The sequence below is a fragment of the Arthrobacter nitrophenolicus genome (genome assembly GCF_000332815.1).
Lineage (GTDB): Bacteria > Actinomycetota > Actinomycetes > Actinomycetales > Micrococcaceae > Arthrobacter > Arthrobacter nitrophenolicus.
Genome location: NZ_AOFD01000004.1, coordinates 57,672 through 115,342, shown reverse-complemented (window position 1 = coordinate 115,342; position 57,671 = coordinate 57,672). Strand labels below are relative to the sequence as shown.

37 protein-coding genes, 4 tRNA genes and 12 pseudogenes (2 of these 53 cut by a window edge) are annotated in these 57,671 nt (G+C 66.7%); 15 read left to right on the top strand and 38 right to left on the bottom strand.

Annotation, left to right across the window (positions count from 1 at the left end):
* From G205_RS02385 to G205_RS02370, 5 genes and pseudogenes are all read right to left on the bottom strand, one after another.
* On the bottom strand, positions 1-385 hold the start of the coding sequence (locus tag G205_RS02385) for an ATP-dependent DNA helicase RecG (RefSeq protein WP_035751826.1). Its footprint begins 1,886 nt before the window's first position; the window shows 385 of its 2,271 coding nt (coding positions 1-385); its start codon is at positions 383-385; the stop codon falls past the left edge of the window.
* Positions 375-1,360, bottom strand: a pseudogene (locus tag G205_RS20880) (DAK2 domain-containing protein). Before G205_RS20880 ends, G205_RS02385 begins: the two are co-directional and overlap by 11 nt.
* A 22-nt stretch (positions 1,361-1,382) precedes the next feature.
* A complete protein-coding gene (thiL, locus tag G205_RS02380) occupies positions 1,383-2,420 on the bottom strand; it encodes a thiamine-phosphate kinase (RefSeq protein ID WP_009356561.1) in 1,038 nt (345 codons plus the stop codon).
* 149 nt (positions 2,421-2,569) lie between these two features.
* A complete protein-coding gene (locus tag G205_RS02375; protein ID WP_009356560.1) occupies positions 2,570-3,520 on the bottom strand; it encodes a hypothetical protein in 951 nt (316 codons plus the stop codon).
* Complete coding sequence (locus G205_RS02370) at positions 3,520-3,936, bottom strand: hypothetical protein (RefSeq protein ID WP_009356559.1); 417 nt, start codon at positions 3,934-3,936, stop codon at positions 3,520-3,522. Before G205_RS02370 ends, G205_RS02375 begins: the two co-directional genes overlap by 1 nt.
* Positions 3,937-4,065: 129 nt before the next feature.
* Between G205_RS02370 and G205_RS02365 the strand changes: the two genes are divergently transcribed.
* Entirely contained in the window at positions 4,066-4,557 is a 492-nt protein-coding gene (locus G205_RS02365) for a DUF3515 domain-containing protein (RefSeq protein ID WP_009356558.1), read from the top strand.
* Between the two features lie 44 nt (positions 4,558-4,601).
* On the opposite strand, the gene G205_RS02360 is transcribed toward G205_RS02365, so the two are convergent.
* The 6 genes and pseudogenes from G205_RS02360 to leuC all read right to left on the bottom strand — a co-directional run.
* Positions 4,602-5,741: a D-alanine--D-alanine ligase family protein gene (locus G205_RS02360; protein ID WP_009356557.1), complete on the bottom strand. Its 1,140-nt coding sequence runs from the start codon at positions 5,739-5,741 to the stop codon at positions 4,602-4,604.
* Between the two features lie 2 nt (positions 5,742-5,743).
* Positions 5,744-6,778: an NAD(P)H-dependent glycerol-3-phosphate dehydrogenase gene (locus tag G205_RS02355; RefSeq protein ID WP_035751824.1), complete on the bottom strand. Its 1,035-nt coding sequence runs from the start codon at positions 6,776-6,778 to the stop codon at positions 5,744-5,746.
* 14 nt (positions 6,779-6,792) lie between these two features.
* Positions 6,793-7,566: a lysophospholipid acyltransferase family protein gene (locus tag G205_RS02350; RefSeq protein ID WP_009356555.1), complete on the bottom strand. Its 774-nt coding sequence runs from the start codon at positions 7,564-7,566 to the stop codon at positions 6,793-6,795.
* 9 nt (positions 7,567-7,575) lie between these two features.
* Positions 7,576-8,900: pseudogene (gene murA / locus G205_RS02345) on the bottom strand (UDP-N-acetylglucosamine 1-carboxyvinyltransferase).
* A 148-nt stretch (positions 8,901-9,048) separates the two neighbouring features.
* The gene (gene leuD / locus G205_RS02340; protein WP_009356554.1) at positions 9,049-9,651 is read right to left on the bottom strand and encodes a 3-isopropylmalate dehydratase small subunit; all 603 of its coding nucleotides are present in this window, start codon (positions 9,649-9,651) and stop codon (positions 9,049-9,051) included.
* 29 nt (positions 9,652-9,680) lie between these two features.
* Positions 9,681-11,131 (bottom strand): annotated as a pseudogene (gene leuC / locus G205_RS02335) (3-isopropylmalate dehydratase large subunit); the annotation flags it as partial.
* A gap of 114 nt (positions 11,132-11,245) precedes the next feature.
* On the opposite strand from leuC, the gene G205_RS02330 reads away from it, so the two are divergent.
* Together G205_RS02330 and G205_RS02325 are read left to right on the top strand one after the other, a co-directional pair.
* A complete protein-coding gene (locus tag G205_RS02330; RefSeq protein ID WP_009356552.1) occupies positions 11,246-11,965 on the top strand; it encodes an IclR family transcriptional regulator in 720 nt (239 codons plus the stop codon).
* Between the two features lie 43 nt (positions 11,966-12,008).
* Entirely contained in the window at positions 12,009-12,566 is a 558-nt protein-coding gene (locus G205_RS02325) for a DUF1697 domain-containing protein (RefSeq protein ID WP_009356551.1), read from the top strand.
* 22 nt (positions 12,567-12,588) lie between these two features.
* Here the strand turns inward: G205_RS02325 and G205_RS02320 are convergent.
* The 8 genes and pseudogenes from G205_RS02320 to G205_RS02285 form a co-directional block, all read right to left on the bottom strand.
* A pseudogene (locus G205_RS02320) lies at positions 12,589-14,204 on the bottom strand (GTPase).
* A pseudogene (locus G205_RS02315) lies at positions 14,201-15,968 on the bottom strand (dynamin family protein). The pseudogenes G205_RS02320 and G205_RS02315 overlap by 4 nt, the downstream one beginning before the upstream one ends.
* Before the next feature lie 167 nt (positions 15,969-16,135).
* Positions 16,136-16,211: transfer RNA gene (locus tag G205_RS02310), tRNA-Glu, on the bottom strand.
* A 131-nt stretch (positions 16,212-16,342) separates the two neighbouring features.
* Positions 16,343-16,414: transfer RNA gene (locus G205_RS02305), tRNA-Gln, on the bottom strand.
* 67 nt (positions 16,415-16,481) lie between these two features.
* Positions 16,482-17,261, bottom strand: a complete 780-nt coding sequence (locus G205_RS02300; RefSeq protein ID WP_009356550.1) for an HAD family hydrolase — start codon at positions 17,259-17,261, stop codon at positions 16,482-16,484.
* Positions 17,261-18,775, bottom strand: coding sequence for a glutamate--tRNA ligase (gene gltX / locus G205_RS02295; RefSeq protein ID WP_035751797.1), 1,515 nt, complete (start codon positions 18,773-18,775; stop codon positions 17,261-17,263). The genes G205_RS02300 and gltX overlap by 1 nt, the downstream gene beginning before the upstream one ends.
* Positions 18,776-18,853: 78 nt before the next feature.
* On the bottom strand, positions 18,854-19,630 hold the full coding sequence (locus G205_RS02290; RefSeq protein WP_009356548.1) for a fumarylacetoacetate hydrolase family protein: 777 nt from the start codon (positions 19,628-19,630) through the stop codon (positions 18,854-18,856).
* A gap of 62 nt (positions 19,631-19,692) precedes the next feature.
* Positions 19,693-20,492: pseudogene (locus tag G205_RS02285) on the bottom strand (MBL fold metallo-hydrolase).
* A 123-nt stretch (positions 20,493-20,615) separates the two neighbouring features.
* On the opposite strand from G205_RS02285, the gene G205_RS02280 reads away from it, so the two are divergent.
* Positions 20,616-21,209 carry a hypothetical protein gene (locus tag G205_RS02280; protein WP_052014003.1) on the top strand — a complete coding sequence of 198 codons (594 nt, stop codon included), beginning with the start codon at positions 20,616-20,618 and terminating at the stop codon, positions 21,207-21,209.
* A gap of 76 nt (positions 21,210-21,285) precedes the next feature.
* On the opposite strand, the gene G205_RS02275 is transcribed toward G205_RS02280, so the two are convergent.
* The 12 genes and pseudogenes from G205_RS02275 to ilvD all read right to left on the bottom strand — a co-directional run bounded on the left by G205_RS02275 (position 21,286) and on the right by ilvD (position 38,185).
* On the bottom strand, positions 21,286-22,398 hold the full coding sequence (locus tag G205_RS02275; protein WP_009356545.1) for a branched-chain amino acid aminotransferase: 1,113 nt from the start codon (positions 22,396-22,398) through the stop codon (positions 21,286-21,288).
* Positions 22,399-22,501: 103 nt separating this feature from the next.
* Positions 22,502-23,554 (bottom strand): 3-isopropylmalate dehydrogenase, encoded by a 1,053-nt coding sequence (locus G205_RS02270; protein ID WP_009356544.1) that lies wholly within the window; start codon positions 23,552-23,554, stop codon positions 22,502-22,504.
* 46 nt (positions 23,555-23,600) lie between these two features.
* On the bottom strand, positions 23,601-24,317 hold the full coding sequence (locus G205_RS02265; protein ID WP_009356543.1) for a class F sortase: 717 nt from the start codon (positions 24,315-24,317) through the stop codon (positions 23,601-23,603).
* A gap of 92 nt (positions 24,318-24,409) precedes the next feature.
* Positions 24,410-25,282 (bottom strand): hypothetical protein, encoded by an 873-nt coding sequence (locus tag G205_RS02260; protein WP_009356542.1) that lies wholly within the window; start codon positions 25,280-25,282, stop codon positions 24,410-24,412.
* 258 nt (positions 25,283-25,540) lie between these two features.
* Entirely contained in the window at positions 25,541-27,100 is a 1,560-nt protein-coding gene (metG, locus tag G205_RS02255) for a methionine--tRNA ligase (RefSeq protein WP_009356541.1), read from the bottom strand.
* Between the two features lie 34 nt (positions 27,101-27,134).
* Positions 27,135-27,889, bottom strand: a pseudogene (locus tag G205_RS23640) (ABC transporter ATP-binding protein).
* Positions 27,886-30,678 (bottom strand): annotated as a pseudogene (locus tag G205_RS02245) (ABC transporter permease). The pseudogenes G205_RS23640 and G205_RS02245 overlap by 4 nt, the downstream one beginning before the upstream one ends.
* Before the next feature lie 217 nt (positions 30,679-30,895).
* Positions 30,896-32,485 carry a phosphoglycerate dehydrogenase gene (gene serA / locus G205_RS02240; RefSeq protein WP_009356540.1) on the bottom strand — a complete coding sequence of 530 codons (1,590 nt, stop codon included), beginning with the start codon at positions 32,483-32,485 and terminating at the stop codon, positions 30,896-30,898.
* Between the two features lie 126 nt (positions 32,486-32,611).
* Positions 32,612-33,637 carry a ketol-acid reductoisomerase gene (ilvC, locus tag G205_RS02235; protein WP_009356539.1) on the bottom strand — a complete coding sequence of 342 codons (1,026 nt, stop codon included), beginning with the start codon at positions 33,635-33,637 and terminating at the stop codon, positions 32,612-32,614.
* A gap of 80 nt (positions 33,638-33,717) precedes the next feature.
* On the bottom strand, positions 33,718-34,230 hold the full coding sequence (gene ilvN / locus G205_RS02230; protein ID WP_009356538.1) for an acetolactate synthase small subunit: 513 nt from the start codon (positions 34,228-34,230) through the stop codon (positions 33,718-33,720).
* Between the two features lie 2 nt (positions 34,231-34,232).
* Positions 34,233-36,140, bottom strand: coding sequence for an acetolactate synthase large subunit (locus tag G205_RS02225; protein WP_009356537.1), 1,908 nt, complete (start codon positions 36,138-36,140; stop codon positions 34,233-34,235).
* A 326-nt stretch (positions 36,141-36,466) separates the two neighbouring features.
* Positions 36,467-38,185, bottom strand: a complete 1,719-nt coding sequence (ilvD, locus tag G205_RS02220) for a dihydroxy-acid dehydratase (protein ID WP_009356536.1) — start codon at positions 38,183-38,185, stop codon at positions 36,467-36,469.
* A 263-nt stretch (positions 38,186-38,448) separates the two neighbouring features.
* Here ilvD and G205_RS02215 point away from each other — a divergent pair, with 263 nt between their 5' ends.
* Together G205_RS02215 and G205_RS02210 are read left to right on the top strand one after the other, a co-directional pair.
* On the top strand, positions 38,449-39,546 hold the full coding sequence (locus tag G205_RS02215) for a sunset domain-containing protein (RefSeq protein WP_009356535.1): 1,098 nt from the start codon (positions 38,449-38,451) through the stop codon (positions 39,544-39,546).
* Positions 39,547-39,805: 259 nt separating this feature from the next.
* A tRNA-Lys gene (locus tag G205_RS02210) sits at positions 39,806-39,881 on the top strand.
* A gap of 199 nt (positions 39,882-40,080) precedes the next feature.
* Here the strand turns inward: G205_RS02210 and G205_RS02205 are convergent.
* Positions 40,081-40,535, bottom strand: a pseudogene (locus tag G205_RS02205) (MarR family winged helix-turn-helix transcriptional regulator).
* Between the two features lie 96 nt (positions 40,536-40,631).
* Here G205_RS02205 and bcp point away from each other — a divergent pair.
* The 8 genes and pseudogenes from bcp (at position 40,632) to G205_RS02165 (ending at position 50,693) form a co-directional block, all read left to right on the top strand.
* The gene (gene bcp, locus G205_RS02200) at positions 40,632-41,105 is read left to right on the top strand and encodes a thioredoxin-dependent thiol peroxidase (RefSeq protein WP_009356533.1); all 474 of its coding nucleotides are present in this window, start codon (positions 40,632-40,634) and stop codon (positions 41,103-41,105) included.
* A gap of 122 nt (positions 41,106-41,227) precedes the next feature.
* Positions 41,228-41,309: transfer RNA gene (locus G205_RS02195), tRNA-Leu, on the top strand.
* Between the two features lie 277 nt (positions 41,310-41,586).
* Positions 41,587-42,266 (top strand): annotated as a pseudogene (locus G205_RS02190) (fasciclin domain-containing protein).
* Positions 42,267-42,456: 190 nt separating this feature from the next.
* Positions 42,457-44,127, top strand: coding sequence for an ABC transporter substrate-binding protein (locus G205_RS02185; protein WP_009356531.1), 1,671 nt, complete (start codon positions 42,457-42,459; stop codon positions 44,125-44,127).
* Positions 44,128-44,206: 79 nt separating this feature from the next.
* Positions 44,207-45,709 (top strand): malate:quinone oxidoreductase, encoded by a 1,503-nt coding sequence (locus tag G205_RS02180; protein ID WP_009356530.1) that lies wholly within the window; start codon positions 44,207-44,209, stop codon positions 45,707-45,709.
* A gap of 69 nt (positions 45,710-45,778) precedes the next feature.
* Complete coding sequence (locus tag G205_RS02175; protein WP_009356529.1) at positions 45,779-49,012, top strand: efflux RND transporter permease subunit; 3,234 nt, start codon at positions 45,779-45,781, stop codon at positions 49,010-49,012.
* Positions 49,013-49,122: 110 nt separating this feature from the next.
* A complete protein-coding gene (locus tag G205_RS02170) occupies positions 49,123-50,232 on the top strand; it encodes an LLM class flavin-dependent oxidoreductase (RefSeq protein ID WP_009356528.1) in 1,110 nt (369 codons plus the stop codon).
* Entirely contained in the window at positions 50,232-50,693 is a 462-nt protein-coding gene (locus G205_RS02165) for a MarR family winged helix-turn-helix transcriptional regulator (protein ID WP_009356527.1), read from the top strand. Before G205_RS02170 ends, G205_RS02165 begins: the two co-directional genes overlap by 1 nt.
* On the opposite strand, the gene G205_RS02160 is transcribed toward G205_RS02165, so the two are convergent.
* Both G205_RS02160 and G205_RS02155 read right to left on the bottom strand, forming a co-directional pair.
* Entirely contained in the window at positions 50,690-51,496 is an 807-nt protein-coding gene (locus G205_RS02160) for a transglutaminase-like domain-containing protein (RefSeq protein WP_009356526.1), read from the bottom strand. The two genes, G205_RS02165 and G205_RS02160, sit on opposite strands and share 4 nt — an antisense overlap.
* A 72-nt stretch (positions 51,497-51,568) precedes the next feature.
* Entirely contained in the window at positions 51,569-52,372 is an 804-nt protein-coding gene (locus G205_RS02155) for a hypothetical protein (protein WP_009356525.1), read from the bottom strand.
* 158 nt (positions 52,373-52,530) lie between these two features.
* Between G205_RS02155 and G205_RS02150 the strand changes: the two genes are divergently transcribed.
* Positions 52,531-53,190: a DUF1684 domain-containing protein gene (locus G205_RS02150; protein ID WP_009356524.1), complete on the top strand. Its 660-nt coding sequence runs from the start codon at positions 52,531-52,533 to the stop codon at positions 53,188-53,190.
* 113 nt (positions 53,191-53,303) lie between these two features.
* Here G205_RS02150 and G205_RS02145 read toward each other — a convergent pair whose 3' ends face one another.
* From G205_RS02145 to nadA, 4 genes and pseudogenes are all read right to left on the bottom strand, one after another.
* Positions 53,304-54,461, bottom strand: a complete 1,158-nt coding sequence (locus G205_RS02145; protein WP_009356523.1) for a cysteine desulfurase family protein — start codon at positions 54,459-54,461, stop codon at positions 53,304-53,306.
* A gap of 7 nt (positions 54,462-54,468) precedes the next feature.
* Positions 54,469-55,386, bottom strand: a complete 918-nt coding sequence (nadC, locus tag G205_RS02140) for a carboxylating nicotinate-nucleotide diphosphorylase (protein ID WP_009356522.1) — start codon at positions 55,384-55,386, stop codon at positions 54,469-54,471.
* A pseudogene (nadB, locus tag G205_RS02135) lies at positions 55,379-57,132 on the bottom strand (L-aspartate oxidase). Before nadB ends, nadC begins: the two are co-directional and overlap by 8 nt.
* 13 nt (positions 57,133-57,145) lie before the next feature.
* A pseudogene (nadA, locus tag G205_RS02130) lies at positions 57,146-57,671 on the bottom strand (quinolinate synthase NadA); it runs 778 nt beyond the window's last position.

Genomic DNA, 57,671 nt, shown 5'->3' with positions numbered 1-57,671 from the left:
GCCTGCCGGGCAGCAATTCAGCCTTGGCCCGGTAACCGTTGAAGAAGCTGATCTTGAGCGTACCCGGGGCTTTCCCGCGGTAATCGGTGCCGCCCACGAGCCGCAGCCCGGCCTGGCCGTCGTCGTCCGAGATGACGACGTCGGTGATGGTTCCCTTCCGTGCGCGCATGGTCCGGGTACTGCTGGAGAGCACCCGGGCGATCAGGGTGACGTCCTCATCGAGCGGAATGTCGCTGATGGGCGTCAGTTCGCCGCGGGTGAGGTAGCGGCGGGGAAAGTAGTTCAGCAGCTCCTCGACCGTGGTGATGCCCAGGTGTTTTTCGATGACGGCGGCGGAACGTTTGCCGATGCGCCGTTCCAGGGCCAGGTCCAGCTCAGCGTTCATGCCCGGCGGTGTTGACTGCGCTGGCATCAGGTTCCCGCGGCAGCGCGAGTTCACTGATGCTGACCTGGGAGGGTTCGCCAAGGGACCGGATGATGGCGACGGCAGGCTCCGGATCCGGAACGTGGACGTGGACCCGCCACCGGTAGTTCCCGCCCGCGTCAGCGCCGCTGCCACCTGGCTCATGATGACGGACTCGCCGATTTCGTCCAGGCGCTGCCGGAGGGTGGCGGCGTTCAGCGGGGACAGGTTGATGGTGCACATGACCTCCACGCCGTCGTCGTCCGGCATGTCGGCATGGATGTGCGGGTCCGCGACGTCGTAGCCGTGGAGCCCGTCAAGAAGTTCGCTCTGGAGCTCAACCCCCATGACCGCGGAGCGGAGGCAGTCAAGGATCAGCAGCATGCCGACGCCGCCGGCGTCCACAACGTGGGCGGTGGTCAGGGCATCGAGCTGGTCCTCCGTCTGGATGACAGCTGCCAGCGCTCCCTCAACGGCGGCATCCAGCGCCAGGCCCAGGGCATGGTTGCTGTCATCTCCGTTCTGCCCGGCATCCACTGCGGCTGCCGCGCGCGCTGCGGATTCCATAACGGAGAGCATGGTGCCCGGTACGGGGTCGCTCAATGCGGACCAGGCACGGATCTGGGCCCGGTTCAGGGCCGCGGCAAGCAGGGTGGAGGTCAGCCGGGTATGGCCTTCAAGCGGCTCTGCGGCGGCGCAAAGGAAAACGGAGAACAACGTCCCGGAATTGCCCCTTGCCTCTTCGAGGGCAGCCTGCCCTGCGGTGGACAGGACTGCGCCAACGTCCACCTGTGCCGGCTGGCCCGTGCCCGCGGCGAGGGAGCGCGCTGCGGCCCGGACGGTCAGGTACAGGTTGGTGCCGGTGTCCCCGTCTGCAACGGGGAAGATATTGATGGCGTTCAGGCGGTCGCTGTGGTTGCCCAGGGCAGTTTCGGCCTTGCCCAGCCATCTCTTCATCGCTTGCGCGTTGGCGGCAACCTTAGTGTGCAAAGTGATCCCATCCCCCGGTGTCCGCGGACCGGCCCGCAATCCTGACGCCCGGAACCTCGTTGATTCCCAGTGCTTGTACCGAGCCTATCGCAGTGAATCCGGGAGGCAGCTGAATGCCGGGCGGGAATGTGGCGAGCAGTCCGTGGTCCTCCCCGCCGCTGAGGACCCATTCCCGCGCATCGGCCCGGAGCAGCTCTGCGGCCGGCTGGAGGACGGACGCCAGGCGCGCCAGCTGTTCCGGGTCGAGGTCCACGGCCACCTGGCTGGCAGCCGCCAGCCGGCGGCCATCGCGGACCAGGCCGTCCGAGATATCCAGCATGGCGCTGGCCCCGGCAGCCCTGGCGGCTGGACCAGCTGACAGTGGCGGCCGGGGCCGGCACTGCAGTTCCAGGAACACACGCTGCTCCGGGTTGAGACGGTCCACAGGCACATCTGATTCGAGCAGCGCGAGGCCCGCAGCGGCGTGCCCCGCCGTGCCCGCCAGCGCCAGCACGTCGCCTGGCTGCGCACCGGAACGCAGGACGGCAGCGCCGCCGTCGAGCGTTCCAAGGACGGCGACGGTAACGGAGATTTCCCGCCCCCGGCCAAGGTCGCCGCCGGCAACCGAGCAGCGGCCGGCGCCCAGTTCCCGGATTCCTGCGATGAGTCCGTCTGCCAGGTCCTCAACCCAGCTGACCGGGGTATCCGGCGGCAGCGTGAGGCTTACCACCATGGATGTTGCGCTGGCCCCCATGGCGTTGATGTCGCTGAGGTTCTGTGCAGCTGCCTTCCAGCCGACGTCGTACCCGGTGGTGCGGTAGCCGTTGGCCCAGGCAAGGCGGAAGTCCTGGTCCTCGACCTGGGTGTCGATGCTGATGACGGTTCGCCCGTCGGGTACGGCAAGCACCGCGGCGTCATCCCCGGGGCCGAGCAGCGTGGCCTCGGTATGCGCGCTGCCCATGGCAAGCCGGGGAAAGATCCTGGCCAGCAGTTCGGCTTCCGACAGTCCGGCCACGGCCGGCTGTCGCTCCCGGCTGCCGGACTCCATGGTCAAGGAGTCCTGGGGCGCAGGGCCGGCGCTGCCCGCGCCGGGTCGGATGGATTCACTGTTGCTCAAGGGCTTTTCAGGCACGGCACTACGCTACAGCGCGCCCCTGACATTGGGTGTCTGCCGGCTGCCCAACCGCTGCTGTCCAATTAACGGCCGGACAGCACCCGGCAGGGAACAGCCACCTGCCACGTGGCGGGTGTCACGGCAATGACTGCCTCGGTCAGGGACGGGTCCGCCGCGCACTGCGCGGCGGCTGCCCGGACCCCGGTCGTCCATTCGGGCCCGGTCTGCCTGGCAGGCGTGGCCTCGAAATAGCTGGTGGACAGGAAGACTGCCATCAGGACCGGAGCCAGGTACCTGGCCCGGTTGCGTCCGATGATCCCTCTGTCCTCAGCCACAGCGCAGGCCATGGGAACCAGGGCAAGCAGGAACATGGAAGGCGTGACCGCATAGCGGAAGAACGTGAAGCCGGACAGCCAGTCGTCCCTCGAGAAATTCGCGAAATCGAATTCGGGTGAGGGATTAAGCACTGTCGCAGCCGCCCAGCAGGCTGCGGCAGCGCCCGCCGCATACAAGGCTGCAACCTTCAACGGGGCGCGCCCGTAAATGGTGATGTAGGCGAGCAACCCGAGGACAATGATGGAGGGGACAACCACGGCAAAGCCGCCGAAAGTCACGATGTTCAGCGCCATGGTGCGGGCGTCCGGCTCCCAGATCGAGCCGACTGCCTGCAGGATGAATCCGTAGATGACCGACAAAGGCTGCATGGAGTCCAGACGGGGCGTTTCTGCGTAGCGGGGATCCGCGACCGTGGCCAACAGCTGGAGGCCGATGCCCGCAACCAGGGCCAGCGGCGCTGCATAGTTCCGCCTCTTCACCAGTGACCACAGTGCCAGGGGCAGGAAGATGCCCACGATGATCTCGGTGGTGGCGGCGGCCAGGGTGGCAACAAAGAGCCCGGCACGCCCAGTCCATCCCCGCGGCTCATAAACGAGCAGCCAGGGGCAGAGCCAGAGCAGGTACCAGTGGAGGTTGGCAACGTTGCCCAGGACCTCCAGGGGGCCCACCGGAACCAGGACCGGGATCAGTGCCAGCATCAGGCGGTAGCTCCGGTGGGGGAACATCTGCGCGGACAAAAGTAGGTGCCCACGGAAACCGCGGCCACCACCACGCAGCTCAGGAAGGAAACAAGCGTGGCATAGGCGTCGATCGGGGCAACCGTATACGCGATGCCGGAAACAAGCCGCGGGATTGTGTGAAGGTAGCCGGCGTAGGGGTCAGCGATGCTTTGCCATGCTCCGATGGACATGGTGTCGGCCAGGAAGACTGCCGCGTCCTCCGCCCAGAGCGTGCCACGGGTCACTTCCGGAAGCCGGAACCATGAGAGGAAGCCCAGGACCGCGACGGCGGCAAGAACACCCGCCGCCCTGATGCTGTGCGCGCGGATGGGCCGGGAGGTCTTTGCTTCTGGATCCAGCCGGTGGGATGGCGCAGCAACAGCGGTATTTTTCATGATGAAGCCAGCTTATAAGGGTGCGTCAGCAACGCTGCACTTCGGCGCCGGCGGCGCTGACAAGGGGAAACAGCCGGGCGATTGGTCTTGCCACGCGCAAGCCGGGATGATGGAAAAATGCACCACCCCATGCCTTCCTTCTTCGTCCGTGCCGCCAGGATTGCACTGGTTGGAGCCCTTGCCGCTTTCTCCCTGGCCGGGTGTTCCCCCGCAGTGGACGTCACGGCTGCCAAGGATGCTGCCAATCCGGCCTGCGCCCCCATGATGGTGTCACTGCCTGATGCGATTGGAGAGGCGCAGTTGCGGAAGACGAACAGCCAGGCAACGGCCGCCTGGGGCGACCCGTCCCTCGTCATCCTGCGCTGCGGCGTCAACGTGCCCGGGCCCACGACGGACCGGTGCGTGACCGTGAACGGCATTGACTGGGTGATCAAGGAGGGTGACCCGGTGTGGACACTGACCACCTACGGCCGTGAGCCAGCCACCGAAATTCTCATGGATCCGGACAAGATCAGTTCGGCCACGGTCCTCGCTGACCTTGCCACCTCGGCCGGCAAGATCCCGGCGACCCGGAACTGCGTGGGCCAGGAAGAGTTGCAGGACCTGCCGCAGAGCCAATAGGAAGGCCCTTCCGGGTTGCCCCGGACAGGGCCCTCCGCGGCCCGTCAGCGCAGGCCGGTCCTGCGGTTCAATGCCAGGTAGATGAGCTCGTCGATCAGGTCCGGATAGCTGAGCCCGGACGCGGCCCACATCTGCGGGTACATGCTCTTGGGCGTGAAGCCCGGCATGGTGTTGATCTCGTTGATCACCAGTTCGCCCTCAGGAGTGTAGAAGAAATCCACCCGGCTCAGCCCTTCGGCGCCAACCGCGTCAAACGCTGCCGCGGCAAGCTCACGGACCCGGGCGATGGCTTCCTCCGGCATGTCGGCGGGACAACTCAGCGCTGCGGCATTGTCCTCCACGTACTTTGCCTCGAAGTCATAGAACTCGTGGCCGCCGCCGGCCACGGAAATCTCACCGGGCATCGAGGTCCGCGGAGCGTCAGTGCCCCTGCCTTCCAGTACGGCGCACTCGATCTCGCGGCCCGCAATTCCTGCCTCAATGACCAGCTTGAGATCGTGCCGGCGTGCCTCCTCGATGGCGGAGTCCAGGTGCTCCATGGAGTCCACCTTGGAGATCCCCATGGAGGAACCGGCCCGGGCGGGCTTGACGAAAACAGGGAAACCGAGGCGGTCCACCTGCTTGCGGACGGCTTCGGGGTCCTTGCGCCACTGCCGGTCCGTGACCGCGATGTACGGGCCCACCTGCAGTCCGGCTGCCTCGAAGACCACTTTCATGAAGTGCTTGTCCATGCCCACGGCGGAAGCCAGGACCCCAGCGCCCACGTACCGGGTGTCTGAAAGCTCCAGCAGCCCCTGGATGGTGCCGTCCTCGCCGAACGGGCCGTGCAGCAGCGGGAACACCACGTCGACGGTTCCCAGCTCCTTGGGGACTTCGTTGGGTGCCGCCACGATCAACTGGTGCTCGCCGCCGATCTCCGCGAGCGTTACGGTCTCCGCCGACGGCACAACCTCGGGCAGCGATGATGAGGAAAGGGACCATTGGGCGGTGTCGGCGGAGGCCAGTACCCACTGCCCGGACTTGGCGATTCCGATCGGAATCACCTCGTACTTGTCCTTATTAATGGCACCGAGGACGCCGGCAGCGGTGACGCAACTGACGGCATGCTCGCTCGAGCGGCCGCCGAAAAGTACCGCGACCCGGGGTTTGGCCGGTTTACCTGCGGTCAGGTTGTCATGGGACATGGTCAGTAATCGCCTTCAGGTTTCAGTTCCCGGGACAGCAGGACAGTCCCCAGTTGGTTAACGGACAGCTTGCCGGCAAGCACTGCCACGACGGCGGCCGTGATGGGCATGTCCACGCCCAGCTTGCCGGCCAGTTCGTGCACGGCCTGGCCCGATTTGATGCCCTCGGCTGTTTGGGTCATCTTCTGGCCCACTTCCTCGAGGGTGAGGCCCTGGCCAAGAAGCCGTCCGGCGGTATGGTTCCGGGACAGCGGCGACGAACAGGTGGCCACCAGGTCACCCAGGCCGGCGAGGCCCGCCATGGTTTTCGCTTCACCGCCCAGGGCCAGGGCCAGCCGTGAAGTTTCCGCAAGTCCCCGGGTGATGACCGAGGCCTTGGTGTTGTCCCCCATCTGCTTGCCCTCGCAGATGCCCACTGCCAGTGCGATGACGTTCTTGACGATCCCGCCGATTTCGACGCCCACCACGTCCGAGGTGGTGTAGGGCCGGAAGTACGGCGCGGTGCAGCTTCTGGCCAGCCAGCCGGCGACTGCCGGTTCCGCGCAGGCCACCACGGAGGCGGTGGGTTCCTCGCGGGCAATTTCCATGGCCAGGTTGGGGCCGGAGACGACGGCGATCCGGTCCGCGGGAAGGTCCAGCTCCTCCTGGATGACCTGGCTCATGCGCGAGTCGGTCCCGAGCTCAAGGCCCTTCATGAGGGAGACCACGATGGCCCCCGGCGAGATCAGGCCCTTCCATTCCCGCAGTTGCGGCCGCAGCGACTGGGCCGGGACCGCAAGGACCACGAGGTCGGCCCCGTGGAGCACCTCACGGACGTCGGTGGACGCTGTGATGCTGGGGGGAAGGGCGATGTCCTTCAAATACTGTTCATTGCGATGGCTGGCGTTGATCTGTTCCACCACTTCGGGCCGCCGGCCCCAGACCCTGATGGCGCGCGGGGAGTCCGCGGCGATGGCGGCATCGGCCAGGATCTTTGCGAAGGTAGTCCCCCAGGATCCGGCGCCGAGCACGGCCACGGACCGCGCAGAACCGGTCATGTCCGCGTCAAGCGTCACTGGGCATCCGCCCCGTCGCCGGACTGCTGCTGTCCGCGTTCAACGAACCGCCCGTGCTTGGCCTGCTGCTGCCGCGCCGGGTCCCAGCGCTCGGCCGGGGGCTGTTCACCGCGCAGGTCAGCCAGGAGGCCGGTGATGGCGTCCATGATTGCGTCAGTGGCCGCCGTGAGCGTGGCCTTGTCCAGGGGCTTGCCGGCGAACGCGCTGAGGTCCACGGGGTCCCCCACCACCACGCGGGACTGCTTGCGGGGGAACAGGTGGAAGCTTTTGCCGTAGCGGGGAAAGACCTCGTGGGCTCCCCAGTGCGCGATGGGGACCACCGGGATTCCGCCCTCGAGCGCGAGCCTGGCCGCCCCGGTATGGCCCTTCATGGGCCACAGGTCCGGATCCCGGGTCAGGGTGCCTTCGGGGTAGATGATGATGGCCCCGCCCTCGGCGACGATCTCCTGGGCGACCTGCAGCGAGCGGTTGGCTCCCGCCGTCGAACGCTCCACGGGGACCTGTTTGGTGGCGCGCAGCAGCCAGCCGAGGCCGGGCACCTTGAAGAGGGCCGCCTTTGCCAGGAAGTGCGGCGCCCTGTTGTTGTTGTACAGCATGTGGCCCACCACCAGCGGGTCAATTTCGGTGCAGTGGTTCGGGGCGGCAATGAACCCGCCGGCGGGAAGCTTGTCGGTTCCCTCCCACTTCTTCCCCATCATGAGGTTCAGCAGCGGGCGCGCAACGCCGGCAATGAAAATGAACGTGGCCCTGCTCTTGGCCGATTCCTTCACGGTCCCCCGCTACTTCTTGGTGGTGATGTCGAAATCGGCACCGAGTCCGGCGAGCTTTTCAGTGAAGCGCTCGTAGCCGCGGTTGATGATGTCGATGCCGGTGACCCGTGAGGTGCCCGTGGCCGCCAGGGCGGCAATCAGGTGGCTGAAGCCGCCACGGAGGTCCGGCACGTCGATGTCTGTTCCCTTGAGCTGGGTGGGTCCCGAAATCACTGCCGAGTGCAGGAAGTTCCGCTGCCCGAATCGGCAGGGAACGCTGCCCAGGCATTCGCGGTGCACCTGGATGCTGGCGCCCATCCTGATCAGGCGTCGGTGAAGCCGAACCGGTTCTCGTAGACCGTCTCGTGGACGATGGATACGCCCTCAGCCTGGGTGAGGGCCACCACCAGCGGCTGCTGCCAGTCGGTCATGAACCCCGGGTGGACGTCCGTTTCCAGGACCAGCGGGTTGAGCTTTCCGCCCGGGTGGTAGAAGCGGATGCCGTCCTCGCCGATGTCCATTCCCCCGCCCACCTTGCGGTAGGTGTTCAGGAAAGTCATCATGTCCCGCTGGGATGCCCCCTCAACGAAGATGTCGCCGCGGGTGACCAGGGCGGCGGAGGCCCAGGATGCCGACTCGTTCCGGTCTGACAGGGCCCGGTGGTTGTAGCCGCCCAGGTCGCGGACACCCTCGATGCGGATGGTCCGGTCCGTCTGGACGCTGATGATGGCGCCCATTTTCTGCAGCACGGCGATGAGGTCGATGATCTCCGGCTCGGTTGCTGCACCGGACAACTCGGTGATGCCTTCGGCGCGGGTGGCGCTCAGGAGCACCTGCTCCGTGGCACCCACGGAGGGATACGGCAGGGAAATCTTGGCGCCGTGGAGTCCCTTGGGCGCGGAGATGTGGATGCCGCCGGGACGCTTCTCTACCACGGCACCGAACTGGCGCAGGACATCCAGGTGGTAGTCGATGGGGCGGTCACCAATCTTGCAGCCGCCCAGGTCCGGGATGAAGGCTTCGCCGATCGCGTGGATCAGGGGACCGCAGAGCAGGATGGGAATCCTGGAATCGCCGGCGTGGGCGTCGATGGCCGTGCTCGGCGCAGTCTTCGCATCCTTGGGATCAAGGGTGAGATCGCCGTTGACAGGGTCCTTGACCACCGTGACGCCGTGCAGCTGCAGCAGGGAGGTGACTACCTCCACGTCCTTGATTTCCGGGACGTTCCGCAACACCGACGGTTCATTGCCCAGCAATGCGGCCACCATGGCCTTGGGAACCAGATTCTTTGCCCCCCGGACGCTGACGCGGCCTGTAAGCGGGACTCCGCCGCGGATTGTCAGAACACTACTCATATACCGGTTTCCTCACGATTACTCGCCCCCAAATCCTTGCAAAGGCTCCACCCAAGCATAGGAGGTCGTGTTACCGAACCGAAATACGCGGGCCCCGCCGACGTGGTGTGGCGGGGCCCGGGTACTGCGGACGGAAGCTGTGGAGCGGTCAGGAAAGCTTGGCCGGCAGGGTTTTCGGCTTGAAGGCCGGACGCGTGGCCTCGTACGCCGTGATGTCCGCCTCGTGCTGCAGGGTCAGCCCGATATCGTCCAGGCCCTCCAGCAGGCGCCAGCGGGTGTAGTCGTCGATGTCGAACGGTGCCACGATGTTGCCGCACACCACTGTCTTGGACTCGAGGTCCACGGTGACCTCGGTGCCCGGAGCGTTTTCCAGCTCTTTCCAGATCAGTTCGATATCGTCCTGGGCCACCTGCGCGGCGAGCAGTCCCTGCTTGCCGGAATTGCCGCGGAAGATGTCGGCGAACCGGGAGGAAAGGACCGCCTTGAAGCCGTAGTCCTTCAGGGCCCAGACCGCATGTTCACGCGAGGACCCGGTACCGAAGTCCGGGCCGGCCACCAGGACCGAGCCGGCGTTGAACGGCTCCTGGTTCAGGATGAAGGATGGATCCTTGCGCCAGGCGGAGAACAGGGCATCCTCGAAGCCGGTGCGGGTGATCCGCTTGAGGTAGACCGCGGGGATGATCTGGTCGGTATCGACGTTGCTCTGGCGCAGCGGAACGCCGACGCCGGTGTGCTTGGTGAACTTTTCCATGGCTGGCTCCTAGCTGCGTCGGTGCGGATGGCGGTTCCGGCGGGCTTGGCCGCCGGTTCAGGGGCCGGGCCAAGGTCCGACGGCGAGCTGAGCGTGCCGCGGACGGCTGTGGCTGCGGCCACCACCGGGGACACCAAGTGGGTGCGGCCGCCCTTGCCCTGGCGTCCTTCGAAGTTGCGGTTCGAGGTGGAGGCGCAGCGCTCCCCCGGCTCCAGCTGGTCCGGTTCATGCCCAGGCACATGGAGCAGCCGGCAAAGCGCCATTCGGCACCGAAGTCCTTGAACACGCGGTCCAGGCCCTCGGCCTCGGCTTCCAGGCGGACCCGGGCGGAACCGGGAACCACCAGCATGCGGACCTTGGGGTCCTTTTCCCGGCCGCGGATGATGTCCGCCGCCGCACGGAGGTCCTCGATGCGGGAGTTGGTGCAGGAACCCAGGAAGACGGTGTCGACGCGGATGTCCTTCATACGGGTGCCGGCTTCAAGGCCCATGTATTGCAGGGCGCGCTCCGCGGCTGCCTTGGCGTTCTCGTCGCCGAAGTCCTCCGGCGACGGCACGGAGTCGGACAGCGAAACGCCCTGGCCGGGGTTGGTGCCCCAGGTGACGAAGGGCTCCAGCGTGTTGGCATCCAGGTCCACCTGCGCGTCGAAGACGGCGTCGTCGTCGGTCTTCAACGTGTTCCAGTACTCGACTGCAGCGTCCCAGTCAGCGCCCTCCGGCGCGTGCGGGCGGCCCTTCATGTAGGCGTAGGTTGTTTCATCCGGGGCCACCATGCCGGCGCGGGCGCCCGCCTCGATGGACATGTTGCAGATGGTCATCCGGGCGTCCATGGACAGGGCGCGGATGGCTGAGCCGCGGTATTCCAGGACGTAGCCCTGGCCGCCGCCGGTGCCGATCTTCGCGATGACGGCGAGGATGATGTCCTTGGCGGTGACGCCGGGACGGAGGGTGCCCTCAACGTTGATGGCCATGGTCTTGAACGGCTTAAGGGAGAGCGTCTGGGTGGCCATGACATGCTCCACCTCCGAGGTGCCAATGCCCATGGCAAGTGCACCGAAGGCACCATGGGTGGACGTGTGGGAGTCGCCGCAGACCACCGTCATGCCGGGCTGGGTCAGGCCCAGCTGCGGGCCAACCACGTGCACAATGCCCTGTTCGGCGTCGCCCAGGCTGTGCAGCCGGACACCGAACTCGGCGCAGTTGTTGCGCAGCGTCTGGATCTGGGTTCGGCTGGTGAGGTCGGCGATAGGCTTGTCGATGTCCAGCGTCGGAGTGTTGTGGTCCTCCGTGGCAATGGTCAAGTCAGGCCGGCGCAGCTTGCGTCCGGCCAGGCGGAGGCCTTCGAAGGCCTGCGGCGAGGTGACCTCGTGGACCAGGTGAAGGTCGATGAAGAGAAGGTCGGGCTGGGCGTTGGCTCCGTCGCCGTCACCTTTGCGCACCACGTGCGCGTCCCAGACTTTCTCGGCCAATGTCTTTGCCATGGCCAGCTCCCTTCACTGCTGTTGTGATTGATTGTTCCAACTGAAGCAGGACGGCTTCACCGTGCGCCAGCCGAAAGATTTGCATCTCAGATATTGAGACGGCAATATCATTACATGGACAATTCTAGTGGAGTCGGTGTCATTGATAAAGCTGCCCAGGTGCTTGATGCACTGGAGGCCGGCCCCACCACGCTGGCACAGCTGGTAGCTGCCACCGGCCTGGCCCGGCCCACTGTCCACCGGCTGGCACTTGCACTGGTCCACCACCGGCTTGTCAGCCGGGATATCCAGGGCCGCTTCGTCCTGGGCAGCAGGCTCGTTGAACTGGCGTCCGCCGCCGGCGAGGACCGCCTGATCGCCTCCGCAGGACCAGTCCTGATGCAGTTGCGGGACGCCACCGGCGAGAGTGCACAGATCTTCCGCCGCCAGGGTGACTGGCGGGTATGCGTGGCGTCGGCGGAACGCCCCATCGGCCTTCGCGACACCATTCCGGTGGGCACCCAGCTGTCCATGAAGGCCGGATCCGCTGCGCAGGTGCTCCTGGCATGGGAGGACCACGACCGACTGCTGGAAGGCCTGCAGTCCGCCCGGTTCACGCCCACCGTGCTGGCGGGCGTACGACGCCGGGGCTGGGGCCAGAGCCTCGGCGAACGTGAGCCGGGGGTTGCCTCCGTTTCTGCACCCGTGCGCGGGCCGTCCGGCCGGGTGATCGCGGCCGTGTCCATCTCCGGCCCCATCGAGCGGCTCACCCGCCAGCCCGGCCGGCTGCACGCGGAAGTGGTGTGCAACGCCGGGCGCATCCTCACCGAAGCCCTGCGCAAGAACAACGACTGACAAGTCCCGACCGTCCGCGGGCACCGGGCGCTAGGCTGTGGCCATGGGCAGCTATGCGGTGTTCCTCCGCGGCATCAACGTGGGCGGGATCAATATCAAAATGGCGGACCTGCGGGAGGCCCTGAAGGGCTGCGGCTTTGCCGACGCAAAGACCCTCCTGGCCAGCGGAAACGTGGTGCTCACCAGCAGCCGTGATGCCCGTGCCGTCAAGCGGGAATGCGAAGACTGCCTCCGCGCGGCCTTTGGCTACGAGGCCTGGGTTGTGGTCCTGGATGCATCCCGGGTGGCCGCACTGGTGGATGCCTGCCCCTGGCCGGCGGACGACAAATCCACCCATACCTACATCACGCTGTCGTCGGACACCAAGGTGCTCGACCATCTGGATGCCGCGGGTGCCGCCCTCGAAGGCACCCAACAGCAGCGGCTCGGTCCGGAAGCCCTCGCCTGGCTGGCACCGGCCGGCGGAACGCTGGACAGCCCCTTCAGCAAGCTCTCGGCAAAGGCAAAGTTCAAGTCGGCCACCACAACACGCAACCTGCGGACGCTCATCAAGGTCCGTGACGCCGCGGCCGCGCTGGAGGCGTCCGGCGGTCAGCGGTAGCGGACGGCCTGCGGGCCGGTTCCTAGCTCTCCCCGGCACGCCTCAAGGCGGCGTTGAAGGCGGCAAGCCTGCCCACCTCCACCTCCACCGGCTCCACGATCAGCTTGTGGGCCACAGCTGCCACGGCTTTATTCAGCCGCTTCCGTGCCCTGCTGGCCCGGGCGTTTGCGGCGCCGGCGGCAATGACCCGGCCGGTGACGGCAAGGAAGACCCCCAGCACCACGCCGGACGCGGCCATCAGGGTGGGTATGGGCCAGCCTTCCACCCGCGGCACCTCCGGCACCGGCATCTGGAAGTAGCCCAGGCCGGCGAGCACGCCGAGCCAGCCAAGCCCGCCCAGCACGGTCAGGAGCGCCAGCCACTGCACCACATTGAAGAGGCCCCACCACCATGCCTTGCGGTTGGCGCCGATGTCCGTGCCGGCAATCGCCTGGTCCAGGGCATCAGGCAGCCTTTCACGGCCTTCCCGGGCGGCGCTCCTGATGGCGGCCCGCCACGGTCCGGGCGCACCGGCGCTGGCGGCATCGGCGAATGCCCGCACGGCTGCGTCCGTCCGGGCGCGCTCGGGGGCACCCGCGGCCGGCAGTGACGTCCGGTTCAGTTCGGCCGGTGTGGTGCTGCGGAGATTGAGCCGGCGCAGGGGGTCCGGACGGAACCTTGCAAGCCACCTGGTGACGGGCCAGCCGGTCCGCCGCACTGATTCCAGCCGGTAGGACCGGGCAACGGCGCTGACCACAACCGGCACATTCGCGGCCACTGCCAGTTCTTCAGCCAGCCTGGCTTTTGCCGCCGGCGCAACCCCGGCCGCTTCCCCGTCCCCCGAGGCTGCCCGCAGGTCCCGGCCTGCCTTGGAAACATCGGCGGCCAGCCTCTGCGACTGGGCCCGGCGCTGGACGGCAACGGACCGGATGGCCGCCCGCAGGGTATCGACGCCGGCGCCTGTCACCGCGGACGTCGGAAGCACCCTCACCTGCCCGAGGCCGTCGCGGGCCAGGATGGCGCGGAGGGATTCCAGCACCGGTTCCACGTCCGGCACCGGCAGCCGGTCAACCTGGTTCAACACCACGAGGGTCACCGCGCCGTGGGAGGCGAGCCGGGCGAGGAAGCCGTGATGGACCGCCGCATCGGCATATTTTTGCGGGTCCAAGACCCACACCAGAACGTCAACCAGGCCTACCATCCGTTCCACCACTTCACGGTTGGCTTCCCGGGTGGAGTCGAAATCGGGCAGATCCAGCAGGATCAGCCCCGTCTCCTCGTCGGCGAAGCGTCCACGGCGGCCGCGTGGTGCCGGTTGCGGACTTCGAGCCAGTCAAGGAGCGGCCCGCTGCCGTCGGCGCCCCAGACCCCTGCCAAAGGTTCCGATGTTGTGGGGCGGCGGGCCGCCGCCGTCGCAATTTCCGCGCCGCTGACCGCATTGAACAAGGAGGATTTGCCGCTGCCCGTGGCACCGAAGAAGCCCACCACGGTGTGGTCCGCGGACAGCGACCGGCGGGAACTTGCCCTGTCCAGGACAGCCAGGACTTCCTCCAGCGCCTGGTCGGGCAGGACGCCTTCGCCAAGACCGCGGGCGTCGTCGAGTGCCTGGAGCCTGCTGTCCAGGCGGGAAGCCTCCCTGGCGGCACTGTGGCGGCTCACGCGCTGCCTGCCAGCCGGACCAGGGCACTTGACTGTGCCGTGAGGACGGCTTCGGTGCCCTCGACGCTGTCCGGCAGCCGGTCCAGGAATTTCTGCTGCTCCTCATCCAGCAGCCGCCGGCACCGGAGCGCGAGGTCCTCCCGTGCCTTTTCGGCCATCCGGCGGACGGCATCCTCGCCGAACACCGCCTCCAGCAGCCGCTGGCCCACCACGCAGTCCCGCCGGCAACACCGACTTCCAGGCCTGTCAGTCCGGCGGTCATCGAAAAGACCACGATCATCAGCGCGGCACCGAGGCCGTTGATTCCGAAGGAAAGCCAGCGCGCCTGGGTCCGCTTGCCCTGGCCCTCTGTCCGGATGAGCTCCATGAGGGCCTCCTGCCACGCACGTATTTCCGCGGCGGCCCGGTCGGCGAAGCCCGGAGCAGTACCTGAAAGATCGTCCGTTCCCAGCAGCTGCGCCCGGCCGGATCGGACCGCCAGCGCTGGTCGGTCTCCTCGGCCGCGGTGGCTGCCTCGTCCAGGATGACGGCCTGCAGGCCTGTCTCGATGGCGGCCTCCACCCGCACGGCGGGCGGCGGTTCACCCCGGAAGAAGGCACCCAGCCGGTCCCGGAACCGTCCAACGTTCTGCTCCAGGGCGCGGAAGAACTCACCGGTACCGACGAAGTCCTGCCACCGGGCGAGTACTTCACCACGCAGGAGCGCACCGTCGCGGGTGGCATCCATGATGCGCTCCGCCGCGTCCCGGTAAACCGACACGGCATCGGACTCCAGGCTGCCCGCTGCGCGCCGCTGCTCTGCCGCAGCCAGGGCGATGGCGGAGACCTTGCCGGCCAATGCCCGGACTGCCCCGTTGAGGGTCCGCCGGGCGACGTCCGAGCGGCCGGCAGCGTCCGCCGCGAGGTCCTGCAGCCATGTGGCCAGCGGACGGACAGCTGCAGCGGGCAGCATTCCTTTTGCATCCAGTGTGGTCTCCGGAATGATGAACAGCTGTGCAGCGCCCAGGCCCTCCTTGTCGAGGAGCGCCCGGAGGTCCCCACTGACTTCAGCCTCCGCCCCCGGCGGAACCCGGTCCAGCACCACGGCCACCATGATGTCCCGGCCGGCCGCATCCAGCAGCAGCTTCCACGGAACGGCGTCGGCGTAGCGGTTGGCGGTGGTGACGAAAACCCAGAGGTCTGCCGCCGCCAGCAGCTGTCCTGCCAGCCTCCTGTTCTCATCGGCGATGGAATCGACGTCCGGGGCGTCCAGCAGGGCGATCCCGGCGGGAACGGCGGGGTCCGCCAGCAGGACGAGCGACGACGACGGCGCCGTCCCCGGGCGTTCCGGTGCCTGCCCGGCGGCGGCTTGGCCGGTAAGGGCGCCGCGGATCCGGCTGAGGCCGGGTAGGACACGCTGGCCTTCGAACCACGCCGCCTCCGCCGGATTGTGCAGCAGGATGGGCTGGCGCGTGGTGGGCCGGATGGCGCCGGCACGGGTCACCGGATGGCCCACGAGCGCATTCACAAGGGTCGACTTCCCGGCGCCGGTGGAACCCCCAACAACGGCCAGCAGCGGCGCGTCCAGGCTCCGGTACCGGGGAAGGATGTAGTCCTCCAGCTGGCTCGCGGCGCCGGCAGCTTCACGCCGGGCCTGGTCAGCACCTGGAAGCGCCAGCGGCAGGCTGACCTCCGCAAGGGCGCTCCGCACATCTTCCAGCAGGGCCACCGCTTCGGCGGTCTGCGCCGGCTGGGCTGCATCATCGTGCTCGTTCCGGGAGGTCACAGCAACATCATGCCAGCTCACGCCGCCCAGTCAGCGGCAAACGACGGCGGGGCTCCCCTGCAGACGGGCCTTTCCGCCGGGCATGACCGGCGGAATTGTCCGGCCGGCGGGGACTTCTAACAGGACAAAGAAAAATGGTCCCGGGCTTCTGCCCGGGACCATTTCGTTGGTGACCCCAGCGGGATTCGAACCCGCGTTACCGCCGTGAGAGGGCGGCGTACTAGGCCGCTATACGATGGGGCCGCGTACTTCCTGCCAGCGTTTCCGCTGGTCAAGCTCAGTGATTGTTTCATACACTTCGCTCGTGTTCCAAATCGGCGGACCGTTTGGAACTTTTCTGTCCCGAGACCGGAAAACCGGTGCTCAAACCAGAGCTGGGATACCAGGACTCGAACCTAGAATGACGGTACCAGAAACCGTAGTGTTGCCAATTACACCATATCCCAATGGCACTTTCGGGCCGGTTGTCAGGGCTTTCACCCCGCTCCGTGCGCCTCAGCACGAGAAAATACTCTACCCGAGACTTTCAGCCCGCACAAATCGGCCGGGTGTGACGTGCCTTACCAGCCCATCGAGCGAGGCAACCATGTGGCCGTCGAACCCTGTCACCGGCTCACCCGTCCGGTTCAGCCACACGCCCAGCAGCCCGGCTGCGGTGGAACCCTCGGCGTCCAGCAGCCGGTTGTCGCCCACGTAGAGCGTTTCGGAGGTGGCGGTGCCCAGCAGCCGAACGCCCTCGAGGTACATGGCTGGATTGGGTTTGGCGACGCCGAGCGTGTCGGTGCCCACCAGGTGCGTGACGCGTTCCAGTCCGGCGCTGTCCAGCTTGGCCCGCTGGTAGTCGTGGACGTTGTTGCTGACCGCGCCGTAGGGGATGCCTGCGCCGTCCAGGACATCCAGCAGCGGCAGGACGTCCGGGAAAGGCTTGACGTAGGCAGGCTGGCGCTCCATGTAGGCGCTGAGCCACCGGTGCGATTCCTCGCCGTCGGCCAATTCAACCCCGAAGTGCCCCAAGGCAGCGCGGCCGCGGAGCAGGCGCTGTTCGTTGAACGTCACTTCGCCGGCGAGGTACTGGTCGTAGTAGTGCGTGGTCTCGTGCGTGAAGATGCGCCCGAACCGCTCCCACCCGGCCTGGTCCAGGCCGGGCAGGAGGTGTTCGCTGACCTCCCGCAAGGCAGTGGTCATCGAGTATTCGAGGTCCACCAGGGTGTCGTCGATATCGAAGAGGACACCGCGGACCGCCCCGAAGGGTGTCTCCAGGACGCCGCTGCGCGCCTTGCCGGGAGCAGTCATCAGCCGCGGAAGGTCCGGAGCCGGCGCAGGGAGGATTCCTTGCCCAGGATCACCATGGATTCGAACAGAGGGGGCGAGATCCGGCGGCCGGACACGGCCGTGCGTACCGGGCCAAAGGCCAGCCGCGGCTTGATGCCGAGGTCCTCCACGAGTGCCTGCTTGAGTGCAGCCTGGATAGTGTCCGGCGTCCATTCCTCCACGGGTTCGAGAGCGGCGATGGCTGCGTCGAGGACTTCCTCGAGGTTCTGCGGCAGTCCCTTGCGGGCGTCATCGGCGATGTCGATGGCGTCATCGGCCTTGAAGAGGAACCCGAGCATGTCCGGCGCCTCGCCCAGCAGGGCAATGCGTTCCTGGATCAGGGGCGCCGCGTCGGTAAGGATCTGCTCCTGCCGTTCCGTGAGCTGTTCCCCCAGGTATCCCGCGTTCCGCAGGTAGGGCACCAGCCGGTCCCGGAAGTCTTCCGGTGCGAGCATCCGGATGTGGGTGCCGTTGATGGCTTCGGCCTTCTTGATGTCGAAGCGTGCCGGGTTGGCCAGGACGTCATGCACGTCGAAGTGCTCGATGAGCTGGTCCACGGTGAAAATGTCCTCGTCCGCGGACAGGCTCCAGCCCAGCAGCGAGAGGTAGTTGAGGAGGCCTTCGGGGATGAAGCCGCGGTCACGCAGGAGGAACAGGTTGGACTGCGGGTCCCGCTTGGACAGCTTCTTGTTGCCTTCACCCATGACGTACGGCAGGTGGCCGAATTCGGGCATGTAGCTGGCCACGCCCAGATCCATCAGGGCCCGGATGAGGACTACCTGCCGGGGGGTGGACGAGAGCAGGTCCTCCCCGCGCAGCACGTGCGTGATGCCCATAAGTGCGTCGTCGACTGGATTCACCAGGGTGTACAGGGGTGAGCCGTCGGCGCGCACGATCACATAGTCCGGGATGCTGCCGGCCTTGAAAGTGATTTCGCCGCGTACCAGGTCGGTGAAGGTGACGTCCTCGTCGGGCATCCGGACCCGCAGCACGGGCTGGCGGCCTTCCGCCTTGAACGCCGCCACCTGCTCCTCGGTGAGCTCCCGGTCGAAGTTGTCGTAGCCGAGCTTGGGATCGCGTCCCGCAGCCCGGTGGCGTGCCTCCACTTCCTCAGGGGACGAGTAGCACTCGTAGGCGTAACCGCCCGCGATCAGCTTGGCGACGACGTCCTTGTAGAGGTCCAGGCGCTGCGACTGCCGGTAGGGTTCGTGCGGTCCGCCGACTTCCACGCCTTCTTCCCAGGTGATGCCCAGCCACTTCAGCGCCTCCAGCAGCTGCTGGTAGCTTTCCTCCGAGTCGCGTGCGGCGTCGGTGTCCTCGATGCGGAAGACAAACGTTCCCTTGGTGTGCTTGGCATGGGCCCAGTTGAAGAGCGCCGTCCGGATCAGGCCGACGTGCGGGGTGCCGGTGGGCGAGGGACAGAACCGGACGCGCACGGGTGTATCGGCTGAAACGGATGGGAGGGAGGCAGCAGGGGACGCAGAAGGAGTAGTCATAGTGGCTCCAACTTTACCGTCTGCCGCCGCCACCCGGCGCGGGCGGCACCGGATGCCGGCGGCGGCCGTCCGCTGGAGTCAGCGGCGGACGATCGGATTGGACAGGCGCCCGATTCCTTCGATCTCCACCTCGAACCGGTCGCCTGCATTCACCAGGCCCACGCCGGCGGGGGTTCCCGTCATGATGACATCGCCCGGCAGGAGGGTGAAGGCCTGTGACACCACGGAGACCAGTTCGCGCACGCCCCGGATCATCTGGCTGGTGCTGCCGTCCTGGCGCACCTCGCCGTTCAGCCGCCCCTGGATTTGCAGGTCCTCGGGATCGAGGTCTGTCTCGATCCACGGGCCGAGCGGCGCCGAGGTGTCAAAGCCCTTGGCCCGGGTCCACTGCAGGTCGGTCTTCTGGACGTCACGGGCCGTGAGGTCGTTGCCGCAGGTGTAGCCGAAGATGACATCATCCACGCGGTCCTCGGGAACGTCCTTGCAGATCCGGCCTATGACCACGCACAGTTCGGCCTCGAAGGAGACTTCCTCAGAGAACTCCGGAAGGACCACGGGATCGTTGGGACCCACGACGGCCGTGTTGGGCTTCAGGAAAAGGAGCGGCTGCGCCGGAACCTCATTGCCAAGCTCGCGCGCATGCTCCACGTAGTTGCGCCCCACACCGATGACCTTGCTGCGGGGGATGATGGGGGCCAGCAGCCGGACATCCTCCAGCTTGTGGCGGACGGACGTGCGCTCCACGCCGTTGAAGAAGGGGTCTCCATGGATGACAGTGACTTCCTCACTGCCCGGCCCGCCTTCAACAACACCGTAAAGGGGATCAGAATCGACAACAAACCTGGCAATACGCATGGGTCCTACCCTACCGTTCCGCGCCGGGCGGTCCGTGCCGGGCTGCCGGCCCTGGGCCAGGCTTAAAGCCGTCCGGCTTCTTCCCGCAGGTAATGCAGCTGGGCGGCGACGGACATTTCGGCTGCCCGCCGGACAGAGGGCACGACGTCGGCATAGACGGCGTCTGCCACCTCACCCACGGAGCGTCCCGGCCGAGTTGTTTCAGCGCCGCGCGGATCTGGCCGAGCCTCTCCTGCCGGTGCAGCCGGTAGTCGCGCGCGATCGACTCCACGGAGGGCAGCACGGGCCCGTGTGCCGGGAGGACAGTGGCCGGGCCCAGGGCCTCGAGCCTGTCCAAAGTTCCGAGGTAGTCCCCCAGCGTGCCGTCCGGGAAGTCCAGCATGGTGGTGCCCCTGCCCAGGATGGTGTCGCCGGTCAGGACCGAACCGCCGGGGCCGTCCTCCGGAAGGTGGAAACACAGCGAATCGGACGTATGGCCGGGCGTGGGCAGCACGTGGATTTCCAGCCCCGCAGTGCGGATCACCCCGCCGTGCAGGGGTTCACCGCCGCCGTGGCAGTGTGCGGGGTCCGCCGCCCGGACGGGGGCGCCCGTCAGTTCATGCAGGCGTGCAGATCCTGCCGTGTGGTCCGCATGGCGGTGGGTGACGAGAATGAGTTCCACCGGGCCGGCGGCGGCCAGCGCGCGCAGGTGGCCGTCATCGAGGGGGCCTGGGTCCACCACAACTGCACCGGGACAGCCGGTGGCCCGCAGGATATAGGAGTTGGTCCCCTCCAGGCTCATGGGGCCGGGATTCGGGGCCAGGATGTATTGGGTCAGGGCGGAGCTGCGCTGCAGGATGGAACCGGAGGCTGACGTCACCATCCCATCTTTGCACTGCATCCGGAGCGAGGTGAGTTTTGGCCGCCGGAATAGAACAGCCCGCGGCCCGGGTTGACCATTAACGAAGACCACACGTTCCCCACCAGAAAGCCGGAACCGGACACCATGAGCACAACCACCCTTGCTGACCTCCTCGCCGGGGCTGACGCTGCCGGCCATGACCATGCTGCGACCGAGAAGAACAGTGGACTCCAACACATCCACAACCACGCGACGGGCAGCATTGTCTGGTTTCCCACGTGGAAGAAGTACCGCGAAACGGCCGACTGGAGCGTAGCCGTGGACGGCCTCGCCGGGGATTTCAGCTCAGGGACGGCACCAGCGGAGGAATCCGCTTCCGAGCTCCTGGCCCAGGACCTTGACCTGCTGCTGACTAGGGCCGCTGCTTCCGGTGACGCCAACATCTTTGTGCAGGAGAACCTGGTTCAGCACCTGACGCGGACCTGGGCTGTTGGCGACGCCGTCGCGAAAGCCAAGGGGCAGGACCTGCCCACCGGCACCACTACGCCGTCCATATTTGCCGACTACCCCTACGACGTCTACGCCCAGGACGGCGGGGTCTTTGCGACAACACTGTGGAACGACATCATTGATGCCCGCCGCAACCAGGCCATCGCGGAAGAAGCGGCCCGGAAGGCCCTGAAGCCGGTTTCGCGGAAGGCGCTGAAGAACGCCGCCAGGAAAGCCGCCCGCCGCTGACCTGTCCACCCGCAAAACGGCGCCTGCCGGGCAGAAGCCCCGCAGGCGCCGTCGTTGTTTGGCGATAAGCCCCGGCTCAAGCCAGGCGGGTCAGCCAGCCGTGGGTGTCCGGGGACGTGCCGGTCTGGATGCCGAGCAGCCGTTCGCGGATGGCCATGGTGGTCTCCCCCGCCTTGGCGTCCTCGGATCCAATGAATTCCGTGGCGTCCTTGAGGACACCGATCGGGGTGATGACGGCGGCAGTACCGCAGGCGAAAACCTCGGTGATCTCGCCGGAGGCAACGCCGTCGCGCCACTCATCCAGGGTGATCTTGCGCTCGGCGACTTCCCGGCCCATGTCCTTGGCCACCTGGATGACGGACATGCGGGTGACGCCTTCCAGGATGGTGCCGGTGAGCGCGGGGGTGGCCAGTGAGCCGTCCTTCATGACGAAGAACACATTCATGCCGCCCAGCTCTTCCACCGCGTTGTCATTGAACTGGTCGAGGAACAGGACCTGCTTGCAGCCGTTCGCTTCGGCTTCCTGCTGCGCAATGAGCGAAGCAGCGTAGTTGCCGCCGCACTTGGCCGCACCGGTGCCGCCGCGGCCGGCCCGCGCGTACTCCCTGGAAATCCAGATGGACACCGGCTTGAGCTCGCCGCCGAAGTAGTTGCCTGCCGGTGAGGCAATAACCCGGAAAGAGACTTCGCGCGCAGCCCGGACGCCCAGGAATGCCTCGGTGGCGATCATGAACGGCCGCAGGTACAGGGACTCGCCGTCACCGTCCGGAACCCATTCCTTGTCGACGGTCACCAGTTCGCGGATGGCGCCGAGGAAGTATTCGGCAGGCAATTCAGGCAGCGCCAGCCTGCGGGCCGACTTGTTGAGGCGGGCGGCGTTGGCTTCCGGACGGAAGGTCCACACCGAACCGTCGGCGTGGCGGTAGGCCTTGAGCCCTTCGAAAATTTCCTGCCCGTAATGCAGCACGGCCGCGGACGGGTCGAGGGAGATGGGCCCATAGGCCTCCACCCGGGGGTTGTGCCAGCCGCCTTTACCGTTCTCGTCGACGCTGTAGTCCACGATGGCGGTGTGGTCGGTGAAGTGGTTGCCGAATCCCGGGTTCGCCAGGATGGCTGCACGCTCTTCAGCAGACTTCGGGTTGGCCGATAGCTGCCGGCTGAATTCGACGCCGTGGGCAGTCTGGGTCATGGTTCCTCCACGATCGGCCGCCCGGGTTCAGCGCTGAACGCGAGGGCGGCATTTGGTGATTCGAGACAAGCTTACGCCCGATGCCGGAGGCCCCGGCGCGGGGTCAGAGTCCGGCCGCGATCGCGTCGCCGATCGCACTGGTGCTGCGGGCACCGCCGTCGCGCTTTTCGACGTCGGCAACCACTGCCGCTTCGATCCTGCGTGACGCCGCAGTGAAGCCGAGGTGGTCCAGGAGCAGGGCGGCGGACAGGATGGCGGCGGTGGGGTCCGCTTTGCCCTGGCCGGCGATGTCCGGCGCGGAGCCGTGGACCGGCTCGAACATGGACGGGGCGGTGCGGTCCATGTTGATATTGCCGGATGCCGCCAGCCCGATGCCCCCGGTGATGGCGGCAGCCAGGTCGGTCAGGATGTCGCCGAAGAGGTTGTCCGTGACGATCACGTCAAAGCGGGACGGGTCCGTGACCATGAAAATGGTGGCTGCATCCACGTGCAGGTAGTCGTGCGTGACCTCCGGGAACTCCGCGGCCACGGCCTCGACGGTCCGCTTCCAGAGGTGGCCTGCGTAGACCAGGACATTGTGCTTGTGGACCAGGGTGACGTGCTTGCGCTCCCGGGCACTTGCGCGCCGGAAGGCGTCCCGCACCACGCGCTCCACGCCGTGGGCGGTGTTCAGTGAAACTTCGGTTGCCACCTCATGGGGGGTGCCCGCCCGGAGGCTTCCGCCGTTGCCCACGTAAGGGCCCTCGGTACCTTCACGGACAACGATGAAGTCGATGGTGCCCGGATTGGCGAGCGGGCTGCCCACCGTGCCGTACAGCCGTGACGGCCGCAGGTTGACGTAGTGGTCCAGGCTGAAGCGGAGCTTCAGCAGCATTTCGCGCTCGATGATGCCCGACGGGATCCGGGTATCGCCGGGGGCTGCACCCACGGCGCCGAAGAGGATGGCGTCCCGGGTCCGCAGGTCCGCGAGGACCTCGTCCGGAAGGGTCTCCCCCGTTTCCAGCCAGTGCTCAGCGCCCAGCTTGTAGTGCGTCTGCTTAAGCTCCACCCCTTCGGCTGCAACAGCTTTTTCCAGGACTTTGACTGCCTCGGCAATGACCTCGGGGCCAATGCCGTCGCCGGGGATAACTGCCAGATCGATGGAGGATGCGCTCATAGTTTCAGGGTAGCCAAGCGATCCATATCGTGGTCAAGCCGTCTCATTATGCGGGCGTTGCCACGACCACCACGTTCGTCCCCCACAGGTCGTCCGTATAACAGGAAATGAGCACCACCGTGTTGGGTGCGACGGCCCAGATGGGGCTGTCCTTCAGGCTGGACTTTTCGTAGGTGGTGACAGATTCCACCCGATAGGCCAGCTGGCCGGTTGAGGTGGTGACCGTCAGCAGGTCTCCGGCAGCGGCCCTGGTGCTGAGGTGGTTGAAGGGCGCGTCCTGGTCCTGCCAGCTGTGGCCCACGATGTAGGTGGTGTTTGCGGAGCCGGCACCGGGGGTGCCGTAGGGCGTGAGCCAGTAGCCGTCCTTCGTGGACGGCGGAATGATGGTCCGGCGTTCCTGGTCCTCAGCACTCGGGTCGAGGGGGTGGACCACCACATCGATCCCCGCCGCCGGGTAGGCCAGGTGTTGGGGTGCTGCAGCCGCCGGCCCCTCGGGAGTCAGGCTGGTGGCAGGTGCTGGTGCGGCCCTGGAAGGTGCCGGGGCCGTGGCCACCGCCGCGGTTGTGGCCGCAGGAGCGGAAACCTCCGGAAGGGAAGTCTTTCCATCCCGTCCGGCCAGGGAGGGCAGGAACAGCACCAGGCATGCCAGCCCGGCCAGCAGGAGCGCACCGGCGAGGAGGCGCAGGCGCCTCAGCTGCCCGTCCGTCCGGTGGCGGTGGGCGGCGCTGTCTGCTTCCGGTTCTGTCGAGGATGGTTCGTGCATACGGCTCCCCGCGCGGAGGGCGCCGTGCCCACGTGACGGCACGGCGCCCTGCGCTTGTTCAGCCGGTTGCCGCGGAAGCGGCAGCCGGGGACTTACTGGTGATGCCTGCCCTGGGTTCCGCCGCCTGCCAGCGACTTCCGGGCCGCAATGGCTGCGCCGGCCAGCAGCAGTGCTGCCGCGCCCCCGAGCCACGGGGCAATTCCGGGTTCCTGGTTCCCGGCCACGGCGGTCTGCACATTGAAGCCCTGGTTGTTGGCGGCCACTGCGCCTGCTCCGCCTGCTGGCTTACCAACTGCTGCGCCACTGGGCTTCGGTGCGGGGACAACCGCTCCGGTGGGCGGGGTTGTCGGCGTGACTGTTGGCGGCACTGTCGGCGGGGTCGTCGGCGGTGTAGTCGGCGGCACCTTTACGGGGACGCAGTCGTTGTTCCAGGTTGCCTGGCCCTCGGCGGTCCAGTTCTGGCCTGCGGGCATCACTTTTCCGTCATTCGGCGGGATGATGTCCTCAGCGTGCTGGTGGTGGGCGCCTGCGTGTCCGTTGAGGCCTTGGAGGGCAATGGTGATCACCACGTAGGGGTTGGTTTCCGATCCCGTGGCATGGCAGATGGTGATCTTCTTGCCATTGTCATCGTGCGGGTGGGTGGGTTTTGGCGTGGGCGTTACCGCCCCTCCGGGCTTGGTGCAGCCGGCGTTCCACCAGTCCACCTTGTCCAGGTTCTGGCCGCCGGGGAGGACCTTCCCGTTGTTGGCGGGAATAATGTCCTCGTCATGCTGGTGGCCCACGTGGCCGTTCAGCCCGTTGAGGTCGATGGTGATTGGCACGTACGGGTTTGTTTCCGAGCCTGTGGCGTGGCAAATGGTGATTTTTTCGTTGTCACCCGATGCTCCGCCTGTGGCGTTGGCCGTGGCTGATGCACCAAACAGTGCGAGGCTTGTGACCCCCAGCGCGGCAAGGATCCGTTTCATTTCCGTCTCCGTCCTTCGTCTGCTTCAAACTGACGAACGTGCAGGAAAAACGGCGCCCCGGGTGACGACATAAAAAAGGCAAACAGACGGCATCGAGGCGACGGTTCTCCCAGATGCGAATCATCAGTTTGCTAACAGGAAAAGGCTATGTTGAGTACTCCGGCGAATCTCCAGTAGCCGGTACTCATATAAAAACGGGCCACTACTTGTTTCGTGGCAGGGTCCCCGGGCCGGCCAGGCCGGCCCGGGAAGCAGCTGTCAGGCCCCGGCGGGTTCCTCGTACTTGGGGAATACCGGTGACGGCGCCGGGAGGGCAGTCCCGGGGGTTATCGGAGTGGAGATCGCCGAGAACTGCCGGGCCTCGCCGTTGGGCTGGCCCAGGCTTTCCAGGAGCTTCCCCGTCGCTCCAGGCATCACCGGCTGGGCCAGGATGGCCACGATCCGGAGCACCTCAAGCGTCACGTAGAGCACGGTGTTCATGCGTCCGACGTCGGTCTTCCGGAGGACCCAGGGCGCCTGCTCGGCGAAGTACGCATTGGTGTCACCCAGGACCGCCCAGATGGCTTCGAGGGCCCGGCTGAATTCCTGCTTTTCGAATGCGGCCCGGGCAGTCTCCAGGAGCCCTCCCGCCTGCGCGAGGATGGCCGTATCGGCTGCAGTGAACTCCCCCGGTACGGGAACGTCGCCGCCGCAGTTCTTGGCCACCATGGAGAGCGACCGCTGCGCAAGGTTGCCGAAGTTGTTGGCGAGGTCCGAGTTCATCCTGCCCACGATGGCCTCGTGGTTGTAGCTTCCGTCGGCGCCGAAAGGGACTTCGCGGAGGAAGAAGAACCGCACCTGGTCCAGGCCGTACTGCGCCACGAAGTCGGCCGGAGCCACGACGTTGCCCAGCGACTTGGACATCTTCACGCCGTTGTTGTGCAGGAAGCCGTGGATCATCACCCGCTTGGGCAGTTCCAGGCCGGCGCTCATGAGGAAGGCCGGCCAGTAGATGGCGTGGAAACGGGAGATGTCCTTGCCGATGATGTGGACGTCCGCAGGCCAGAACCTGCGGAACTTCTCCGACTCGACATCCGGGTAGCCCACGCCCGTCAGGTAGTTCGTCAGCGCGTCCACCCAGACGTACATGACGTGCTTGTCGTTGCCGGGAACCGGAACGCCCCAGTCGAACGTGGTGCGGCTGATGGACAGGTCCTCCAGGCCGCGCCGGACGAAGCTGATCACTTCGTTGAACCGGTACTGCGGCGCACCGAACTCCGGGTGGGATTCGTAGAGTGCCAGCAGCTTGTCCTGGTAGGCGGACAGCCGGAAGAAGTAGCTCTCCTCCGCCGTCCAGGTCACCTCGGTGTCCGTTTCCTTCGAGTAGCGCACGCCGTCGTCCTTGACCACGGTGTCGTCCTCGCCGTAGAAGGCCTCGTCCCGCACGGAGTACCAGCCCTCGTACTTGGACAGGTAGATGTCGCCCTTGGCTTCCATCTTTTTCCAGATCGCCTGCGAGGCCGCGTAGTGGTCGGCATCCGTGGTCCGGATGAAGCGGTCGTAGGTGATGCCGAGGGCGGCGTGCGCCGCCTTGTACACCTCGGCGTTGCGGTCCACCAGCTCCTTGGGGGTGATGCCTTCCTTTTCGGCCGTCTGGGCGATCTTCATGCCGTGCTCGTCCGTACCGGTCAGGAACATCACGTCATAGCCGTCCAGCCGCTTGAACCGGGCCATGGCGTCGGTGGCGATGTACTCGTAGGCGTGGCCGATGTGCGGCACGCCGTTGGGGTAGGTGATGGCCGTGGTGATGTAGAACGGCGTCTTCTCTGAAGCAGTCACGTGCGGACGGTTACCTTCGGTGCGGAGGGACAGGCTAGATCAGTTCAGTCAGGGTATCGCTGAGCCGGACCAGTTCGTGGTCGTGTGACGCAACCAGCACGGCAATGCCGTCGTTAGTGGTGTCTTTCAGGATGCTGATGATGCGGTTGGCCGAGGCGCGGTCCAGGCTTGCGGTGGGTTCGTCCACCACCAGGACCCGGGTTCCCAGGATCAGCGCGCGGGCGATGGCGACGCGCTGGCGTTCACCGCCGGACAGCTGCGCCGGCCGGTGGCGCATGCGGCGGCCGAGGCCCACCAGGTCCAGGAGGTCCTTGGCCATGTCCCGCCGCTGGTCCACTTCGCCGTCGGGAACGGCAGGCAGGAGGACGTTCTCGAGGGCGCTCATGCCGTCGATCAGGGCGCCGCCCTGGTCGACATAGCCGATGAGGGCACGACGCGGTCGGCGATTTCGTCGTCGCCCATGCTCTCCAGGGAATCGCCTTCCCAAAAGACGCGGCCCGACGTCGGCAGCGTCAGTCCTGCGCCGACGGTGAGGATGCTTGTCTTGCCGGAGCCGCTTCGGCCGGCCACGCAGTGCATCTCGCCGGCGTGCAGCGTCAGGTCGAAGCCCTCCACCACACTGACGGCCTCGGCACCGCCCTTGCCGCCGCCGTAGCGGATGGTGATGTCGCTCAATTCCAGCGGGGTGGCGTGGTCAGCCGCCTTGACGATGGTGTTCGCGCGGGTCTGCAGGGGAACCTCGCCGGAGCCGCTCCTGCGGCTCCGCTGGACATTGGTCGGGTTTGTCATTGGACCACTTTCGTTGCAATAGGTATCCAGCAAAGTACAGCCACGAGGCCGGCGACGCCTGCCCACAGTGCGGCATAGGGTGCCAGCAGGAGGCCGATGCCCAGGGCGCCCAGCACGCCCAGGGGCAGGGCCACGGTTCCCACCAGCGCGTTTTCGAACAGGCGGACCTGGCGGAGCATGTCCGGGTTCCAGCCCATGGCCTCGAGGATGCTCAGGTACTGCCGCTTGGCATTCAGCTCGAACCTTCCGGTCACAAGGGTCAGCACCAGGCCGACCACCACGCCGGCCAGCGCCAGGAGGATGCTGGGCAGGGCCACGCTGGCGGCGGCCAACCCGCTCAGGCGCTCGCCCCGGCTGCCCGGGGAATGTCGATCAGCAGGGCGATCAGGCCGCCCACGGCGGCGCCGAAAACACCGACGGCCACGGCCAGGGCCAGTGTGTTGAACTTGTTGGTGCCCAGCTGGCGGTTGGCAAACGTCAGCGGCGAATCCACCGGAATAAGCCGCTCGTCGTGCTGCGGCTCCTGGTCGATCACGTCGCGGTGGCGCAGCTGCTGCGCTGCGAAGAACGCGGCGCCGATATACAGCAGCAGGACAGCCACGCACACCAGGGCAGTGGCGAGGCTCCAGCTAACCAGGCTCAGGACGAGGCCGGCCACGGCCAGCAGCACTGCGCCCACGCCGAATTCCTCCAGCACCCAGTTGCGGATCCGCCGCTGGGTCCAGCCCATGGCCCGGAGGGTTCCGGCTTCGCTGCGCCGCTTCCGGATGTAGCTCACGGTGGACGCCCCTGTCAGCAGGGCCGCGCCGCACAGGGTCAGGAAGAGCAGGGTCACGTTGGTTCCGGAGAGCGATCCCGTCACGGCCTCGGCCGCGTTCTGCCGCACCCACGACTGCTGGACAGTGCCCAGCGCGGACTCCTTGCCGGCGTCGTCCTTGGAATAGCCGGGCACGAAGATGCTGGCGTCCTCACGGGCGGAGCCGGCCACGATGGTGGCTTCCAGGCCCATGTCCCGGATCTCGGCGGCGAGCTTCTCCACCTCCGGCTGCGCTTCCTTCCAGCTTCCCGGTGCCTTGGCGCGGACGCGCACGGCGTCGATCACGTCGGCGTTGTCCGTGTAGCCGCGGGCAGCGGCGAGCCCGTAGTAGTCGGTGATCGCGCCCGCCGACTGGCTGGCGAGACCGGTGGCGCTCAGCGAGGCTCAAGCTCGGTGGCAGGAACGTCCTTGCCCTCGGCGTCCTTGACCAGGGTGAAGGGGGTGGGATCGTAGCCGCCCAGGGGAAGCTTGTTGACGTCGCCGGCGGCCTCGGCCACGGCTGCGGGGTCGAAGGTGCCGTAGACCATGGCCAGCGGGGCTGCCGTCTTTTCACCCGTTGCCAGGTTCTCGCGGTAGGACCGCTCGTCCACCGGCTCGCGCTGGGTCTGGTCCACGGGCGTGCCGTTGGCGCTCTTTTCGGGCAGGCGGTTGATGGTGACCCATTCGCCGGGAACGGCGGTCTTGTCCACGGCGCCGTTGGCCGCCTCCTCGCCGTCGGTGTACTTCGGCGCGGCGGCAAAGTCCGTGCTCCAGGTGGCGGGAGTGTAAAGACCCTGGTTGAAGTTGCCGGTGGCACCCAGGAGCGACGAGTGGTCGGTGGAGCCCGGCCAGGACAGGACGAACGGGTCCTTGGAGACGAACGGCAGGTAGTCCTTGTCCAGCGACCGGGAGACGGTTCCGACGTCCTTGACCACCTTGCCGGACTCGTCGATCTCTTCGATCTTGACGTTGTACTTAAGGTCCAGCGAGGTGCCGGAGCGCACGATCAGCGGAATCGCCTGGGAGTCTGCGGTGAGCTGGCCGTTGCGCTTCGCCTGCTGGTACTGGGTCATCAGCGGCGCCCAGTACTTGAGCTTGACGCCCAGGAAGTCCGGTCCTTCCTCCAGCTGGTCGAGGCCGATTCCGGTGGTGAACAGGCCTTCGAAGTAGCGGCCGATGGCACCGGCGTTGCGGGCGTCGGCCGGCGGGGCCTTTTCCAGCGGCGCCAGGAAGTCACCGGCGGAGCCCAGCAGGGCGCGCTCCGCGGCGGGGTCGACTGCCACCACGGATTCCGTGACTTCGGGCGCCAGGGGCAGGGACACGGACAGGTTGAACAGGTTGTGCTCGGAGCCTCCGGCGGGCGCGGGGAACTTGATGCCCGTTTCGCCCTCGGGGGCCGCGATCCGGATGCTGCTGCCGCCGGCGGCCTGTTCCTCAACAAGTTTCGCCTTGCCCAGGGTGCCCTCGGCCGTGGACTTGAAGAGGGTCTGCTCGGAGACGCCGTCGGAGCTTACCGCGCTGGCGGTGAGCCGGTATTTCTTGCTCTCGTCACTCAGGACGGACTCCGCGGCAGGCCACTTGTCCGGCGCCGTGGCACCGGCGGCCTGGTCCGCCGTCGCGGTGCCGGCGAGGCCGGCGTTGTAGCCGAGGTAGTCCATGGCATCCAGGCGCGGCGCTTCGAGGTTCTGGGTCACGCGGGAAACCAGGCTGATGGGTGCGGCCACGGAGGTCCCGGACAGCTTCTTGATGGATTCCAGCTGCTCGAAGCTGATGCCGCCGGTACCGTTGGCGATTTCCGGCTGCAGCAGGGCACCGGCGGGCGCTTGGCCTGGACGAGGACGTCGTAGAGGCCCCGGGAATTTTCATCCACGGTCCGGTTGAGCGCGGCCTGGGACTGGCTTTGGACGAGGACCGACAAGCACATGGCTGCGATCAAGATAGCAGCGGTCAACAGCAGCACTTTGCTTCTGATGAACCTCTGGACGGCGTTCATGGAACTCCCTGAAACCTGGATTGCGTGCGCACACCGTGCCCCCCGGCGGACATGGACGACTACGGACGGATGTGCAAAAGGTGATGGCCGGCCTGCCGGCCCGGTCCTGAACCAGGACCAAGCCATTGTAAGCAGACCGGCCAATCATATGTGGCCCCGCCGGGACACGCCCGGCGGGGGCCGTTGGTACGGCGTTTCCCGGCCACTGCCGGGGTGTTTAGTCTTCCAAGTCCACTTCCCGGACCATGTCGGCGCCGATGCCGGCCTTGATGGCGTCCAGAACCTGCTGCGGCACGGAGCTGTCCACGGTGAGCAGGGCGAGGACCTGGCCGCCCTGGTCGTGGCGGGCCACCTGCATGCCGGCGATGTTGATGTTGTTCATGCCCAGGATGTGGCCGATGGTGCCGATGACGCCGGGGCGGTCGGTGTAGCCAACAACCACCACGTGCTCGCTGATCGGGATTTCCACCTCGAAGCCGTTGATGCCTACGAGCTTCTGGATCTGCTTGGGACCGGTCAGGGTTCCCGCCACGGAGATCTGGCTGCCGTCGCTCAGCGCGCCGCGCAGGGTTAGGACGTTGCGGTAGGACTCGGTCTCCGCAGTGGTGATCAGGCGGACGTTGATGCCGCGCTGCTCAGCGATGACCGGGGCGTTGACGTAGGAGACCTGCTCGGTCACGACGTCCGCGAAGATGCCCTTCAGGGCTGCCAGTTCCAGGACCTTGACGTCCAGCGACGAGATTTCGCCGGCAACCTCGACGTCGAACTGGGTCAGGGAATCGTGGGTCAGGGCGGTGAAGATGCGGCCCAGCTTTTCGATCAGCGGGATGCCGGGGCGGACGTCGGGGGCGATGACGCCGCCGGCGACGTTGACGGCATCCGGGACCAGCTCACCGGCGAGGGCCAGGCGGACCGACTTTGCCACCGAAACGCCGGCCTTTTCCTGGGCTTCGTCGGTGGAGGCGCCCAGGTGCGGGGTGACCACCACGTTGTCGAGCTTGAAGAACGGCAGGTCGGTGCTGGGCTCCTTGGCGAAGACGTCGACGCCGGCGCCGGCAATTTCGCCGTCCTGAAGCGCCGTGAAGAGGGCTTCCTCGTCCACCAGGCCGCCGCGGGCCACGTTGACGACGTAGGCGGTGTTCTTCATCTTCTTGAAGGCGTCCGCGCCGAGCATGCCCACGGTTTCAGGGGTCTTGGGCATGTGGATGGTGATGAAGTCGGCCTGGGCCAGGAGCTCGTCCAGGGTGACCAGCTGCACGCCGAGCTGGGCCGCGCGGGCGGAGGTGATGTAGGGGTCGTACGCGAGGATTTTGGTGTCGAAGCCTTTGAGCCGGGCTGCGACGAGGGCGCCGATCCGGCCGAGGCCGATGATGCCGATTTTCTTCTCGAACAGTTCGATGCCCGTGTACTTGGAGCGCTTCCATTCGCCGTCCTTGAGGGCGGCGCTGGCCTGCGGGATATGGCGGGCGAGGCTGAGGATGTGGCCCACGGTGAGTTCCGCAGCGGAGACGATGTTGGACGTGGGGGCGTTGACCACCATCACGCCTGCCTGCGTGGCGGCCTTGATGTCCACGTTGTCCAGTCCCACGCCGGCGCGGGCGATGACCTTCAGGTTCTTTGCGGCGGCGATGGCTTCAGCATCCACCTGGGTCGCGGAGCGGACCAGGATGGCGTCAACGTCACTGATCGCCGAGAGCAGCTGGGAACGGTCGGCGCCGTCGGTCTGGCGGATTTCGAAGTCCGGGCCAAGGGCCTCGACGGTGGCGGGGGAAAGTTCTTCGGCGAGCAGTACTACGGGTTTTGACACGGCTGATCCTCTGCGTTGCAGTCCTGGGGATGGAACAAGTCTAGGCCGACGGAAAGGCCGGGCTCACATTGTTAAGTGTGAACCCGGCCTCACCGCGGCCCTGGTTAGGGCGGGTTTCCGGCAGCCTTAGCGGGCTGCGGAGCCTTCCACGTAGTCCACGTCCTGCTGCTGCCAGGAGAACAGGGAGCGCAGCTCGCGGCCCACGGCCTCGATCGGGTGCTGCTCAGCCTTGGCGCGCAGTTCCTTGAACTCCACGCCGCCGTTGTCCTGGTCCTCGATGAAGCGCTTGGCGAAGGCACCGGACTGGACGTCGGCCAGGACAGCCTTCATGTTTTCCTTCACCTCGGGGGTGATGACGCGCGGGCCGGAGACGTAGTCGCCGTACTCTGCGGTGTCGGAGACGCTCCAGCGCTGCTTGGCGATGCCGCCTTCCCACATGAGGTCAACGATGAGCTTGAGCTCGTGGAGCACCTCGAAGTAGGCGATCTGCGGCTGGTAGCCGGCTTCGGTCAGGGTCTCGAAGCCGTACTGGATCAGCTGGGAGACGCCGCCGCACAGGACGGCCTGCTCGCCGAAGAGGTCCGTTTCGGTCTCTTCGGTGAAAGTGGTCTTGATGACGCCGGCGCGGGTGCCGCCGATGGCCTTGGCGTAGGACTTTGCCAGATCCCAGGCGGAACCGGAGGCGTCCTGCTCGACGGCGATAATGTCCGGGATGCCGCGGCCGGCCTCGAACTCGCGGCGGACGGTGTGGCCGGGTGCCTTCGGGGCGACCAGGATGACGTCTACGCCCTCCGGTGCCTGGATGTAGCCGAAGCGGATGTTGAAGCCGTGGGCGAAGGCCAGTGCCTTGCCCGGAGTCAGCTTGTCCTTGATGGAGTCGTTGAAGATAGAGCGCTGGTGCTGGTCCGGCGCCAGGATCATGATGACGTCGGCCCACTCGGCGGCGTCGGCCACGTTCTTGACGGTGAAGCCCGCATCCTCGGCCTTGGCCCTGGACTTGGAGCCTTCCTGCAGGGCGATAACGAGGTCGACGCCGGAATCGCGCAGGTTGAGCGCGTGGGCGTGGCCCTGCGAGCCGTAGCCAACGATGGCAACCTTGCGGCCCTGGATGATCGACAGGTCGGCGTCGTCGTCGTAGAACATTTCAGTCACTTGCGTAACTCCTCTTGAGTGTTTTGGTAGATAGGTGGTGTGGTGCTTGCGGTTCCGGGCGGAGTTCCGCCTGGGCAGGCCTAGGCGGAACGCAGCGCCCGGTCACTCATGGAGCGGGATCCCCGTCCAACGGCCAGGGTGCCGGACTGCACGATTTCGCGGATGCCGAAGGGCTCCAGCACTGAAAGCAGCGCTGCAAGCTTCTCCGGGGTACCGGTTGCCTCGATCACCAACGAGTCTGTAGACACGTCGACGACGGCGGCACGGAACAGGTCTGCAGCCTGGGTAACCTGCAGGCGTGTTGCGGCATCCGCACGTACCTTGACCAGGATGTGGTCGCGCTGTACGGAAGATTCGGAGGTCAGCTCAACGATCTTGATGACATTGATCAGCTTGTTGAGCTGCTTGGTGACCTGTTCGATCAGGTCGCCGTCGGCGTCGACAACCACCGTCATCCGGGAGATGCCCGGTACTTCGGTGGGGCCGACGGCCAGGGAGTTGATGTTGAAGGCGCGGCGGGCAAAGAGGCTCGCGACGCGGGTCAGGACGCCCGGCTTGTCTTCGACAAGGACGGACAGGGTGTGGCGGCTCATGCTCAGTCCTCTTCTTCCCATTCCGGGGTCATGTTGCGGGCGACCTGGATCTGGTCGTTACTCACGCCGGCGGGCACCATCGGCCACACCATCGAGTTGGGGCTGACCACGAAGTCGATGACAACGGGCCGGTCGTTGATCTCGAGGGCCTTCTGGATGGTGGCGTCGATGTCCTCGTCGCGTTCGCAGCGGAACGACGCGCAGCCGTAGGCCTCCCCCAGCTTGACGAAGTCCGGGATGCGGACGGTGTCGTGGCCCGTGTTGAGGTCGGTGTTGGAGTAGCGGCCTTCGTAGAAGAGGGTCTGCCACTGGCGCACCATGCCCAGTGAGGAGTTGTTGATGACCGCAACCTTGATGGGAATGTTGTTGATGGCGCAGGTGGCCAGTTCCTGGTTGGTCATCTGGAAGCAGCCGTCGCCGTCGATGGCCCAGACCACCCGGTCCGGCTCCCCCACCTTGGCGCCCATGGCGGCCGGTACGGCGTAACCCATGGTTCCGGCACCGCCCGAGTTCAGCCAGGCGTGCGGGCGCTCGTACTTGATGAACTGCGCTGCCCACATCTGGTGCTGGCCCACGCCTGCCACGTACACGCCTTCGGGGCCGGTGAGGGCGCCGATGCGTTCGATGACCTTCTGCGGAGCGGTGAGGCCGTCGTCCGGTTCGGTCCAGCCCAGCGGGTAGGTTTCCTTGAGGTTGTTCAGGAAAGCCCACCACGTGGTGAGGTCCGGGGTTCCGGTGCTGCCGAACTGCGCATGCACGGCGTCGGTCAGTTCGGGAATGATTTCCTTGACCGAACCGACGATGGGGACATCGGCGGTGCGGTTCTTGGAGATTTCCGCGGGGTCGATGTCGGCGTGGATGACCTTGGCCATCGGCGCGAACGTCTTGAGCACGCCGGTAACGCGGTCGTCGAACCGTGCGCCCAGGGTGATCAGGAGGTCGGCCTGCTGCAGCGCCGTAACGGCGGAAACACTGCCGTGCATGCCGGGCATGCCCACATGCTGCGGGTGCGAGTCCGGGAACACGCCCTTGGCCATCAGCGTGGTCACCACCGGGGCGCCCGTGGCCTCGGCGAGGGCCAGCAGTTCGGCGCTTGCGTGTGCCTTGACCACACCGCCGCCCACGTACAGGACAGGCTTGGTGGAAGCGGCGATGAGTTTCGCGGCTTCGCGCACCTGCTTGTTGTGGCCCCGGGTGACGGGGCGGTATCCGGGCAGGTCGATCTTCGGCGGCCAGGAGAACGTCATCTGGCCCACCTGGGCGTCCTTGGCAACATCCACCAGCACCGGGCCGGGACGGCCGGTGGAGGCGAGGTGGAACGCCTCCGCCATGACGTGCGGGATGTCGTTGGGGTCGGTGACCAGGAACGAGTGCTTGGTGATGGGCATGGTGATGCCCACGATGTCCGCTTCCTGGAAAGCGTCGGTGCCGATCACTCCACTGGACACCTGGCCGGTGATGGCCACCAGCGGCACGGAGTCCATGTGGGCATCCATGATGGCGGTAACGAGGTTGGTGGCACCCGGGCCCGAGGTGGCGATGCAGACGCCAACCCGTCCGGTGACCATGGCGTAGCCTTGCGCGGCGTGGCCGGCTCCCTGTTCGTGACGGACCAGCACGTGATTCATGGTGGAGGCCATCAAGGGGTCGTAGGTGGGCAGGATCGCGCCACCAGGCAAACCGAAAATATCGTCGACGCCGAGTTCTTCGAGCGAGCGGACAATAGCTTGCGAGCCGGTCATCACCGTTGGGGGTACAACGTTGTTCGGCCCAAGGACAGGAGAGGCGGCAGCAAGGTCGGCGACGACGGCGGCATTGTCAGCCGTCCGGTCGGCGCGTTCCGGAGCCTTGGTGGCTCCAGTGGACTTGGTAGCCAACAGCGAGGGGCTGATCGGCGATCCTTTGCTCATCGGACTCTTCCTTGTGGATCATCTGTGGTTCATGGAAACTGCAGGAAATAAAAAAACCCCTCAGCCTGGCGGCTCTTCGAGGGGTTTGCGCGTGACGGTTCGTTACCAGAGGAGGCTATAGTGCCACGCGCTTGGTAAGGACGACGACGGTGCCGGCGGTAACGAAAGTCATGCGTTCAGTTTTCCCTCTGGTGGGATGGGTGTCAACGAAGCACCACCCTATCTCACCATGTGGACAACATTGTCCACCTTTTGATCCCGCGATGCAGGACCAACGGTATCGACGGGCTCAACCAACGGCCGGTGGTTGAGCCTGTCGAGACCTCCTAGCCGCAGTATGCGCCGGTGCTGGCGCTGTGCACCAGCTTGGCGTACTTGGCCAGGACACCCTTGGTGTAACGGGCCGGCAGCGGCTCCCAGCCCACCTTGCGGGCTTCGAGTTCGCCTTCGTCAACCAGCAGGTCGAAGCTGCGGGCGGCGATGTCGACGCGGATCCGGTCGCCGTCCTTGACGAAGGCGATGGGGCCGCCGTCGACCGCTTCAGGCGCAACGTGGCCGATGCACAGGCCGGTGGTGCCGCCGGAGAACCGGCCGTCGGTCAGGAGCAGGACGTCCTTGCCCAGGCCCGCGCCCTTGATGGCGCCGGTGATGGCGAGCATCTCGCGCATGCCGGGACCGCCCTTGGGGCCTTCATAACGGATCACGACAACGTCGCCGGCCTTGATCTGGCCGTTGTCCAGCGCGTCCAGGGCTCCCTGTTCACGCTCGAACACCCGGGCGGTGCCTTCAAAGACGTCAGCGTCGAAGCCGGCGCTCTTCACGACGGCGCCTTCGGGGGCCATGGTGCCGTGCAGGATGGTGATGCCGCCCGTCTTGTGGATGGGGTTGTCCAGCGCACGCAGGATCTTGCCGTCCACGTCCGGCGGGTTGATGGCCTCGAGGTTTTCCGCGACGGTCTTGCCGGTCACGGTGAGGCAGTCCCCGTGCAGCAGGCCGGCGTCGAGCAGCGCCTTCATGATGACCGGGACGCCGCCGATCTTGTCGACGTCCGTCATCACGTAGCGGCCGAAGGGCTTGAGGTCGCCAAGGTGCGGGATCTTGTCGCCGATGCGGTTGAAGTCGTCCAGGGTCAGCTCGACCTCCGCCTCACGGGCGATGGCCAGCAGGTGCAGGACGGCGTTGGTGGAGCCGCCGAACGCCATGGTTACGGCGATGGCGTTCTCGAAGGCCTTCTTGGTCATGATGTCGCGGGCGGTGATGCCCTGGCGCAGCAGGTTGACCACAGCTTCGCCGGACTTGCGGGCGAACTCATCGCGACGGCGGTCCGCCGACGGCGGGGCTGCGGAGCCGGGCAGGGACATGCCCAGGGCCTCACCGATGCAGGCCATGGTGTTGGCCGTGTACATACCGCCGCAGGCACCTTCGCCGGGGCAGATGGCCTTTTCGATCCGGGTCAGGTCCTCCATGCTCATCTTGCCGGCCGCGCAGGCGCCAACAGCCTCGAAGGCGTCGATGAGGGTGACTTCCTTTTCGGAGCCGTCCTCAAGCTTGACCCAGCCGGGCATGATGGAGCCGGCGTAGAGGAACACGCTGGACAAGTCCAGGCGGGCGGCGGCCATGAGCATGCCGGGAAGGGATTTGTCGCAGCCTGCCAGCAGCACGGATCCATCGATGCGCTCGGCCTGCATGACGGTTTCCACGGAATCTGCGATGACTTCGCGGGACACGAGGGAGAAGTGCATGCCCTCATGGCCCATGGAGATGCCGTCCGAGACGGAGATGGTGCCGAACTGCATGGGGAAACCGCCACCCGCGTGGACGCCTTCCTTGGCGCCCTGGGCAAGCCGGTTAAGGGAGAGGTTGCAGGGAGTGATTTCGTTCCACGAGCTCGCGACACCGACCTGGGGCTTCGCGAAGTCGTCGTCCCCCATGCCGACCGCCCGGAACATGCCACGTGCCGGTGCAGCGTGGATTCCGTCGGTTACGACCCGGCTACGGGGTTTGATGTCAGGCTTGTTGTCGGTTGCGATGGTGGTCTCACTCATAGGGGAAAGTCTATGGCTCCGACGGAGGCCGGAAGGACCGCGTAAGGCGGTCATAGCCGAAAATCCGGATTATTTCTGCCAGATAGTGGACTGGCATCTCATATTTTGAGACGCAAACACCATCCGGGGTATTCCAGGTGTGGCCCGCCTCACCCCTGCAGGTACCGCTGCCCCGCTTCCGGCGTGCGAAAACCTAGACAGCGTTAGGCACCCGACGTAGCGTCGGGGGCAGGACACCTTGCCTCCTGACTGAAGGGTTAGCCATGGATACGTTTTTCTGGGTCATTCTGATTGTTGTGGCCGTCGGCATCGTGTGGTGGTTGCTGAACCGCAGCAACTCGACGAAGTCGCAGCACGAGCCGACCGTGACGAATACTCCCCACAGCGACGGCGCACTGTCCTCAGGCGGGGCCGCTCCTTCCGCTGAGGCGGCAGGCACCACGGGGATCGCCACTGCGGCCGGCTTCGGCCGGCCTGCCGAGCCCGCGGCACCCACTACCGCTGACGAACCGGCCCCGGCACCGGTGGAAGAAACGCCGCGGCGGGAGCGGTCGGGAGCCGGGTCCAGCGCGGCAACGCCGGCCGGTGCGGATGCCTCTCATGGCAGCGCCGGCGGGACATCCCACGACGAGCGGCGGCACCAGGACCAGGCCGAATGGGAAACACAGTGGTCCGAAGCAGGTGGCTCCCCCTCCGCCCGCGCCGGTTCAGCAGCGGCATCGCATACCACCCCCGAAGCAGTGGCTCCGGCAGCGCCTCACGGCGCGACGGAACAGTCCGCCGCGGAACCTGCCCGGCCCGTCCACCATCCCGAGTACACGGGACCGCATGCGCCGACCCTTCCGGGCGCCGAAACCGCCGCAGTTGAAGAAGCGGACGACGCCGGCACCCCGGCAGCGGCCCGGACAGGCGCCACCGGCACCCCCTCCCCCGCCACGCAGGGAACTGCCACACAGGGAACCGCGGCGGCAGGGACGACCCCCGCGGCAACAGGCCCTGCCATTCCGGCCGGTGCGGCGGAAGCCGAGACCCTGGACCGGGCACAGTCCTCTGCCTTGGTGGAAACAGGGGCCGACCACGACGTGCAGGACCGGGGTCCCGGGGAAGACACCGGGGCCGGATACCAGCCGGAAGCCGCGGGGCACCTCGCCGCAGCCGAACCCTACGGTGCCGGCTCGGCCGCAGCAGGACCGGACGGCAGCGGACCTGCCGGGTTCGAGGTCAAGGGCGACGCCGGCGCGATGGTCTATTACGAGGAAGGGCACCCGGACTTCGGGGAAACCAGGGCTGACGTCTGGTTTGAATCGGCGGCGCATGCGGAAGCCGCGGGTTTCCGGGCGCCCCGCCGCAAGCGCCTTTAGCAGCCACCCCGGCCGGCTGTGGCCCAACTCACAGGAACCCGCCGGCCAGCTCTGCAGGATCGGGACGTCTTTTCCGGCAGGCAGTGACGCGCAAAACCTCCGGAAACCCTTGATTTTCCGGGGGTTTTGCCAGCCCGAGTGCGACCCGCCCCTCGAAACGGGGCCCGATTTCACATGCACCAAAAGTTCGTGTAGAGTTTCATGTCGTTGCGGAGGTCAACGGGAAAGAAAAAGCCCGAATGACTGAAACAAACAAGATGCACCTCTAGCTCAATTGGCAGAGCAATTGACTCTTAATCAATGGGTTCCGGGTTCAAGTCCCGGGGGGTGCACCACTGGGAAAACAGCCTCCGGCTTGCGGAAACGCGGGCCGGGGGCTGTTTTGTTTTTATGCCGCGGATACGGGGTGGCAGCGCCGCGCCGTTCCCGCCCGGCAACGGTGGTTACAGCGCCCACAAAAAAGGCGTGACTGCAGCTTCTGCTGAAACTGCGGTCACGCCCCGTTTGTCCGGACCGGCCGGCGGCAGGAACTGCCTAGGGTGAATTCTCCACGAGGGCCGCGGCGTTGCTGGGCACGGTGCCGAACTGGCTGGCGAGTTCCCGGACCACGGCCTTGAGCTCCTGCCGTAGTACTTCAGGGTCGATCGACGCGGAGGCAAGGACGGAACGCTCCATCTCGACGGCAGCCGCAACCGCTTCCTTGCCCCGTTCGGTGAGTGACACCACGTGGCTCCTGCGGTCCGAGGTGCTGCGAACCCGCACGATGTGCCCGTGCGACTCAAGCCGGCTGAGGGTTTTGCCCATGGTTTGTGCCTGTACACGCACAAACTGGGCAAGCTGTGCCTGGGTCATGGTCCCTGGGCAGCCAAAACCTCAATGGCTATGACTCCGGCATGCGTGAGACCGATGGCACCAAGTTTTTCGTTCCATGAGTGTTCTACGAGGCGCGCAGCAGTGGACAAGAGGCGTCCCGTGGGCCAGTGCTCCATATCAGGCATAGCAGCAAGTATAGCCAAGTGCCGATTAGCACCGGCCCCTCCCCCTTACTAGGCTGTTGTGTCCCGCCTGCAACTAGGAGAAAAACAATGGCTGACAGACTCGTGATTGGCGACAAAGCCCCCGCATTCACCCTCAAGGACTCATCCGGCCAGGACGTCAGCCTGTCCCCGGGCAACGGCCGGCACACCATCGTCTACTTCTACCCGGCCGCTTCCACGCCGGGCTGCACCAAGGAGGCCTGCGACTTCCGTGACAGCCTTTCGTCCCTGCAGTCGGCCGGGTACGACGTTGTGGGAATTTCGCCGGACCCGGTGGAAAAGCTGGCCAAGTTCGCCGCCAAGGAGGAACTGACTTTTCCCTTGCTCGCCGATGAGGACCACGCGGTGGCCGAGGCCTACGGCGCCTGGGGCGAAAAGAAGAACTATGGAAAGACGTACGAGGGCCTGATCCGCTCCACCATCGTGGTGGACCCCGACGGCCAGGTTCTGCTTGCCCAGTACAACGTCCGCGCAACCGGCCACGTCGCCAAGCTGCGCCGCGACCTGAAGCTGGACGTCTGACCTCTCGCGGCCTGGCATGGCCACGCCGCGGGCGACGCTACAATGAAAACTGGCATCCGCGTCGTACGCATTGCCGGTACTGCTTTGAGGTACCGGTTTTACGCATCTCGGCATGACGCCACGCGCGAGTGGTGAAATTGGCAGACACGCAGGATTTAGGTTCCTGTGCCTTCGGGCGTGGGGGTTCAAGTCCCCCCTTGCGCACATCACATCAGGAGATCCCCGGGCCGGGGTGCAGTTCATCCGGCAGCGGGGATCTTCTGCTTTAACAGGGCCAACACCCCCTTCACCTGCGCGTTCGCTGCGGCCGGATTTCTTCCGCCGCCGAAAAACTTCCTGGATCCACCCATCCGGTCCTGTCCACCGGCCGAATAGCCAATGAGACACCAGCCTGGGGCAGGTGCTTACAAAGCCAGACCTGATAGACGCCGCGGACAGTCCGTCTGCGGCGAGCAGAAGCCATGATCCAAGGAGAACTGAAATGCAGACAATCACGCGCACAACCTTCAGCGTCGCAGGCGTTGCCGCTGCAGCATTGCTGGGCCTGACCGCCTGTGGCGGGACCGGCAGCACCTCGGGGTCTTCCGCCGCGGCTGAAAGCCCGTCCGCGGCAGCCTCCAGCATGGCCGCCTCCCCGTCGGCAAGCCCGTCCGCCGCTGCCATGGATCCCGCAGCAAACCTGGTGGGCCCGGGTTGCGCCGCTACGCCGAGCAGGTTCCCACCGGCGCCGGCTCGGTTGAAGGCATGGCCCTCGATCCCGTGGCAGTTGCCGCCTCGAACAACCCCATCCTGACCACCCTGACCGCGGCCGTTTCCGGGAAGCTGAACCCCAAGGTTGACCTGGTGGACACGCTTAACGGCGGCGAATTCACGGTCTTCGCCCCGGTGGACGAGGCCTTCGCCAAGATCGACCCGGCCACCATCGAAACGCTGAAGACCGACGACGCACTCCTGAGCAAGATCCTCACCTACCACGTTGTCCCCGGCCAGATCACGCCCGACATGATCGCCGGCACCCACGCAACTGTCCAGGGCGGCTCCGTCACCGTGAGCGGCAGCGGCGACGCGCTCAAGGTTGATGACGCCAACGTGATCTGCGGCGGCGTCAAGACCAAGAACGCCACCGTCTACCTCATCGACTCTGTGCTGATGCCCAAGTAGGCAGCAGGCACTACCGCACTGCGAACCATCCGGACGCGGGCCCCGCCAACCGCGGAGCCCGGCGCCGGCGCTTAAGCGGCGGCGGCATCTGGGGGACAACAGCGGTGCCGGCACCGGCAGCACCGTCAATTAGACTGGCCTTTCCGGCCCGCAGGTAGCGGAGCCGGCAATATCCAGAGGTGATCCACGAGTGCCCAGCAGTCCATCGCGGCGGACGGTCCTGACGGCCGGCGCCGCCCTCCTGGCACTGGGTGCAACCTCGTGCACGGCAGCTCCGGCCCCTTCGCCGTCGTCCGGTTCACCCAGCGCCACCACCCCACCCGAACCCACGGCCACCTTCAACTTCGGCACCGCGGCACAGCCCCTGGGACTTGACCCGGCACTGTCCAGCGACGTCGAGTCACAGCGGATCACCCGGCAGATCCTTGAGGGGCTGGTGGGCGTGGACCAGACCACGGGCAAGCCCACACCGTTGCTGGCCACGGAATGGAGCGAGTCCAACGAGGGCCGCTCCTATACCTTCACGCTGCGCAAGGGAGTGGTCTTCCAGGACGGCACACCCTTCAACGCGGACGCCGTCTGCGTGAACTTCAACCGGTGGTTCGCCTTCTCCGCGGAGCTGCGCCGGCAGGCCCCGGGAAGCTCGTTCAAGGGAGTCTTCAAGGCACACTCGGATGAGCCGGACCTGTCCATCTTCAAGAGCTGCACGGCCCTGTCCGAGCACACGGTACGGATCGACCTGACCCAGCGGTTCACCGCGTTCCTCCAGGCGCTCACCCTTCCCGCGTTCGCCATGGCGTCACCTGCCGCACTCGCTGCCGGCACCGCAGACGTCCTGGACCAGGACCGCGGTGGTCCCCCGCTGTCCGCCTTTGCCACCAGTCCCGTGGGTACAGGTCCTTTCAGCCTCGCCTCCTGGGACGCGGAAAGTGTCACCCTGGTGACCAACAAGGCGTACTGGGGCGAGCGGGGCCAGATTGCCACCATCAATTTCCTGGCCTACAACCATCCGCAGCTCCGGCTCCAGGCCCTGCTCGACGGCAAGATCGACGGCTACGATGCCGTGACCGTCGGCAACTTCGACCAACTGGTCAAGCGTGGAAAGCAGATCGTCCAGCGGGACCCGTTCTCGGTGATGTACGTGGGCATCAACCAGGAGGTGCCGGTCCTGCAGAATTTGAAGGTCCGGCAGGCCATCGAGATGGCGATCGACAAGGAAACCCTGATCCGGAAGTTCTTCATCGACAACACGGCAAAGGCAACCCAGTTTGTCCCGCCGAAGATCAGCGGCTTCAATAACGATGCCCCGGAACTGGGCCATGACCTGGCAAAAGCCAAGGAGTACCTCAAGGAAGCCGGCTACGCGGGCGAGGAACTGAAGTTCTACTACCCGCTGAACGTCACGCGGCCGTACCTGCCCACCCCTGAGAAGGTGTACGCCGAGCTCAGCCGGCAGCTCACCGCGGCGGGCTTCAATGTCCGGCCGGTCCCGGTGGAATGGTCCGAAGGCTACCTCCAGAAGGTCCAGTCACCTGGCGACCACGCGCTCCACCTCCTCGGCTGGAACGGCTCCTATTCCGATGCCGACAACTTCGTGGGTCCCCTGTTCGGGGAAAAGAACGGCGAGTTCGGCTACCAGGATCCGCAGGTCTTCTCCAAGATCAACCGCGCCCGTGGCCTGCCGGAAGGACAGGAGCGGGATGAGCAATATCACACCATCAACGCCCAGATCGCTGCCACGGTACCGGCCGTTCCGATTGCCTTCCCCATCTCTGCGCTGGCCCTCTCCGACCGGGTTGTGGGCTACCCGGCCTCGCCGGTCTTAAATGAAGTTTTCACGAAGGTGCAACTAAAGCCTTGACGGGCGGAGCCAATTTCAGTATGTCGGCTGCCCGGGGATATTCTGTGACAGCCAGAGCCGCTGCAATCGGAGACTGATCGTGACCTTCATTTCCAAGACCCCGCATGCCGACGTCGTCCTGATTGGCGGCGGCATCATGAGCGCCACGCTGGGGGCATTTCTCAAGCAGCTGGAGCCGAACTGGACCATCTCCCTGTTCGAGCGGCTGGACCAGCCCGGGCTTGAAAGCTCGGGCCCATGGAACAACGCAGGAACCGGCCATGCCGCCCTCTGCGAACTCAACTACTCCCCTGCAGCCAAAGACGGCTCAGTAAACCCCGCCAAGGCACTGCTCATCAACGAGCAGTTCCAGCTCTCCCGGCAGTTCTGGTCCCACCTGGTGGACCGGAACCTCATCGGTTCGCCCAAGGGCTTCATCAACACCGTGCCGCACATGAGCTTCGTGATCGGCGAGGACCACACCCGCTTCCTGAAGACCCGGTATGAGGCGCTGAAGCCGCACACCCTGTTCCGGAGCATGGAGTACTCGGAGGACCAGGCGCAGATCGCCAAGTGGGCTCCGCTGATCGTCAAGGGACGCGACCCGAAGCAGCGTGTTGCCGCCACGCGTGCCGCCGAAGGCACCGACGTCGACTTCGGGGCACTGACCCGCGAGCTGACAACGTATCTGGGGAACAACGGCGTCGAAATCAACTACGGCCACGACGTCACGGGGATTTCCCGCGCGTCCGACGGCGGCTGGGACCTCTCGCTGAAGTACCCGAAGTCCGGCGAACACGGCAAGATCCATGCCAAGTTCGTCTTCGTCGGTGCCGGCGGCGGCGCCCTCCACCTGCTCCAGGCTTCCGGCATCCCGGAAAGCAAGGGCTACGGCGGGTTCCCCGTGTCCGGCCAGTTCTTCCGCTGCACCGACGAAACCATCGCGGCCCAGCACAGCGCCAAGGTGTACGGCCAGGCGTCGGTGGGCGCTCCGCCCATGTCCGTCCCGCACCTGGACACCCGCTACGTGGACGGCAAGCGTTCACTGCTGTTCGGCCCCTACGCCGGGTTCTCCACCAACTTCCTGAAGAACGGCTCCTACCTGGACCTGCCGCTGTCCATCCGCCCGTCCAACATCATTCCGATGCTTGCCGTGGCCAAGGACAACATGGACCTCACCGCCTACCTGATCAAGGAAGTGGCCAAGCGGCACGGGGACAAGGTGGAGGCGCTGCGTGAGTACTACCCCGAGGCCAAGGATGGCGACTGGGAACTGATTACCGCCGGCCAGCGTGTACAGATCATCAAGAAAGACCCCAACAAGGGCGGTGTCCTGCAATTCGGTACTGAAGTGATCGCCGGCCGTGATGGCTCCATCGGCGCGCTCCTCGGCGCGTCCCCCGGAGCTTCGACCGCCGTTCCCATCATGATCGAACTGCTGCAGAAGACGTTCCCGAAGAACTTCAAGGGCTGGCAGTCGAAGCTCAAGGACATGATGCCCGGCTACGGGGTGAAGCTGGATGAGAATCCGGACCTCGCCGTCGAGCTGGAGCAGGCGACCGCCAAGTCACTGCAGCTGGAGAGCGTTTCCGCCGGCCGCTGACCCGGCCGGGGCCACCGGCCGGCACCAGCGGGAACGCACCAGTTCCCCTACCCTCCAGGAGTGCATGCGATGTTCCGGCTGGCCCACCTCTCCCTGGCGAACCGGGCGCTGATCGTACTGATCACCGTCTTTGCGTCCGTCTTCGGCGTGATCACCATGACCTCGCTGAAGCAGGAGCTCATTCCTTCCATTGAGTTCCCGCAGATCACGGTGCTCACCGCCATGCCCGGAGCCTCTCCGGAGGTCGTGGACAAGCAGGTGAGCGGGCCGCTGGAGACGGCGCTCAACGGGGTGGAGGGGCTGGAGTCCACTTCCTCCACCTCGCGGAACGGGGTTTCGCAGATCACCCTGGTCTTCACGTATGGCTCCAACCTGGACCGCGCCCGCGCCCAGATTGACCGCGCCATCTCCAACGCCAAGAGGACGCTGCCGGAGGACGTCCAGCCGCAGGCCATCGCCGGCAGCATCAGCGACTTCCCGATCGTCTTCCTGGCCGTGTCCTCGGACAAGCCGCTCAGCGAACTCAATGCCGACCTTCAGCGCCTGAGCGTGCCGAGGCTGCAGAAGATCGACGGCGTCCGGGGAGCCGACGTCACCGGCGGGGCCACCCAGCACATCGAGATCCTTCCACGCCCTGAGGCCATGGCGGCCGCGGGGGCCAGCATCACCTCCATCCGGGACGCGCTCGCAAACAACGGTGCGCTGGTTCCGGCCGGAACCCTGGAGGAAGAGGGCAAGACGCTGTCCCTGCAGATCGGCAGCCCGGTTGACTCGCTCGACGCCATCAAGGCCCTCCCGCTGTCCGGGGCAAAGAATGCCGCCACCGTCGGCTCCGTGGCGGACGTGTCGCTGCAGGACGATGAACGCACGTCGATCACCCGCACCAACGGGGAGGAAACCCTTGCGGTGTCCGTCACCAAGAAGCCCGAGGGTGACACTGTGGCCATCTCCCACGCCGTGCGGGACATGCTGGGCGACCTGGAAACCGAACTGGGTTCCGGCGCGAAGTTCACGCCGGTCTTCGACCAGGCACCCTTCATCGAGAAGTCCATCAAGGACCTGACCACGGAGGGCCTGCTGGGACTGGGCTTCGCCGTGGCCGTCATCCTGGTCTTCCTGATGTCCACCCGTTCCACCCTGGTGACCGCCGTTTCCATCCCCCTGTCCCTGCTGATCACCTTCATCGGGCTCTCGGCCACCAACTACTCGCTGAACATCCTGACGCTCGGCGCGCTGACCATCGCCATCGGCCGGGTAGTGGATGACTCGATCGTCGTCATCGAAAACATCAAGCGGCACCTCACGTACGGGGAGGAGAAGGTCACCGCCATCCTCACCGCCATCCGGGAGGTTGCCGGTGCCATCACCGCTTCCACCCTGACCACGGTTGCCGTGTTCCTGCCCATTGCCTTCGTGGGTGAACTGGCCGGCGAGCTGTTCCGGCCCTTCGCCCTGACTGTCACCATGGCGTTGCTGGCCTCGCTGCTGGTCTCGCTGACCATCGTTCCGGTGTTGGCCTACTGGTTCCTCCGGAACAAGGGCGCGGTGCCCGGCGGACTGCAGGCGGATTCCGCCGCGGCGCGGGCTTTCGCCGCCGAGGCCCGGGCGAAGGCGCTGGAAGCCGAGCAGCGCAGCCGGCTGCAGCGGGGCTACCTGCCCATCCTGACCTCGACGCAGAAGCACCCCGTCATCACCCTGGTGGCGGCAGTACTTGTGCTGGGCGCGACCGCCGCCATGGCTCCCCTGCTGGCCACCAACCTCCTGGGCAATTCCGGCCAGAACAGCATGACCGTCCGCCAGGTGCTCCCCGCCGGAACAAGCCTGGCGGACACCAGCGCGGCTGCCGTCCGGCTGGAGGAGGTGCTCCGCGGCATCGACGGCATCAAGGACGTCCAGCTGACATCAGGCAACGCACAGGCCGGGTTCGCCGCCCTCGTCTCCACCGGCTCCTCGAATTCCACCTTCACAGTGGTCACCGACGAAAAGGCGGACCAGGTGGAGCTGCAGGACACCGTGCGTTCCGAACTGGCCAAAGTGCCGGATTCCGGCAAGGTGTCGGTGGGAACGCAGCAAGGCGGCTTCGGCACGTCCTCCACCGTGGACATCACCCTCAAGGCTGCCAGCACCGCCGACCTGCAGGAAGCCAGCGACACAATGGTTGCGGCCATGGCCGGTGTCCCGGGCAGCAGCGAGGTGGAAACCAACCTGGCAGCCACCCAGCCCGTCGTGCAGGTGAAGGTGGACCGGGCCAAGGCCGTGGCGGCGGGCCTCAACGAGGAACAGGTTGCCGGGGTCCTCGCATCCACCATCAGCCCCATCCCGGCAGGCGAAGTCCGGATCGACACCGACGACTTCCCGGTGCAGATCGGCAAGGGAACCCGGTTCACCAGCATCGACGCCGTGCGGAACATCCCACTGCCGGCAGCTGCCGGCCCGGTGACGCTGGGCACCATCGCCTCCGTGGAACAGGTGGACATTCCGGTCTCCATCACTGCCAGCAACGGGCAGCGGACCGCACGGGTCTCCGTCACGCCGTCGGGCTCCAACCTTGGTGCGGTCAGCGCCGAAGTCCAGAAGCGGCTGGCTGACGTGCAGCTCCCGCCCGGGGTGACCGCCGAAATCGGCGGCGCAACCACGCAGCAGGCGGAATCGTTCCGGCAGCTGGGCCTGGCCCTGCTGGCGGCCATCGCCATCGTATACGTGATCATGGTGGCCACCTTCAAATCCCTGGTCCAGCCGCTGATCCTGCTGGTCTCCGTTCCGTTCGCGGCCACCGGGGCCGTGGCCCTGCTGCTGGTGACAGGCGTTCCGCTTGGCCTCCCGTCCCTGATCGGCATGCTCATGCTGGTGGGCATCGTGGTCACCAATGCCATCGTGCTGATCGACCTCATCAACCAGTACCGGCAGCCACGTGACGGACGGCCGGGGATGAACGTTGCGGACGCCATCACGCACGGGGCCCGCCAGCGGCTCCGGCCCATCCTGATGACGGCACTGGCAACGGTCTTCGCCCTTACCCCCATGGCAATGGGGCTCACGGGCGGCGGGGGATTCATTTCGCAGCCGCTGGCCGTGGTGGTGATCGGCGGGCTCGTCTCCTCAACGGCCCTGACGCTCGTCCTGGTCCCGGTGCTGTACCGGCTGGTGGAGGGCCGGCGCGAGAAGAAGGCGCTGCTCCGGGAACTCCAGGAACGCCCCGAGTTCGCTGCCGCCACCGACGTGGATGAGGAATTCGACGACTGGACCACGGGCATGGTGCCCAAGGTCAGCGGCCGCCGTGCCGCCCAGGGAAGCCCGGAGTAAAACAGGGAATATTCGCCGCCCGGCTGCGTTGTACCCGACGGTAGATGCAAATGCATCTAAATTGGTTTACACTTGAACCAAGCTCGCAACTCCAGAGGAAAGGGCACATCATGCAGATCGGCGTCTTCAGCGTCAGCGACATCACCACGGATCCCACCACGGGCCGCACTCCCACCGAGAACGAGCGGATCAAGGCCTCTGTTGCCATCGCCAAAAAGGTCGAAGAGATCGGGATGGACGTCTATGCGCTGGGCGAGCACCATAACCGGCCGTTCTTCTCCTCCTCCCCCACCACCACGCTCGCCTACATCGCGGCTCAGACCGAGCGGATCATCCTGTCAACGGCCACCACGCTGATCACCACGAACGACCCCGTGAAGATCGCCGAGGACTTCGCGATGCTCCAGCATCTTGCCGACGGGCGCGTGGACCTGGTCCTTGGCCGCGGCAACACCGCACCGGTGTACCCCTGGTTCGGCAAGAACATCCAGGACGGCGTGGAGCTGGCCATTGAGAACTACAGCCTGCTGCGCCGGCTGTGGGACGAGGACACCGTGAACTGGTCCGGAAAGTTCCGCACCCCGCTGCAGAACTTCACCTCCACGCCCCGCCCGCTCGACGGCGTCGCCCCCTTCGTCTGGCACGGCTCCATCCGCACGCCGCAGATCGCCGAAGTGGCCGCGTACTACGGTGACGGCTTCTTCGCCAACAACATCTTCTGGCCCAAGGAGCACTACCAGCAGCTGATCGGCCTCTACCGCGAGCGCTACGAGCACTACGGCCACGGCAAGGCGGACCAGGCGATCGTTGGCCTGGGCGGCCAGTTCTTCATGCGGAAGAACTCCCAGGACGCCGTCCGGGAATTCCGGCCCTACTTCGACAACGCCCCCGTCTACGGGCACGGGCCGTCGCTGGAGGATTTCACCGCGCAAACGCCCCTTACGGTGGGCAGCCCGCAGGAAGTCATTGAAAAGACCCTGACCTTCCGCGAGCACTTCGGCGACTACCAGCGGCAGCTGTTCCTCATTGACCACGCCGGCCTTCCGCTGAAGACGGTGCTGGAGCAGCTGGACCTGTTCGGCGAGGAAGTCCTTCCGGTGCTGCGCAAGGAGTACGCCGCGCGCAAACCCGCCCACGTTCCGGAGCCGCCCACCCATGCAGGCCGCGTGGCCACGCTGCTGGCTGCCCAGGACGCTGCAAAGACCCCGGCGGAGGCGTAATGGCTGCCGGAGGACCGGAATCGCCCGTCCGCCTCGCGGCGGAGACCTGGGAGTCGCTGTTCCGGGCCCAGGTGGCTGTGATGCGGAAACTGCAGTCGGGCCCGGCTTTCCGGAAGCTGGCGGTAAACGAGTACGACGTCCTGTTCACGCTGTCCCGCTGCCCTTCCGGCTGGCTGCGGCTCAACGAGCTCAATGACAACGTCCTGCTGAGCCAGTCCAGCCTGAGCCGGCTGGTGGAGCGGCTGGAGAAGCGCGGGCTGGTGGCACGGATGCCGGCCCCGGAGGACGGCCGCGGCATCCTGATCCAGCTCACCGATGAAGGCCGGGAGCTCCAAAAGGAGATTGGCCGTGAGCACGTCCGCGACATTTCCGCGCTGGTGGGCCCGGCCCTGACGCCCGCGGAGCAGAAGGAGCTCCGCCGGCTGACCGACAAGCTCCGGGATTCCCTGGGGAAACGCTAGCCCAGCTGCACCAGCCGGCCGGCATCCTCAACCGGCAGGTCCCCGTTGACGACGGCGGTGACCTTCAGCTGGTTGAGGACCAGGCTGCCGCCCACCGTGGAGAGGAAGGCGGTATCTGAGGAGTCCCGCCCGGCGGTGATGCGCAACATCGACTCGCGCGGGGCGAGCCCCGTGGGGTCGATGACGTGCCAGGCGCCGTCCACGTAGGCCTCGGCCACGGCGTGGAAGTCCATGGGGTTGAGCCCGGGGGCGTAGACCGCCGCCAGGCGGGCCGGAATGTCCTTGGACCGCAGCAGGGCGATGGCGAGGTGCGCGAAGTCCCGGCACACGCCGCGCCTGCTGAGCAGCGTTTCCACGGCGCCGTCGGTGCCGCGGGATGAGCCGCTGAGGTAGCGGAGCTCGCCGTGGACCCAGTTGCGCACCGCGTGCAGCAGGCCGGTTCCGGAGACGCTGTCGAACTCGGCATAGGCAGTGGGCAGCAGCCGGTCCGACTCCGCATACCGGCTGGGACGGACGTAGCGGATGCGGTCGGCGAGGCCGGTGTCCTCCGGCTCCCCCCGCCCGGCCACGGTAGCCGCATACTCCACCGTGACGTCGGAGGGTTCGCTGAACTCCATGTAGTGGAACCTGCCGCCGTGGTGGTCGCCGATTTCGGTCAGCGCCACCTCCTCGCCGCCGGCCTTGACGGACAGGGACTCCTTGAAGGAGGAGTAGCCGCTGTTCCGTGCCACCGCGATGGCCATGGCCACCTTGGTGTTGGCTGCGGTGCGGAAGGCCAGGCGTGCGGAAACAGAGCGTTCCATGAATCTCCGGGGGTGTCGGCGTCGGAAGGAAAGCCCCCGCCATGCCCGCTCCTGTGGGAGCCGGCAGCGGGACTAGTTTTTGATCTCCAGAGACATTAGCATCCGCTGCACGTTGGCGAAGTCCGCGCTTCCCTCCACATACTCAGCCGCCTGGTCGAGGGTGTCGAACGCCTTGGCGGGGGCCACCTTCTCGTCCGGCGCGAACGCCTTCAGGGACACCAGGTCGCCGAAGGACCAGTCCCCCTTGCCCGCCGGTCCGCGGACCACGTTCCGGAGTTCGCACGCCTGGTTGCCGGCGCCGCCCACCACGTTGGTGATGCCGTAGGACCCGAAGAACCTGGACCCCTGGATCACCCGGAACACCATCCGCGGCGGGATGGTCCCCTCGCCGCCCGCGGCCGCCACGTCCACCGGCAGGCTGCTGATCACGGTGTACGGCTTGCGGACGCTTTCGGGGCAGTCAGCGGCCGACGGCGGCAGTCCGGTCCGCAGGGCTGCCATGAACGTGCCGTCGGGCTTCTTGACCTCAATCTTCAGCGCACCGGGCAGGGTCCCCTCATCAGGAGTTACGGACTGGGCGATCCACTCCTGCGGCAGTTCGAAACTCACGGTCTTCGCGGGATCGGAGAACGTCTTCCAGGCGGCGGCCGTGGCGGCAGGTGACGGTCCGGCGGTGGCAGTGGCGGAAGCCCCGTCCGTGGCCGGGGCTGGTGACGCGCCGGAACCGGCACTTGGGCCGGCAGGTGACGGCGTCGCGTCAGGCTGCGCCGTCCAACCGGGACCGCTGTCCTGCGGCCCGGAGCATCCAGGCACGGCCAACGCAGCAGCCAGCAGGAAAACGGCGGACAGGACGGGAACCGGTGCCTTGCCTCTCATGGAGCCAGCCTAGCCGCGCTTCCCTGCTTGCCACGGCGGGCGGCGGGGTGTTTCCTGCCGGCCCCTCCCGTCCGGATCCCAGCCGCCGGACCGGGCGTGCCCGGTGGGCGTGTCGCCGTCGAACCTGCATACCTGTCACGGGGGCTAGGCTGGGGACTATGGCGGAACAGCACGGCACGGCCGAAGAAAACCCCGCGGACATCTCCGCCGTCGACATCGCGGACTGGCGGCTCCGGACCTTTGCCCTGTACGAAAACGTCCGGAAGATCTCCGCCGAAAGTCCGGCGGAGGCGCATTCCTACTGGCGGCACCAGCGGGACCTGATGTTTGCCACGCACCCGGCCTCGGCACTCACTGCCGAGGGCAAGGCGCTGTTCTCCGGCCTCAAAACGGCCGACTATGACCCCATCTACCGCTTCCACGTGCCGCTGACCAAGGAGGGTGCCGGCCGGGAGATGGCGGTGGACACCGGGACCGACGGCGTGCTCCACTTCATCCGGCTGGGCACCTTTGACCTGCCGGAGATGGTGCAGCTTGCCGTGTGGAAACTGCATGGGTACGGCGGCGGCATCTTCGTGCCGTTCAGGGATGCGACGGCGGGCCAGCCGGGCGGCAGCTACGGTGGCGGACGGTACCTCCTGGACACCATCAAGGGCGCCTTCCACGGTGTCCAGGGCACCGGCGCCGATGCCACGTTCGTCCTGGACTTCAACTTTGCCTACAACCCGTCCTGCGCCTACAACGAGGCGTGGGCGTGCCCCCTGCCGGGCCCGGCCAACCGTCTGGCCGTGGATATCCCGGTGGGCGAGTTGTACTGACGCCCGCCTAAGCCGTGGCGTCGTCGCGCCGTCAAACAATGCTGCCGGCGCCCATGGCCAGCGACCAGCGATCAGCGACCAGCGCCGTCAGCCCGTGCGTTCAGCCGGCGCCGTCAGCCTGCGCCCAGGGCCCTGACGCTGGTGACGGCGGAACCCACGGCGGCGGCCGCAGCGGCCAGGTCCTCCGCGGTGACGTAGGAATCGAAGCTGAACCGGACCGCCGTCTGGGCAACCTCGGCGGGAATCCCCAGGGCCGTCAGCACCGGCGACGGCGCCTCCGATCCGGCTGCACACGCCGATCCGCTGGAACACACCACGCCCTGGCGTTCCAGTTCCAGCAGCACGGACTCGCCGCTGGTGCCGGGAAAGCAGAAGGACGCCACGGACGGGAGGCGGTCCGTGGGGTGGCCGGTGAGGACGGCTCCGGGGACGGCCGACAACACTGCACTGACGAAGTTGTCCCGTAGCGCCGTGACCCTCGCCTGCTGGTCCTGCTGGCGTGCCTGGGAAAGTGCCAGCGCGGTGGCCAGGCCGACGGCGCCGGCAACGTTCTCGGTGCCGGACCGCCGGCCGCGTTCCTGCCCGCCCCCGTGGATGAGCGGCTCCGTCCTTGTCCGGCTCCGGACAAAAAGCACGCCACAGCCTTTGGGCGCCCCCAGTTTGTGGCCGGAGATGCTCAGTGCGTCCACGCCGAGGGCCTTGGTGTCCAGGGCCAGCCAGCCTGCCGCCTGCACGGCGTCGGTGTGGAAGGGGATTCCGCGCTCCCTGGCCAGGGCGGCCAGCTCCGTGATCGGCTGGACGGTGCCCACCTCATTGTTGGCGTACATCACGCTGACCAGCGCCGTCTCCGGCCGGAGGACGTCCCCGAGCGCCTTGGGCGTCACCTGTCCATAGCTGTCCACCGGCACCACGTCCACGCTGAAGCCGTGGAAGCGTTCCAGGTAGCGGGCGGATTCCTCCACCGCCGGGTGTTCGACGGCGCTGATCACCACCCGGTTCACGGCAGGGTCCGCGGCCTGCCGGGCCAGGGCGATACCCTTCACGGCCAGGTTGTCAGCTTCGGTCCCTCCCGACGTGAAGGTCACTTCGCCCGGCCGGCAGCCCAGTGCGGCGGCCACGGAGGCCCGGGCGTCAGCCAGTGCCCGCGCGGCGGACTCCCCCAGCGTGTGGTGGCTGGAGGGGTTTCCGAATTCTCCGGTGAGGTAGGGCCACATGGCCTCGAGCACCTCACGGCGGACGGGGGTGGTGGCGGCGGCATCCAGGAAAATCACAGTGTGCTCACCCGACGGTCAGTTCCACGTCCAGGCCGAGGTCGAGGGCAGCCACTGTGTGCGTCAGGGCGCCGACGGAGATGACATCCACGCCGGTGGCGGCGATTTCCGCAACCGTGTGGATGTTGACGTTCCCGCTCGCTTCCACCCGGGCCCGTCCCGCCACCAGGGCAACCCCTGCGGCCAGCTCTTCGGTGCTGAAGTTGTCCAGCATGATGGTGTCCACGCCTGCCGCCAGGACCGGTTCAATCTGGTCCATCCGGTCCACTTCCACTTCGAAGTGCGTGGTGTGCCCCAGCTGCGCCCTGGCTTCCAGCAGCAGTTCCGTGAGCCTGGCCGGGTCCCCGCCGGTCATCACCGCCAGGTGGTTGTCCTTGGCCAGCACGGCGTCGGAAAGGCTGTACCGGTGGTTGGCCCCGCCGCCGCAGCGCACGGCAAAGCGCTCCAGGATCCGCAGGCCGGGGGTGGTTTTCCGCGTGTCGGTGATCCGTGCCCGCGTGCCCCGGGTCAGCTGCACGAACTCGGCGGTCCGGGTGGCGATGGCGGACATCCGCTGGACCAGGTTGAGTGCAACCCGCTCGGCGAGCAGCACGGACCTGGCGGGGCCGCTGACCCGGGCGAGGTGCGTGCCGGCGTCGAACGTTGCCCCGTCCGCCACCAGCAGTTCGACGCTGATGCCCGGATCCACCAGCTGCATCGCATCGCGGAACACGGTGGCCCCGCTGAGGACGCCGGGCACGCGGGCGTTCAGGACGGCCGTGGCGCGGGCGGCGGCCGGGATCAGCAGCTGCGAGGTGATGTCCCCGGCGGGGGCGTCCTCGGCGTACGCCCGTTCCAGGATTTCCCGGACAGGGCCTGCGGGAAGGGTCAGGCCGGGCGCCCGCCCGGGACGGACGGCCTGGTCGATTACGGAGTGCTCAGTCATGGGCAAGGCTCGCTTTCGGAAGTGACATGGTTTCGACGGGTTCGTCGCTGCGGTAGTGGGCACCAAGGGATTCGGAGCGTTCCAGCGCTGCAGCAACCAGCAGCCGGGCCGCCAGCAGCAGGTTCCGGTCCTCATGCGCAGCGACAGCATCAGCAGCACCGGTTGGAACGACGCCGGCCCACCGCTCCAGGGTGCCGGCGGCCTCCCCCAACAGCTCCCCCGACCGCAAAACACCAGCATGCGAGGTCATCAACCGGCGAAGAGCCTCCCGCGAAAAACGAGCATCCCCTCCCCCACTAAACGAGAAAAAGGCCCCGCCAGCTGAACCGACCCTTGCGGCTCCCAAGGTGCAGCGTGGCTCGGCGCCTGCCGGTGCTCCGGAAGCGGACGTCAAGGGGAGGCCGGCAGCGGCCGAGACAGTCCGCGGAGGAGCGCCGGCAGGCGCCTCCCAAGAAGCGCCGTCGGGCGAGGCGAGGAAGTCCTCAACAGCGCGGCGGCCGAAGACGAGTCCTTCGAGGAGCGAGTTGCTGGCCAGCCGGTTTGCGCCGTGGACACCGGTGCGGGCGACTTCGCCGGCGGCGTAGAGCCCGGGGATGCTGGTGCGGGCGGAGTGGTCGGTGGCGATGCCGCCCATCCAGTAGTGGGCCGCCGGCGCCACCGGGACAAGTTCGCGGTCCAGTCGATGCCGGCCTCGCGGGTCTTCCGGGTGAGGGTGGGGAACCGGCCCTCGAGGAACCCTTCGCCGCGCGCCTCCTCGATGACGCGTGCGTCCAGGTAGACGTGGCCGTTCGGGTCGCCGAGTTTGGCCAGGTGGAGGGCGATGCTGCGTGATACGACGTCGCGCGGGGCGAGTTCGGCGTCGGGGTGGTAGGCGCGCATGAAGCGGCGCCCGCCGGCGTCAACCAGGATGGCGCCTTCCCCGCGGACCGCTTCGGAGATCAGCAGCGGCCCGGCCGGGGCGGCAGACCGGTCAGCGGCCGTGTCCACCATGCAGGTCGGGTGGAACTGGAAGAACTCCAGGTCCGCGGTGGCTGCGCCGGCGCGGACGGCGAGCGCGAGGCCGTCGGCAGTGGCAACGCCGGGGTTGGTGGTCTGGGCGAACAGTTGGCCGGCGCCGCCCGTGGCCAGGAGGACGGCGTCGGCCTCGATGCCGGCTGTCCGGCCGTCCTGAAGATACCCGACGCCGGTGACCCGGCCGCCGTCCTTCAGCAGGGCGGTTGCGTAGGCCCTGGTCAGGACCCGCAGTTTGCCTTCCCCCTGCGCTGCCAGCACGGCACGGATCAGGGCCTCGGCAACCCTGGCGCCGGTGGCATCGCCGCCGGCGTGGAGGATGCGGGGCGCGCTGTGCGCCGCTTCCAGGCCAAGGGCCGGGCCGCCGCCGTTCCCCATGTCAAAGCGCACGCCGAACCGCCGGAGGCCCTCAATGTCCAGCCGCGCTTCGGTGCACATGAGCCGGACGGCCACTTCATCGCAGTGCCCGGCACCGGCCCGGAGTGTGTCTGCGATGTGCGCGGCCACGGTGTCGCCGGGCGCGGGGTCCTGGAGCACGGCTGAAATCCCGCCCTGGGCGTACCAGGTGTTGCTTTCGTCCAGCCGGCCCTTGGTCAGCAGGACGGTGTCGGCACCGGCGTCGGCCGCCAACAGGGCGGCGTACAGGCCGGCGATGCCGCTTCCGACGACGACGAGCCGCTGCCGGGCGGGCGCTGCTGAGCTGGTCCCGGACGGGACCGTCCCTCGCTCGAACATGGTGGGGCCTTCGCTACGGCCTGGCCGCGAGCATGCGCTCAAGGGCGGTCCGGGCGTTGGCCTGCACGGCATCGTCCACGGTGATCCTGTTCACCACCCGGCCGGCAACCAGTTCCTCGAGCACCCAGGCGAGGTAGCCCGGGTGGATCCGGTACATGGTTGAGCAGGGGCAGATAACGGGGTCAAGGCAGAAGATGGTGTGCTGCGGGTACTCGGCGGCGAGCCGGTTCACCATGTTGATCTCGGTGCCGATCGCGAAGGTTGTGGGCTCCGTGGCGCCGGCGATGGCTTTCTTGATGAAGTCCGTCGAACCGGCGGAATCGGCGGCGTTCACCACTTCCATGGGGCACTCCGGGTGGACGATCACCTGGACGCCGGGGTAGTCGGCCCGTGCCTTGTCGATCTGGGCGGTGGTGAAGCGCTTGTGGACGGAGCAGAACCCGTGCCACAGGATGACCCGTGAATCCAGGAGCGCCTGCTCCCCGTTGCCGCCGAGTTCCTTGCGCGGGTTCCACATGGGCATCTGCTCCAGCGGCACG

Bases quoted from the DNA above. Each gene is read 5' to 3' on its own strand.
- G205_RS02165 (WP_009356527.1), top strand. From the start codon at position 50,232: ATGGCTGCCGGAGGACCGGAATCGCCCGTCCGCCTCGCGGCGGAGACC.
- G205_RS02275 (WP_009356545.1), bottom strand. From the start codon at position 22,398: ATGACCCAGACTGCCCACGGCGTCGAATTCAGCCGGCAGCTATCGGCC.
- G205_RS02270 (WP_009356544.1), bottom strand. From the start codon at position 23,554: ATGAGCGCATCCTCCATCGATCTGGCAGTTATCCCCGGCGACGGCATT.
- nadC (WP_009356522.1), bottom strand. From the start codon at position 55,386: ATGACTGAGCACTCCGTAATCGACCAGGCCGTCCGTCCCGGGCGGGCG.
- G205_RS02355 (WP_035751824.1), bottom strand. From the start codon at position 6,778: ATGACCGGTTCTGCGCGGTCCGTGGCCGTGCTCGGCGCCGGATCCTGG.
- G205_RS02225 (WP_009356537.1), bottom strand. From the start codon at position 36,140: ATGAGCAAAGGATCGCCGATCAGCCCCTCGCTGTTGGCTACCAAGTCC.
- bcp (WP_009356533.1), top strand. From the start codon at position 40,632: ATGGCTGACAGACTCGTGATTGGCGACAAAGCCCCCGCATTCACCCTC.
- G205_RS02365 (WP_009356558.1), top strand. From the start codon at position 4,066: ATGCCTTCCTTCTTCGTCCGTGCCGCCAGGATTGCACTGGTTGGAGCC.
- G205_RS02170 (WP_009356528.1), top strand. From the start codon at position 49,123: ATGCAGATCGGCGTCTTCAGCGTCAGCGACATCACCACGGATCCCACC.
- G205_RS02300 (WP_009356550.1), bottom strand. From the start codon at position 17,261: ATGACTGCTCCCGGCAAGGCGCGCAGCGGCGTCCTGGAGACACCCTTC.
- G205_RS02160 (WP_009356526.1), bottom strand. From the start codon at position 51,496: ATGGAACGCTCTGTTTCCGCACGCCTGGCCTTCCGCACCGCAGCCAAC.
- G205_RS02325 (WP_009356551.1), top strand. From the start codon at position 12,009: ATGGGCAGCTATGCGGTGTTCCTCCGCGGCATCAACGTGGGCGGGATC.
- G205_RS02265 (WP_009356543.1), bottom strand. From the start codon at position 24,317: ATGCACGAACCATCCTCGACAGAACCGGAAGCAGACAGCGCCGCCCAC.
- gltX (WP_035751797.1), bottom strand. From the start codon at position 18,775: ATGACTACTCCTTCTGCGTCCCCTGCTGCCTCCCTCCCATCCGTTTCA.
- G205_RS02360 (WP_009356557.1), bottom strand. From the start codon at position 5,741: ATGTCCCATGACAACCTGACCGCAGGTAAACCGGCCAAACCCCGGGTC.
- G205_RS02260 (WP_009356542.1), bottom strand. From the start codon at position 25,282: ATGAAACGGATCCTTGCCGCGCTGGGGGTCACAAGCCTCGCACTGTTT.
- G205_RS02215 (WP_009356535.1), top strand. From the start codon at position 38,449: ATGGATACGTTTTTCTGGGTCATTCTGATTGTTGTGGCCGTCGGCATC.
- G205_RS02280 (WP_052014003.1), top strand. From the start codon at position 20,616: ATGAGCACAACCACCCTTGCTGACCTCCTCGCCGGGGCTGACGCTGCC.
- G205_RS02370 (WP_009356559.1), bottom strand. From the start codon at position 3,936: ATGAAAAATACCGCTGTTGCTGCGCCATCCCACCGGCTGGATCCAGAA.
- G205_RS02375 (WP_009356560.1), bottom strand. From the start codon at position 3,520: ATGCTGGCACTGATCCCGGTCCTGGTTCCGGTGGGCCCCCTGGAGGTC.
- G205_RS02290 (WP_009356548.1), bottom strand. From the start codon at position 19,630: ATGCGTATTGCCAGGTTTGTTGTCGATTCTGATCCCCTTTACGGTGTT.
- G205_RS02330 (WP_009356552.1), top strand. From the start codon at position 11,246: ATGGACAATTCTAGTGGAGTCGGTGTCATTGATAAAGCTGCCCAGGTG.
- ilvN (WP_009356538.1), bottom strand. From the start codon at position 34,230: ATGAGCCGCCACACCCTGTCCGTCCTTGTCGAAGACAAGCCGGGCGTC.
- thiL (WP_009356561.1), bottom strand. From the start codon at position 2,420: ATGGAGTCCGGCAGCCGGGAGCGACAGCCGGCCGTGGCCGGACTGTCG.
- leuD (WP_009356554.1), bottom strand. From the start codon at position 9,651: ATGGAAAAGTTCACCAAGCACACCGGCGTCGGCGTTCCGCTGCGCCAG.
- ilvD (WP_009356536.1), bottom strand. From the start codon at position 38,185: ATGAGTGAGACCACCATCGCAACCGACAACAAGCCTGACATCAAACCC.
- G205_RS02150 (WP_009356524.1), top strand. From the start codon at position 52,531: ATGGCGGAACAGCACGGCACGGCCGAAGAAAACCCCGCGGACATCTCC.
- G205_RS02155 (WP_009356525.1), bottom strand. From the start codon at position 52,372: ATGAGAGGCAAGGCACCGGTTCCCGTCCTGTCCGCCGTTTTCCTGCTG.
- G205_RS02175 (WP_009356529.1), top strand. From the start codon at position 45,779: ATGTTCCGGCTGGCCCACCTCTCCCTGGCGAACCGGGCGCTGATCGTA.